At 59.1% G+C, this 55506-nt stretch carries 61 protein-coding genes (2 of these 61 only partly in view); 29 read left to right on the forward strand and 32 right to left on the reverse strand.

All coding sequences use genetic code 11. The features are described from left to right. Positions 1-857 carry the 5' portion of an NADP-specific glutamate dehydrogenase gene (gene gdhA, locus C8265_RS03585; RefSeq protein WP_108482626.1) on the reverse strand. The gene continues 493 nt to the left of window position 1, outside the view, so only the first 857 of its 1350 coding nucleotides appear in the window; its start codon is at positions 855-857; its stop codon lies off the left edge, out of view. A gap of 220 nt (positions 858-1077) precedes the next feature. On the opposite strand from gdhA, the gene C8265_RS19410 reads away from it, so the two are divergent. Continuing rightward, on the forward strand, positions 1078-1245 hold the full coding sequence (locus C8265_RS19410) for a hypothetical protein (RefSeq protein WP_164512259.1): 168 nt from the start codon (positions 1078-1080) through the stop codon (positions 1243-1245). Positions 1246-1255: 10 nt separating this feature from the next. On the opposite strand, the gene C8265_RS03590 is transcribed toward C8265_RS19410, so the two are convergent. Both C8265_RS03590 and C8265_RS03595 read right to left on the reverse strand, forming a co-directional pair. After that, positions 1256-2776, reverse strand: a complete 1521-nt coding sequence (locus C8265_RS03590) for an FG-GAP repeat domain-containing protein (RefSeq protein ID WP_108482957.1) — start codon at positions 2774-2776, stop codon at positions 1256-1258. Continuing rightward, positions 2773-4053 (reverse strand): ROK family transcriptional regulator, encoded by a 1281-nt coding sequence (locus tag C8265_RS03595; protein WP_240610964.1) that lies wholly within the window; start codon positions 4051-4053, stop codon positions 2773-2775. Before C8265_RS03595 ends, C8265_RS03590 begins: the two co-directional genes overlap by 4 nt. A 195-nt stretch (positions 4054-4248) precedes the next feature. On the opposite strand from C8265_RS03595, the gene C8265_RS03600 reads away from it, so the two are divergent. The 5 genes from C8265_RS03600 (at position 4249) to xylA (ending at position 10203) form a co-directional block, all read left to right on the forward strand. Beyond that, on the forward strand, positions 4249-5265 hold the full coding sequence (locus tag C8265_RS03600; RefSeq protein WP_108482627.1) for a substrate-binding domain-containing protein: 1017 nt from the start codon (positions 4249-4251) through the stop codon (positions 5263-5265). Between the two features lie 111 nt (positions 5266-5376). Continuing rightward, positions 5377-6699: a sugar ABC transporter permease gene (locus C8265_RS03605; RefSeq protein ID WP_108482628.1), complete on the forward strand. Its 1323-nt coding sequence runs from the start codon at positions 5377-5379 to the stop codon at positions 6697-6699. A gap of 8 nt (positions 6700-6707) precedes the next feature. Further along, positions 6708-7466, forward strand: a complete 759-nt coding sequence (locus C8265_RS03610; RefSeq protein ID WP_108482629.1) for an ATP-binding cassette domain-containing protein — start codon at positions 6708-6710, stop codon at positions 7464-7466. Beyond that, entirely contained in the window at positions 7463-8902 is a 1440-nt protein-coding gene (gene xylB / locus C8265_RS03615) for a xylulokinase (RefSeq protein ID WP_108482630.1), read from the forward strand. Before C8265_RS03610 ends, xylB begins: the two co-directional genes overlap by 4 nt. After that, positions 8902-10203 (forward strand): xylose isomerase, encoded by a 1302-nt coding sequence (xylA, locus tag C8265_RS03620; protein ID WP_420818842.1) that lies wholly within the window; start codon positions 8902-8904, stop codon positions 10201-10203. Before xylB ends, xylA begins: the two co-directional genes overlap by 1 nt. 5 nt (positions 10204-10208) lie before the next feature. Here the strand turns inward: xylA and C8265_RS03625 are convergent, their stop codons facing one another. Then, positions 10209-10883: a GntR family transcriptional regulator gene (locus tag C8265_RS03625; RefSeq protein ID WP_108482632.1), complete on the reverse strand. Its 675-nt coding sequence runs from the start codon at positions 10881-10883 to the stop codon at positions 10209-10211. Next, a complete protein-coding gene (locus C8265_RS03630; RefSeq protein WP_108482633.1) occupies positions 10880-11773 on the reverse strand; it encodes a hydroxymethylglutaryl-CoA lyase in 894 nt (297 codons plus the stop codon). The genes C8265_RS03625 and C8265_RS03630 overlap by 4 nt, the downstream gene beginning before the upstream one ends. Positions 11774-11870: 97 nt before the next feature. Between C8265_RS03630 and C8265_RS03635 the strand changes: the two genes are divergently transcribed. The 5 genes from C8265_RS03635 (at position 11871) to ggpS (ending at position 17415) form a co-directional block, all read left to right on the forward strand. Then, positions 11871-13076 carry a CaiB/BaiF CoA transferase family protein gene (locus tag C8265_RS03635; protein ID WP_108482634.1) on the forward strand — a complete coding sequence of 402 codons (1206 nt, stop codon included), beginning with the start codon at positions 11871-11873 and terminating at the stop codon, positions 13074-13076. Between the two features lie 89 nt (positions 13077-13165). Then, positions 13166-13807, forward strand: a complete 642-nt coding sequence (locus C8265_RS03640; RefSeq protein WP_108482635.1) for an isochorismatase family protein — start codon at positions 13166-13168, stop codon at positions 13805-13807. A 206-nt stretch (positions 13808-14013) separates the two neighbouring features. Beyond that, a complete protein-coding gene (locus tag C8265_RS03645; RefSeq protein WP_108482636.1) occupies positions 14014-15150 on the forward strand; it encodes an NAD(P)H-dependent glycerol-3-phosphate dehydrogenase in 1137 nt (378 codons plus the stop codon). Positions 15151-15152: 2 nt separating this feature from the next. Then, positions 15153-15911 carry an HAD-IIB family hydrolase gene (locus C8265_RS03650; RefSeq protein ID WP_420818843.1) on the forward strand — a complete coding sequence of 253 codons (759 nt, stop codon included), beginning with the start codon at positions 15153-15155 and terminating at the stop codon, positions 15909-15911. Between the two features lie 10 nt (positions 15912-15921). Continuing rightward, on the forward strand, positions 15922-17415 hold the full coding sequence (gene ggpS, locus C8265_RS03655) for a glucosylglycerol-phosphate synthase (RefSeq protein ID WP_108482638.1): 1494 nt from the start codon (positions 15922-15924) through the stop codon (positions 17413-17415). Here ggpS and C8265_RS03660 read toward each other — a convergent pair. Next, a complete protein-coding gene (locus C8265_RS03660) occupies positions 17404-18489 on the reverse strand; it encodes an AbrB family transcriptional regulator (RefSeq protein WP_240610965.1) in 1086 nt (361 codons plus the stop codon). The genes ggpS and C8265_RS03660 overlap by 12 nt on opposite strands. Positions 18490-18565: 76 nt before the next feature. Here C8265_RS03660 and C8265_RS03665 point away from each other — a divergent pair, with 76 nt between their 5' ends. Continuing rightward, positions 18566-19306: a sulfite exporter TauE/SafE family protein gene (locus tag C8265_RS03665; protein WP_108482960.1), complete on the forward strand. Its 741-nt coding sequence runs from the start codon at positions 18566-18568 to the stop codon at positions 19304-19306. On the opposite strand, the gene C8265_RS03670 is transcribed toward C8265_RS03665, so the two are convergent. Beyond that, positions 19303-19689 carry a RidA family protein gene (locus C8265_RS03670; protein ID WP_108482961.1) on the reverse strand — a complete coding sequence of 129 codons (387 nt, stop codon included), beginning with the start codon at positions 19687-19689 and terminating at the stop codon, positions 19303-19305. The genes C8265_RS03665 and C8265_RS03670 overlap by 4 nt on opposite strands. Before the next feature lie 223 nt (positions 19690-19912). Between C8265_RS03670 and C8265_RS03675 the strand changes: the two genes are divergently transcribed. The 9 genes from C8265_RS03675 (at position 19913) to C8265_RS03715 (ending at position 28395) form a co-directional block, all read left to right on the forward strand. Beyond that, positions 19913-20917 carry an ABC transporter substrate-binding protein gene (locus C8265_RS03675; RefSeq protein ID WP_108482639.1) on the forward strand — a complete coding sequence of 335 codons (1005 nt, stop codon included), beginning with the start codon at positions 19913-19915 and terminating at the stop codon, positions 20915-20917. 104 nt (positions 20918-21021) lie between these two features. Next, positions 21022-21759, forward strand: a complete 738-nt coding sequence (locus tag C8265_RS03680) for an ABC transporter ATP-binding protein (protein WP_108482962.1) — start codon at positions 21022-21024, stop codon at positions 21757-21759. Then, positions 21756-22619, forward strand: coding sequence for an ABC transporter permease (locus tag C8265_RS03685; protein ID WP_108482640.1), 864 nt, complete (start codon positions 21756-21758; stop codon positions 22617-22619). Before C8265_RS03680 ends, C8265_RS03685 begins: the two co-directional genes overlap by 4 nt. Further along, positions 22619-23884 carry a cytosine deaminase gene (locus C8265_RS03690; protein WP_108482641.1) on the forward strand — a complete coding sequence of 422 codons (1266 nt, stop codon included), beginning with the start codon at positions 22619-22621 and terminating at the stop codon, positions 23882-23884. The genes C8265_RS03685 and C8265_RS03690 overlap by 1 nt, the downstream gene beginning before the upstream one ends. Further along, a complete protein-coding gene (locus C8265_RS03695) occupies positions 23881-25281 on the forward strand; it encodes an FAD-binding oxidoreductase (protein ID WP_108482642.1) in 1401 nt (466 codons plus the stop codon). Before C8265_RS03690 ends, C8265_RS03695 begins: the two co-directional genes overlap by 4 nt. 160 nt (positions 25282-25441) lie before the next feature. Then, positions 25442-26023: an NAD(P)H-dependent oxidoreductase gene (locus C8265_RS03700; protein WP_108482643.1), complete on the forward strand. Its 582-nt coding sequence runs from the start codon at positions 25442-25444 to the stop codon at positions 26021-26023. Position 26024: 1 nt separating this feature from the next. Next, positions 26025-26648, forward strand: a complete 624-nt coding sequence (locus tag C8265_RS03705; protein ID WP_108482644.1) for an NAD(P)H-dependent oxidoreductase — start codon at positions 26025-26027, stop codon at positions 26646-26648. Between the two features lie 91 nt (positions 26649-26739). Beyond that, positions 26740-27525, forward strand: a complete 786-nt coding sequence (locus C8265_RS03710) for a creatininase family protein (RefSeq protein WP_108482645.1) — start codon at positions 26740-26742, stop codon at positions 27523-27525. Between the two features lie 63 nt (positions 27526-27588). After that, positions 27589-28395, forward strand: a complete 807-nt coding sequence (locus C8265_RS03715; protein WP_108482646.1) for a lytic murein transglycosylase — start codon at positions 27589-27591, stop codon at positions 28393-28395. Between the two features lie 63 nt (positions 28396-28458). On the opposite strand, the gene C8265_RS03720 is transcribed toward C8265_RS03715, so the two are convergent. Together C8265_RS03720 and C8265_RS03725 are read right to left on the reverse strand one after the other, a co-directional pair. Further along, positions 28459-29166: an HAD family hydrolase gene (locus C8265_RS03720; protein WP_108482647.1), complete on the reverse strand. Its 708-nt coding sequence runs from the start codon at positions 29164-29166 to the stop codon at positions 28459-28461. Next, positions 29157-29435: a DUF3572 domain-containing protein gene (locus tag C8265_RS03725; RefSeq protein WP_108482963.1), complete on the reverse strand. Its 279-nt coding sequence runs from the start codon at positions 29433-29435 to the stop codon at positions 29157-29159. The genes C8265_RS03720 and C8265_RS03725 overlap by 10 nt, the downstream gene beginning before the upstream one ends. A 92-nt stretch (positions 29436-29527) precedes the next feature. On the opposite strand from C8265_RS03725, the gene C8265_RS03730 reads away from it, so the two are divergent. Next, complete coding sequence (locus C8265_RS03730; protein WP_108482648.1) at positions 29528-30970, forward strand: diguanylate cyclase; 1443 nt, start codon at positions 29528-29530, stop codon at positions 30968-30970. On the opposite strand, the gene C8265_RS03735 is transcribed toward C8265_RS03730, so the two are convergent. From C8265_RS03735 to C8265_RS03750, 4 genes are all read right to left on the reverse strand, one after another. Next, entirely contained in the window at positions 30910-31386 is a 477-nt protein-coding gene (locus tag C8265_RS03735) for a periplasmic heavy metal sensor (RefSeq protein WP_108482649.1), read from the reverse strand. The genes C8265_RS03730 and C8265_RS03735 overlap by 61 nt on opposite strands. 3 nt (positions 31387-31389) lie before the next feature. After that, complete coding sequence (locus C8265_RS03740) at positions 31390-31743, reverse strand: hypothetical protein (RefSeq protein WP_108482650.1); 354 nt, start codon at positions 31741-31743, stop codon at positions 31390-31392. Beyond that, positions 31736-32320 (reverse strand): RNA polymerase sigma factor, encoded by a 585-nt coding sequence (locus tag C8265_RS03745; protein WP_108482651.1) that lies wholly within the window; start codon positions 32318-32320, stop codon positions 31736-31738. Before C8265_RS03745 ends, C8265_RS03740 begins: the two co-directional genes overlap by 8 nt. Before the next feature lie 74 nt (positions 32321-32394). Beyond that, positions 32395-33069, reverse strand: a complete 675-nt coding sequence (locus C8265_RS03750; RefSeq protein WP_108482652.1) for an EF-hand domain-containing protein — start codon at positions 33067-33069, stop codon at positions 32395-32397. Positions 33070-33266: 197 nt separating this feature from the next. Here C8265_RS03750 and C8265_RS03755 point away from each other — a divergent pair, with 197 nt between their 5' ends. Together C8265_RS03755 and C8265_RS03760 are read left to right on the forward strand one after the other, a co-directional pair. Further along, complete coding sequence (locus C8265_RS03755) at positions 33267-33671, forward strand: DUF983 domain-containing protein (RefSeq protein WP_108482964.1); 405 nt, start codon at positions 33267-33269, stop codon at positions 33669-33671. A gap of 25 nt (positions 33672-33696) precedes the next feature. Beyond that, positions 33697-34383 carry an NUDIX hydrolase gene (locus C8265_RS03760; protein ID WP_108482653.1) on the forward strand — a complete coding sequence of 229 codons (687 nt, stop codon included), beginning with the start codon at positions 33697-33699 and terminating at the stop codon, positions 34381-34383. Here C8265_RS03760 and C8265_RS03765 read toward each other — a convergent pair. The 6 genes from C8265_RS03765 to C8265_RS03790 form a co-directional block, all read right to left on the reverse strand. After that, positions 34378-35280: a DMT family transporter gene (locus C8265_RS03765; RefSeq protein ID WP_108482654.1), complete on the reverse strand. Its 903-nt coding sequence runs from the start codon at positions 35278-35280 to the stop codon at positions 34378-34380. The genes C8265_RS03760 and C8265_RS03765 overlap by 6 nt on opposite strands. A gap of 145 nt (positions 35281-35425) precedes the next feature. Then, positions 35426-35887 (reverse strand): thioesterase family protein, encoded by a 462-nt coding sequence (locus tag C8265_RS03770; protein ID WP_338065765.1) that lies wholly within the window; start codon positions 35885-35887, stop codon positions 35426-35428. Next, positions 35884-36426 carry a lipocalin family protein gene (locus tag C8265_RS03775; RefSeq protein ID WP_108482655.1) on the reverse strand — a complete coding sequence of 181 codons (543 nt, stop codon included), beginning with the start codon at positions 36424-36426 and terminating at the stop codon, positions 35884-35886. The genes C8265_RS03770 and C8265_RS03775 overlap by 4 nt, the downstream gene beginning before the upstream one ends. Continuing rightward, on the reverse strand, positions 36414-36752 hold the full coding sequence (locus tag C8265_RS03780; RefSeq protein WP_108482656.1) for a hypothetical protein: 339 nt from the start codon (positions 36750-36752) through the stop codon (positions 36414-36416). Before C8265_RS03780 ends, C8265_RS03775 begins: the two co-directional genes overlap by 13 nt. Then, positions 36749-37399 carry an SGNH/GDSL hydrolase family protein gene (locus C8265_RS03785; RefSeq protein ID WP_108482657.1) on the reverse strand — a complete coding sequence of 217 codons (651 nt, stop codon included), beginning with the start codon at positions 37397-37399 and terminating at the stop codon, positions 36749-36751. Before C8265_RS03785 ends, C8265_RS03780 begins: the two co-directional genes overlap by 4 nt. A 262-nt stretch (positions 37400-37661) precedes the next feature. Beyond that, complete coding sequence (locus C8265_RS03790; RefSeq protein ID WP_108482658.1) at positions 37662-38705, reverse strand: aldo/keto reductase; 1044 nt, start codon at positions 38703-38705, stop codon at positions 37662-37664. Positions 38706-38842: 137 nt separating this feature from the next. On the opposite strand from C8265_RS03790, the gene C8265_RS03795 reads away from it, so the two are divergent. The 3 genes from C8265_RS03795 (at position 38843) to metG (ending at position 43999) form a co-directional block, all read left to right on the forward strand. Further along, positions 38843-40918 (forward strand): DEAD/DEAH box helicase, encoded by a 2076-nt coding sequence (locus C8265_RS03795; protein ID WP_108482659.1) that lies wholly within the window; start codon positions 38843-38845, stop codon positions 40916-40918. 78 nt (positions 40919-40996) lie between these two features. Further along, on the forward strand, positions 40997-42214 hold the full coding sequence (locus C8265_RS03800; protein WP_108482660.1) for an MFS transporter: 1218 nt from the start codon (positions 40997-40999) through the stop codon (positions 42212-42214). Positions 42215-42268: 54 nt separating this feature from the next. Then, positions 42269-43999, forward strand: coding sequence for a methionine--tRNA ligase (gene metG / locus C8265_RS03805; protein ID WP_108482661.1), 1731 nt, complete (start codon positions 42269-42271; stop codon positions 43997-43999). Between the two features lie 32 nt (positions 44000-44031). Here the strand turns inward: metG and C8265_RS03810 are convergent, their stop codons facing one another. From C8265_RS03810 to C8265_RS19420, 4 genes are all read right to left on the reverse strand, one after another. Next, positions 44032-45378 carry an MATE family efflux transporter gene (locus C8265_RS03810; protein WP_108482966.1) on the reverse strand — a complete coding sequence of 449 codons (1347 nt, stop codon included), beginning with the start codon at positions 45376-45378 and terminating at the stop codon, positions 44032-44034. A gap of 49 nt (positions 45379-45427) precedes the next feature. Then, entirely contained in the window at positions 45428-46072 is a 645-nt protein-coding gene (locus C8265_RS03815; protein WP_108482662.1) for a DUF1007 family protein, read from the reverse strand. Positions 46073-46140: 68 nt separating this feature from the next. Then, positions 46141-46278 (reverse strand): hypothetical protein, encoded by a 138-nt coding sequence (locus C8265_RS19415; protein ID WP_164512260.1) that lies wholly within the window; start codon positions 46276-46278, stop codon positions 46141-46143. 61 nt (positions 46279-46339) lie between these two features. Beyond that, on the reverse strand, positions 46340-46501 hold the full coding sequence (locus C8265_RS19420; RefSeq protein WP_164512261.1) for a hypothetical protein: 162 nt from the start codon (positions 46499-46501) through the stop codon (positions 46340-46342). A gap of 211 nt (positions 46502-46712) precedes the next feature. Between C8265_RS19420 and parE the strand changes: the two genes are divergently transcribed. Then, positions 46713-48671, forward strand: coding sequence for a DNA topoisomerase IV subunit B (gene parE, locus C8265_RS03820; RefSeq protein ID WP_108482663.1), 1959 nt, complete (start codon positions 46713-46715; stop codon positions 48669-48671). Between the two features lie 15 nt (positions 48672-48686). Here the strand turns inward: parE and C8265_RS03825 are convergent, their stop codons facing one another. From C8265_RS03825 to C8265_RS03835, 3 genes are all read right to left on the reverse strand, one after another. After that, on the reverse strand, positions 48687-49289 hold the full coding sequence (locus C8265_RS03825; RefSeq protein ID WP_108482664.1) for a class I SAM-dependent methyltransferase: 603 nt from the start codon (positions 49287-49289) through the stop codon (positions 48687-48689). 106 nt (positions 49290-49395) lie between these two features. After that, positions 49396-49791 (reverse strand): c-type cytochrome, encoded by a 396-nt coding sequence (locus C8265_RS03830; protein ID WP_108482665.1) that lies wholly within the window; start codon positions 49789-49791, stop codon positions 49396-49398. A gap of 111 nt (positions 49792-49902) precedes the next feature. After that, on the reverse strand, positions 49903-50355 hold the full coding sequence (locus C8265_RS03835; RefSeq protein ID WP_240610966.1) for a L,D-transpeptidase: 453 nt from the start codon (positions 50353-50355) through the stop codon (positions 49903-49905). 374 nt (positions 50356-50729) lie between these two features. Between C8265_RS03835 and C8265_RS03840 the strand changes: the two genes are divergently transcribed. Next, positions 50730-51308 (forward strand): hypothetical protein, encoded by a 579-nt coding sequence (locus C8265_RS03840; protein ID WP_240610967.1) that lies wholly within the window; start codon positions 50730-50732, stop codon positions 51306-51308. Here C8265_RS03840 and C8265_RS03845 read toward each other — a convergent pair. The 6 genes from C8265_RS03845 to C8265_RS03870 form a co-directional block, all read right to left on the reverse strand. Then, a complete protein-coding gene (locus tag C8265_RS03845; protein WP_240610968.1) occupies positions 51305-51955 on the reverse strand; it encodes a DUF3047 domain-containing protein in 651 nt (216 codons plus the stop codon). The two genes, C8265_RS03840 and C8265_RS03845, sit on opposite strands and share 4 nt — an antisense overlap. A 94-nt stretch (positions 51956-52049) precedes the next feature. Beyond that, complete coding sequence (locus tag C8265_RS03850; RefSeq protein ID WP_108482969.1) at positions 52050-53414, reverse strand: formimidoylglutamate deiminase; 1365 nt, start codon at positions 53412-53414, stop codon at positions 52050-52052. An 84-nt stretch (positions 53415-53498) separates the two neighbouring features. After that, positions 53499-54248 carry a sulfite exporter TauE/SafE family protein gene (locus C8265_RS03855; protein ID WP_108482667.1) on the reverse strand — a complete coding sequence of 250 codons (750 nt, stop codon included), beginning with the start codon at positions 54246-54248 and terminating at the stop codon, positions 53499-53501. Between the two features lie 73 nt (positions 54249-54321). Further along, entirely contained in the window at positions 54322-54684 is a 363-nt protein-coding gene (locus C8265_RS03860) for a VOC family protein (protein ID WP_108482668.1), read from the reverse strand. Between the two features lie 26 nt (positions 54685-54710). Beyond that, positions 54711-55457, reverse strand: coding sequence for an ABC transporter ATP-binding protein (locus C8265_RS03865; RefSeq protein ID WP_108482669.1), 747 nt, complete (start codon positions 55455-55457; stop codon positions 54711-54713). Continuing rightward, positions 55454-55506 carry the 3' end of an ABC transporter ATP-binding protein gene (locus C8265_RS03870; protein ID WP_108482670.1) on the reverse strand. 802 nt of this gene lie beyond the right edge of the window, so only the last 53 of its 855 coding nucleotides appear in the window; its start codon lies off the right edge, out of view; the stop codon is at positions 55454-55456. The genes C8265_RS03865 and C8265_RS03870 overlap by 4 nt, the downstream gene beginning before the upstream one ends.

Here is a 55506-nt window from a genome sequence, read left to right on the forward strand (position 1 = left end):
TCTTTGATCTTTTTGACCAGGGCCAGATCGATACCGTTTTCATCAACGATATACCCACCGGAATCCGAACAGGCGATGACCTTGCCGCCGAACGCCGCGACCTTTTCCATCGCATAGATGGCGACATTGCCTGACCCGGAGACGACACATTTCTTACCGGCAAAATCGGTTTTCTGCCGCGCCAGCATGGATTGAACGAAGTAAACCGTGCCAAATCCGGTCGCCTCTTTGCGGGCACGCGATCCGCCATATGACAGCGCCTTGCCCGTCAGAATGCCCGCTTCGAACCGGTTGTTCAGACGTTTGTACATGCCGAACATGAAACCGATTTCGCGCGCACCAACACCGATATCACCGGCCGGCACGTCGACCATTTCACCGATATGGCGGTGCAGTTCGATCATGAAAGATTGACAGAACCGCATGATTTCACGGTCTGATTTGCCTTTGGGATCAAAATCAGATCCGCCTTTGCCACCGCCGATCGGCATGCCGGTCAGCGCGTTCTTGAAGGTTTGTTCAAACCCCAGAAACTTGATGATCCCGACATTCACCGAGGGGTGAAACCGCAGTCCGCCCTTATAGGGGCCAAGCGCCGAATTGAACTGTACGCGAAAGCCGCGATTGATCTGCACCTGATTGTTGTCATCAATCCACGGAACGCGGAAAATGATCTGGCGCTCGGGTTCGCAAATCCGTTCGATCAGCGCTTCGTCAGAATACTGAGGATGCCTTTCGATTACGCGGCCAACGCTTTCCAGTACTTCGCGCGCGGCCTGGTGAAATTCGGTTTCGCCTGCATTGCGGTGCAATATTGTGCGAAGAATCGGTTGTAGGCTTTCAGCTATTTCACTCAAGGGTCATTATCCGTTGTAAAGATTTTCAGAACCAAAGCTGGCTAATCAACAGCACAGCGCGGCCCACCTGACGCACGGTATTGCGCGCCGGTTGCGATGATGCAAGTGCGGCGATTTGCCGAGGAATAGTGAAAAATAGCTCGGACCTGATTAAATCTATAGCAGTTTATTCAGCCAAAGCCCTATAAATACAAAGGATCACGAACCAGATGGTTCTTGCATGATCGCCGGTAAACACCGCAAAATCCGGCGCAGTTTTATTGCCAAAACCGCCCGGCGAACCACGCCAGAGCACTGTACAAATCAGGAACGCCGACAGTATTCGCCGATTGGCGGGGACTTCTGGAAGCTTTTCGCGAATCTCGATCCGTTGGAAAAAGACGCCTGAAAAGCGCGTTTCACCGGACAATCCGCAGGGTGCCCGCGTCAAACATCAAACGTGCCGGTTGATTGGTTGGAACGCGCACCCAATCGCTGACCACCCCGCCATGGCGCAGCCGGACATCGGCACGCGCGCCCGCCCCCAATCCGAAATGGTGAAACCCGGCCTGCCCGCCCCCATGGCCGCCACCCACGGTGATTTCGCGGTGCTCAACAGACCCGTCACCGCGGCGCAGTTCGATCCAGGCCCCCACAGCGCGGGTATTCGGCCCGGCGGCGCGTATATCCAACAACAGCCAGTTGCCGACATTTTCAGTCTGGTTTTCATACACCTCCAACGGCGCACGCCGGTTGACCACCACCAGATCCAACCGCCCATCCAGATTGAAATCATACAGCCCCGCACCGCGACTGCGCGCGCGCGTGGCCACACCGGCCGCCACGCCCTGATCGGTAAACGGGCCATCGGGGGTGCGGATCAACAGGTTGTTGGGGTCTTTGGCGGCATTGCCCGGCATTTGATCGACATTGCCTTTGGCGATGAACAGATCTGCCCAGCCATCGTTATTCACATCGCCAAATTCGGCGTGCCATCCGGTGGACGGGCGGCCATCATCGGGGGGGCGTTGCACATAGCTGCCAAAACTGAACGGCGCGTTTTCATACACCCCACCGGGGCGGGCAAATTGCAACAATTGATCGCCCATCGAGGTCAGCATCACATCGGGCAACCCATTACCGGTGATATCACGGCTGGCAATACCCATGCCCCACAACATCAGGCGCGGCCAACCTTCGGCCTCGGTCATTGGCGTCAGGGTATCAAGCGGGATCATCTGTTCCGCCCCGTCGCGCACGTAATAATGGCGGTCGTTTGATACCCTGAGCGCGGGCACACCATCGCCGCGCCAATCAGAGATCAGCATCGACAGCGCGCAATATCCCGGCGACAGCAGCGTGGTGACATATCCATCCCCATCCGGCCGCATGAACAGGTTATCGTCACAGGTGCCAAAAGGGCCTTCGGGATCGTTCCGGTCAACATAATGGCCAATGGCCAGGGACGGGCGGGTGTTCTCTCCCTCCCAGGTGGCAGAAAATGCCGTGCTCCACCCGTCATAATCGGGCAACCCCCAAGTGGCCGAGCCATCGGAAAAGTGGCAATCGCCCTCGCCTTTGAACAGGGCATCGTACCCGACCCGCAACACCGCCAGATCCAACACACCATCGCCATCCACATCCAACGGATAGGCCCCCGTCACCCCCACATTGCCGGGGCCGCCATCGGCAAACCGGATCGGTGCGCCGGGGCCTTCGGTGATGTTGATGAACAGGCGCGCCGGGTTTTCGCCGCCCGCCACATAGAGATCGGCCAGATCATCACCGTTGCAATCGAAAATCGCCACGCCGCCGCCAACGAAATGCTCCCACCCGCCCCCATAGACATGGGCAAAGGGCAGATCGCCGGATCGGTCGGTAAACGTCACCTCGGCCGCCGCCGGATGGGCCAGCAGCGCCAGAACCAATGCCAGCCTCATTGCGCGGCCACCAAACCGCCCGCGCCCAACAATTCGGTGGTGATATGGGCCATCGCCAGCGCCGCCGCGCCGCGCGCCCATACCATATCGCCCCAGGCATGGATTTCGACGCGCGGCGCGGGCCGATCCACCTGAATCGTCACATTGGCGAGTTCTGCCAACACTTCGTCAGCATAAAGATAATCGTATCGCATCCGCTCACCGGACAACAAAATCAGTTCGGGATCAAACAGGTTGATGATATTTCCGATCCCCACGGCCAAATACCGCCCGGCGCGGCGAAAAATCGAACGCGCGGCGGGGTTGCCCGCCTTGGCGTGGCTGTACAGGCTTTCCAGCATATGGGCGTTTTGCGCACTGCCCGGCGCCCAGTTCAGCGCGGTCGACGCCTCTCGCACCAGGGCATAATCGGCCACATATGCCTCAAGACAACCGCGTTGCCCACAGCGGCACAGCGCGCCATCAAGATGCACCTTGGTATGGCCCAATTCGGTGCCAAGGCCACGCGCGCCGCGATACAATCGGTTGTTCAGAACCAACCCCATGCCGACCCCATGTTCAATCGTCACCACGGCAAAGTTCGACACACTGCGCCCGCCGCCAAACCACAGTTCCGCCAGTGTCACCAGATTGGCGTCATTGTCGATGATCACCGGACAGTTCAACCGCTCCCGGATCATCGCACAAAGCGGCGCGTTGGTATTGCGCATCAGCGGCGACCATAAAACATGGCCCAGATCACTGTCGATATAGCCGGGCAAACCGACGCCAACGGCACTGATCTGTGCCCGGTTCAGCCCCGCCTTGTCGACGGCAAGGTTGAGCAATCGTTCGCTTTGATCCACCAGATCACCGAGCGACAGCGAAAGAGCGCCACTGCGCAGGGTAATTTCGGCCAGGGGCGTGCCGGCAAAATCGTGAATCACCGCCGTATGCGCCGCCTCGGAAAATTTGATGCCCGCGACATAGCCCGCCTGCGCGCGCACGGCCAAGGCCACGGGTGGGCGGCCCCGGCCTGTGTCACCGTCGCGCACGGCGTCGATTTCCAACAGGTATCCGGCGGCAATCAGATCGGTTGTCGCGGCCGTCACCGATGCCGGGCTGACCCCAAGGGTGCGGGCCAATTCAACCCGTGGGATCGCGCCATGGGCGCGCACGGCCTCAAACACCGACAAACGCAGGGGCAGCGCCGAATCGTTGACCACACGCAGCGGGCCACAGCCCATCTGCCCCGCCCCGTCCGACGCAACGGCGGCTGCAATTTCTTCATCGGCCATAAACAAACCCCCATTTGCCCACCCTCCCCAATTAGCGGGCAAAAAGACCGGTGCAACGCCGACAGGTTACGCAGAAATTCACCCACCGCAAACTATTTATTTTGACAGCTGAATTAAATCACGCCATGCTGCAAACACGACAAAACAAAATACGACTGCCCCCAATCAACGGCGGCAGCCTTCGGGAGGAACATCATGCGTCTTACACTTCTGGCAGCCGCCGCGCTGTCCACTTCACTGACATCCATGGCCTTTGCCCAGGATCTGACCGTTGGCGTCAGCTGGTCGAATTTTCAGGAAGAGCGTTGGAAAACCGACGAATCCGCGATCAAATCCAAGCTGGAAGAGTTGGGCGCACGCTATATCTCGTCCGACGCTCAGGCATCCGCCGCCAAGCAGCTGACCGATGTTGAAGCCTTGATCGCACAGGGCGCCGATGCGCTGATCATTCTGGCGATGGACAAGGATGCCATCGGCCCCGCCATTGACCAGGCCGCCGCCGAGGAAATTCCCGTGGTCGGCTATGACCGCCTGATCGAGGACGAGCGCGCCTTTTACCTGACCTTCGACAACAAAGGTGTGGGCACAATCATCGCACAAACCGTGGTGGATGCGGCCGGTGACGGCAATTATGCCATCATCAAGGGCGATCCGGGTGACCCCAACGCCGCCTTCCTGCGTGAAGGCATGGAAGAGGTGATTGGCGGCATGTCGGGTATCACCGTGGTCGGTGAAAACTTTTCCGACGGATGGAAGCCGGAAAATGCCCAGAAAAACATGGAGCAGATCCTGACCGCAAATAACAATGAAATCACGGCCGTTCTGGCCCAGAATGATGGCATGGCCGGGGGCGTTATTGCCGCATTGTCAGCCCAGGGCATGAACATTCCGGTTGGTGGCCAGGATGGTGATCTGGCCGCGCTGAACCGCGTTGCACGGGGTTCGCAAACCGTATCGGTCTGGAAGAACTCTCTGGATCTGGGCAGCAAGGCCGCAGAAATTGCCGTGGCTTTGGCCGGTGGTGCGACATTGGACAGCGTCGAAGGCGCAACCAAATGGTCTGGCGGTGAAAACGGTGTGGAAATGAACGCCATCTTCCTGTCGCCCACACCAATCACCAAAGACACGCTGAATCTGGCCATTGACGCGGGCCACATCAGCAAAGAGCAAGCCTGCGAAGGCGCGATGGACGACGTCGCCGCCTGTAAATAAGGCAATCGGGTTCGCCGTTGACGCGGCGAACCCACGCTATTTTCTGACATAAACGGCCCCTGCCCCGCGTTTGCGCGCCGCATTGCCGTTGCCAGCCTGCGGGACACCCCCATGACAGAAACAATCACCCCTTCGGCCACCCAGCCAAAACCGCAAGACGGCCTCGTCACCCGTTTTCTAAAGGCGACCGAACTTGATACTCGCCTGATCGGCATGGTTGGCGCGCTGGCGCTGATCTGGATCGGGTTTCACATGTATGGCGCTTTGGTCAACGGCTATGGCGCGTTCCTGACGCCGCGCAATTTGTGGAACCTGTCGGTGCAAACCTCGTCCATCGGGATCATGGCCACGGGCATGGTTCTGGTGATCATCACCCGCCATATTGATTTGTCGGTCGGGTCGGTTCTGGGATTTTGTGCCGTGATCATGGGCATGTTGCAGGTGTATATCCTGCCGCAATTTCTCGGCCTTGGCCATTGGTCGATCTGGATCATCGCGGTAATTGCCGGGGTCACGACCGGGGCAATCGTGGGCGCGATTCAGGGCGCGCTGATCGCCTATCTGCAGATCCCCGCCTTCATCGTGACGTTGGGCGGCTTGCTGGTCTGGCGCGGGGCGGCATTTTTGGTGGCGCGGGGTGAAACCATTTCACCGGTGGATGCCACATTCACCCTGCTGGGCGGCGGGCCATACGGGGCCATTGGCGCCACGGGCAGTTGGATCGTCGGGCTGCTGGCCTGTGCTGCGATCATCGCTTTGGTGCTGAACGGGCGGCGCAGTCGGCGGAAATTCAAATTCGCCCTGCGCCCGGTTTGGGCCGATACGTTTCTGGCGGTGCTCGGGTGTAGTGTGGCGATTGGCGCGGTGCTGTTGGTTAATTCCTATCCCTGGCCCAAGGGCATCGTGCGCCAATATGTTGAACGCGAAGGGTTGGAAATGCCCGAAGGCGGCATGTTCATTTCCCACGGTTTTGCCATTCCGGTGCTGATCCTGATCACGGTCGGCATTTTGATGACCATCCTGACGAACCGCACCCGGTTTGGCCGCTATGTCTTTGCCATCGGCGGCAACCCCGAAGCGGCGGAATTGGCCGGGATCAACACCCGGATGATGACGGTCAAGATTTTCGCCCTGATGGGGTTTTTGGCCGGGCTGTCGGCCGTCGTGGCCAGCGCGCGTTTGAACAGCGCCACCAATGCTTTGGGGACGTTAGACGAACTTTATGTCATCGCCGCCGCCGTTATTGGCGGCACGTCTTTGGCCGGGGGCGTGGGCACAATATACGGCGCAATTCTGGGCGCTTTGGTCATGCAATCATTGCAGACCGGCATGGTTCTGATCGGGTTTGATGCGGCCATTCAACAGGTGGTTGTCGGCTCGGTTCTGGTTTTGGCCGTCTATCTTGATATTCTTTACCGCCGCAAATCGAAGTGAGGCCCGACATGACACATACAGGAACCCCCTTGGTCGAATTGCGCGACATTTCAATCGCCTTTGGCGGGATCAAGGCCGTTGACCGCGTCAGCGTTGATTTATACCCCGGCGAGGTTGTCGGCCTGTTGGGCCACAACGGCGCGGGCAAATCCACCCTGATCAAATGCCTGTCGGGTGCGTATCAGGCGGATTCGGGCGAGATTTTCGTAAACGGCGAAAAGGTAACCATCAACAACCCCCGCGATGCGCGCAATCACAACATCGAAACGATCTATCAAACCCTGGCCTTGGCCGATAACCTGGACGCGGCCAGCAACCTGTTTTTGGGCCGCGAACTGGTCAACAATATCGGTTTTGTCGACGATGCCCAGATGGAGGCCGAAACCCGCAAGATCATGCACCGCCTGAACCCGAATTTCAAAAAGTTCGCCGATCCGGTGTCGGCCCTGTCGGGCGGACAGCGCCAATCGGTCGCCATTGCACGGGCGGTTTATTTCAACGCCAAGATCCTGATCATGGACGAACCCACCGCCGCCTTGGGGCCGCAAGAAACGAAAATGGTTTCGGAACTGGTGCAGGAATTGAAACGTCAGGGGTTGGGCATCTTTTTGATTTCACACGACATTCATGATGTGATGGAGCTGTGCGATCGGGTGTCGGTGATGAAAAATGGCCAATTGGTCGGCACCGAAAACGTGGCCGATGTGACCGACGATGAAATCCTCAGCATGATCATCCTTGGCAAAAAGCCCGAGCGCGCAGCATGAGCCGGTTTATCGGCCTTGATCTTGGCACTTCCTCACTCAAAGCGATCCTGATGGATGAGGATCAGACCATTCTGGCCGAACACACCGTGCCCCTGAAGGTAGAGCGCCCCCACGATGGCTGGAGCGAACAAGACCCGAAATCATGGGAAACGGCGGCCACCGATGCCCTGCGCGCGTTGTCGGGTAAGGCGGATTGTTCCGATGCCACCGGCCTGGGCCTGGCCGGGCATATGCATGGTGCGACGCTGATTGATGCCGATGATAATGTGTTGCGCCCCTGCATGTTGTGGAACGACACGCGCAGCGCGAAACAGGCGGCGAAAATGGACGCCGACACGCGGTTTCGCGCCCTCACCGGCAATATCGTATTTCCCGGCTTTACCGCGCCCAAGGTCGATTGGGTGCGTGAAAATGAACCCGAGGTGTTTGATAAAATCGCCAAAGTCCTGTTGCCCAAGGATTATCTGCGCCTGTTTCTGACCGGTGAGTATACGTCGGATATGTCCGATGCGGCGGGCACGGCGTGGTTTGATACCGGCGCGCGGGATTGGTCGGATGAATTGCTGGCGGCCTGCCATCTGTCGCGCGATCAAATGCCAAAGCTCGCCGAAGGGTCGCAACCCACGGGGCGGTTGCGCCCGGCACTTGCGCGCGAATTGAACCTGCCCGAGATGATCGTCGCCGGGGGCGCGGGTGACAATGCCGCCGCGGCGATTGGCGCAGGCGTGGTGCGCGATGGCAGCGCGTTTTTATCCCTTGGCACATCGGGCGTGCTGTTTGCCGCCAACGCGGGCTATCGCCCTGATCCGGCCAGCGCGGTGCATACATTTTGCCACGCGGTGCCGGGCACCTGGCATCAAATGGGCGTCATTCTGGCGGCCACCGATGCGCTGAATTGGCTGGCAAATCTGACCGGGCAATCGGCGCGCGATCTGACCGCCGATCTTGGCCCGCTTGGCACGCCAACCAAAACCCTGTTCCTGCCCTATCTCGGGGGCGAACGTACGCCACACAATGATGCCGCGATGCGCGGGCAATTCCTGCACCTTGATCACAGTACCGACGCCAATGCAGCAGCGCGCGCGGTGATGCAGGGCGTTGCCTTTGCCTTTGCCGATTGCCGCGATGCCCTGGCCAGCACGGGCACACAGATCGACTCTGCCTTGGCATTGGGGGGCGGAACCAAATCGGATTATTGGCTGTCGGCCATCGCCACCACCCTGAATATCACGCTGGAATTGCCAAAAGCGGGCGATTTTGGTGCCGCCTTGGGCGCGGCCCGGTTGGGGATGATGGCCGCCACCGGCGCAGGCGCCGAAATTGCCACCCCGCCCCCCATTGCGCGGGCGATCACGCCCGACACCGCCCTGACCCAAGGCTTTGCCGATCAGCATCACCGCTATCGCGCCGCCTATGAATTGTTAAAGGATCACTGATCATGCGTTATTTCGATGGGATCGCCCCCGTTACCTTCACCGGTCCCGACACCACATCGGACCTGAGCTTTCGCCACTATGACCCGGATGAGTTGCTGAATGGTAAACGGATGGAGGATCATTTGCGGTTTTCCTGTGCCTGGTGGCATTCTTTCGCGTGGCCCGGTGGCGACCCGTTTGGCGGACAAACCTTTGATCGGCCTTGGTTTGGCGATGATATGGCAGCGGCCAAGCTGAAGGCCGACAATGCCTTTGATCTGTTTGCCATTCTCGGCCTGCCCTATTTTTGCTGGCACGATGCCGATATCCGCCCCGAGGCCGATAGTTTTGCGCAAACATCGCGCAATCTGGCCGAGATGGTCGATTATATCGGTGAGAAGATGGAAAGCTCGGGCATGAAATGCCTGTGGGGCACGGCCAATCTGTTCAGCCATCGCCGGTTTATGTCGGGTGCCGCCACCAACCCCGATCCGGATGTTTACGCATGGTCGGCGGCCACGGTAAAAACCTGCATGGATGCCACGATGAAGCTGGGCGGTGAAAACTATGTGCTGTGGGGCGGGCGTGAGGGGTATGAAACCCTGCTCAACACCGATCTGGCGCGCGAACGCGAACAGGCGGGCGCGTTTTTATCCCGTGTAGTCGAATATAAACACAAGATCGGGTTCAAAGGCGCGATATTGATCGAACCAAAACCGCAAGAGCCGACAAAACATCAATATGATTATGATGTGGCAACGGTTTACGGTTTCTTAAAACAGTTCGGATTAGAACAAGAGGTACAGGTGAATATCGAACAGGGCCATGCAATTCTGGCCGGTCATTCGTTTGAACACGAACTGGCGATGGCGCGGGCCTTGGGAATTTTCGGCTCGATCGACATGAACCGCAATGATTACCAATCGGGGTGGGACACTGATCAATTCCCCGACAACCCGCGCGAGGCGGCGCTGGCTTATTACGAGGTGCTTAAGGCTGGGGGGTTCACCACCGGTGGTACAAATTTCGATGCCAAATTGCGCCGCCAATCACTGGACCCCATCGATCTGGTTGCCGCCCATGTGGGGGGGATGGATGTATGCGCGCGGGGGCTAAAGGCAGCCGCGGCAATGCTGAACGATGAGGCGTTGGAACAGCCGCGCGCCGAACGCTATGCCGGGTGGGACACGCCCGAAGGTGCCGCGCTTTTGGGCCAATCGCTGGACGACGTGCATGACAGGGTTGTGGCGGCCGATCTGCGCCCCGAACCCCGGTCAGGGCAGCAAGAGGTGTTGGAGAATATCGTGTCGCGCTATATCTGAAAGCCTCAATCCGTCGGCGGCGCGGGCTGATGGGCCAAGGCGACGCTGGCGGCGGCCATGATATGGGCCGACATCACGTTTTCGGCCCAGGTTTCGCCCCGGGCCGCGATCGCGTCGGTCAGTTCGCGGTGGTGGCCCAAAGATCGCTGCAAATCGGCCTCTGAATACAGGTGATACGTGCGCACCACCATGCCCACATCCACCGCAACCGACAACAAAGCCAACAAACGGGGCGAGCGCGCCGCCTCGGCAATGATCCGGTGAAACCGCTCATTGGCCGCCGCGATCTGTTCGTAATCATGCTGCGATTTCGGCGGCGTATGACGGGCCATTTCATCGCAAAGCTGGCGCAGCGCCGCGATTTGATCCGGCGTGGCAAGTTTTGCGGCACGCCGCGCGGCATACCCTTCAAGCAGGCGGCGGATTTCGAAAATCTGCGCCATCTCATCCACCTGAAAACCGGCAACGCGGGTTGAATACCCTTCCTGTTTTTCAACGAACCCCTCCAGGATCAGGCGCGAAATCGCCTCGCGCACCGGGGTGCGCGACAGGCTGAGATCGGCGGCAAGACGTTGTTCTGTCAACCTCTCGCCCTGGGTCAGGCCACCTGTGATAATGGCACGCCGGATCGACAGATAAGCCTGCTCGGCGGCAGGCAGTTTCGCGTTTTCGTCGTTCATGCCATGATTTTCGGGAAACCCCCGGCCTTCATCACCATGCCCGGCACCGTGTGGCCCAGCTGTGATTGCAACCATTCGGCGGCGGCGATGGATTTATCCAGATCCATACCTGTTTTCACGCCCGAACGATCCAGCATATACAACAGATCTTCGGTGGCGATGTTGCCTGTGGCACGCGGTGCAAACGGGCACCCCCCCACCCCCCCAAACGATGCATCCAGCGCCCGCGCACCCGCCTCAATCCCGGCCCAGGCATTGGCGATGCCGGTGTTACGGGTGTTATGCAGGTGCAGCCGGATCGGCATGTCAGGATGGGCGCGGCGCACGGCGTTGACCCGGGTGGTCACATCGCGCGGCGTGGCCACACCGATGGTATCGGCCAGGGCAATTTCCACCGGACCCACGGCAACACAGGCATCGACAACCTGCATCATCCGGTCCAGCGGCACCTCACCTTCAAACGGGCAACCGAATGCCGCGGCGATGGTCACACCAATCCGGATCGGATGCGGCTGGGCCATGATGTTGCGCAGGGCGGCAATGGTTTGTTCGGTTGTCGCGCCCTGATTTTTCTGGTTGAATGTATCGCTGGCCACGACGACAAAATTCGCCTCGTCCAGACCGGCGGCAAGGGCGCGATCAAACCCGCGCTGGTTCAACGTCAGGCCGATATGCTGGCCGGTGCCGCGCGGCAGGCTGGTGGCCACCTCATCGGCGTCGGCCATTTGCGGCACGCGTTTGGGATTGACGAAACTGGTCACTTCAATACGGGCCGCGCCAGCATCGCGCGCCATTTCGATCAGCGTCAGCTTTGTCTGCGAATCAAGAATGGTTTTCTCATTTTGTATACCGTCGCGCGGCGATACCTCAATTATTTCGATATTTTCCATGATTATCTGCCAAACTGGTTTGCATTTTGTATGCACTCCTTACACCATATGAAAAGGATTCGCGACGGGCAACCGCCCACCCCAGAGGAGAAAACAAATGAGTGACGAACGGCAAGGCCCGCTAACCGATCTTCGGGTCATCGAAATGGGGCAACTTCTGGCAGGGCCGTTCTGTGGCCAGTTACTGGGCGATTTCGGTGCCGAGGTAATCAAATGCGAACAGCCCGGCGTGGGGGATCCGATGCGCCAGTGGGGACAGGAAAAACCCCATGGTAAATCCCTGTGGTGGCCCGTTGTCGCGCGCAACAAGAAATCGATCACCATCAATCTGCGCACCCCCGAGGGACAGGAGATGGTGAAAGAGCTGATCAAGGACACCGATATTCTGATCGAAAACTTCCGCCCCGGCACGATGGAGCGTTGGGGCATGGGGTATGAAGACCTTGCCGCGATCAACCCGCGTCTGATCATGGTGCGGGTCACCGGGTTTGGCCAGACCGGCCCCTATTCCAAACGCGCCGGATATGGCGCTATTGGCGAAGCGATGGGCGGTTTGCGGTATGTCGTGGGCGACCCCAGCAATCAGCCCAGCCGGATGGGCATTTCCATCGGCGATGAATTGGCGGCGGTACATGCCTGTATGGGCGCGCTGATGGCGGTCCATGCCCGTGAACGCACCGGCAGAGGCCAGGTTGTGGATTCTGCGATCTATGAATCGGTGCTGAACATGATGGAAAGCCTGGTCACTGAATATGATGTGGCGGGCTATGTGCGTGAACGGACCGGTGCAATTTTGCCCAATGTGTCCCCCTCGAACGTGTTTGACACCAAGGATGGCAAACTGCTGTTGATCGCTGCCAATCAGGATACCGTATTCAAACGGCTGGCCGAATCCATGGGCCGCCCCGAACTGGCCACTGACGAACGCTATGCCACCCATTCGGCGCGGGGCAAACACATGGTCGAACTCGATAATCTGATCAATGACTGGACCAAAACCGTGCCTCTGGACGATCTGCAAAACCTGCTGAATGACAATGGCGTCCCTTGCGGGCTGATCTACAAGGCGCAGGATATGATCGATGATCCCCACTTCAAGGCACGCGAAGCGTTGGTTGATGTCAAACACCCCGATTTCGGCATGATGAAAATGCAAAACGTCGCGCCGCGCCTGTCGGACACCCCGGGCAAGGTGCGCCATGTCGGCCCCGAACTGGGCCAGCACAACGATTATGTGTATGGCGACCTTCTGGGCCTCAACGCGGAAAAACGCGCCGATCTGAAGGCCAAGGGCATTATCTGACCGCCAGCAAGAGGAGTTGTGGTTTTTTCTTGCTCGAAATATCCTGGGGAGTGTGAGGGGCCAGCCCCTCACAAAGCAACGGTGAACCCATGACCAACCTCGATGAAAACTATGCCAAGGCGGGCTATCACAAGAAACAAACCTGGGGCGACAACCCGGCGCTGTTGCTGGTTGATTTTGCGAATGCCTATTTCGATGAAATGTCACCGCTGTTTGGCGGCGATGGTTGTGAACACGCCCTGGATAACGCGGTCATTCTGGCCGATGCGGCCCGCGCGCGCGGTGTGCCGGTAATTTTCACCGAGGTGAAGTATCAAAAAGGCGGAGCCAATGGCGGCGCGTTTTATCAAAAGGTGCCCGCACTCAAGGTGTTTGACGAAGGTCAGGACACCCAACGCCTTGCCTCGCCCCTGCGGGTGATTGGCGATGATATTATGGTGACAAAACAATATCCCAGCGCGTTTTTCGGCACCTCGCTGGATGCGACTTTGCGCAGTATGGGTGTTGATACCTTGTTGATCACCGGGCTTACCACTTCGGGCTGTGTACGGGCCAGTTGCATTGACAGTGTGTCTTTCGGGTTTGTCACCCTCGTGGTCAGCGATGCGGTGGGCGACCGGGCCGTTGGCCCGCACGACGCCAATCTGTTCGACATGTCGGCCAAATACGCCGATCTGCTGACCACACGGGATGCAATCAAATATTTCGATGCGCTCAAATCTGCCGGATGACGCCGTCGCCTCCGGTTTGCCGACCTGCATGCAAGCCATAGCCGCACGCCGCGTTTTACGCTAAGACAGCGATAGTTCAGCCCACCGCGCCGTCCACCAACGCCGCGCCAGTCACGTTTTCTGCACCACAGCATGGAACCAGTGCAGGCGCAGCAGAGTTACCGGGGTGGACGTTTGCGCAAACATCAGGAGCGTTTTTGACCGATATGACCAAAGATTCCAGCCGCCCGGCCCTCAGATCCCGCCCCTATGACACGATTGCCGTTCTGGGCGCCGGGGCCTGGGGCACCGCATTGGCCAGCGTCGCGCGCCGTGCCGGGCGCAGTGTGCGGTTGTGGGGGCGGGATCAGGCGGTGATTGACGACATGAACCGCACCGGTCACAACACCCGGTATCTGGGCGATATTGATCTGGCCACAGGTATCGTGGCCACCACCGATCTGGCCGAAGCTCTGGCCGGGGCCGAGGCTGTTTTGATTGTCATTCCTTCGGTCGCGATCCGCGATATGTGCAAACAGATTGCGCCGCTGATTGGCAAGGGCGTCGCGGTGGCGATCTGCGCCAAGGGCATCGAAGAGGGCACAGGATATCTGATGGGCCATATCGCGGCTGACGTGCTGGGTATCAATCATCCGGTGGGCGTGATTTCCGGTCCGACCTTTGCCGATGAAACCGCGATGGGCCATTTCACCGCCGCAACGGTTGCGTTCAAGTTTTCCTATGATGACAGGTTGTCGCCGATGAACAGCCCCGCCGCCCGCATGGCCGTTTCCATGAGCACGCCATCGTTTCGTACCTATATATCCGATGATCTGGTGGGGGTGGAAATTGGCGGCGCGGTGAAAAACGTGATCGCCATTGCCTGTGGCATGATGACGGGTGCGGGATTTGCGGAAAACACCCGCGCCGCCCTGATCACCCGCGGGATGGACGAAATGAAACGTCTGGCCGAAGCATTGGGCGGTCAGCGTGAAACCGTCACCGGCCTGTCGGGCGCGGGCGATCTGACGCTGACCTGTTCATCGCAAAGTTCGCGCAACATGTCGCTGGGCATGCAGTTGGGTGCCGGTATCCCGCGCGATCAGTGTTTTGATGGCAAACCCACCACGGTCGAGGGCGAGCACAACGCCATCACCGTCACCGATCTGGCCCGCCGCCTGGGTCTGGCCCTGCCGATTTGCGAGGCGGTGCGCCGTGTGTTGCATGACGGGGCCGACCTGCGCGATACTTTTGCCCATATGTGGTCTTCCCCGATCGAGGCCGAGCCGCGCGCGATGGGCCTGTCGTTCGATCACCCGTCGGGCCGTATGCCCACCCTTCCGATTGATGAGGTTTCTTCGTGACTATTCAAAGCACCGACACGACGCTCAGTGACAAACATTTCGTTCTGGCGACCGATCTTGATGGAACGTTTCTGGGCGGCACTGAGGATGACCGCAAGCGCCTGTATGATTGGATCGAGGCGCACCGCGATACGGTCGGGCTGATCTTTGTCACCGGGCGCGATCCGCAGTTTATCGAACACATGTGTCATGATGGCCTGCCCTGGCCGGAATATGTGATCGGCGATGTGGGCACCACGATTGCACAGGTGGTCGATAAAAAGGTCAGCCCGATTCCGGCCCTTGAAACCGAGATATCGAAACTCTGGGGCAATGCGGGCCATCAGGTGCGCACCGCCTTGGCCGCTGTTCCGGGATTGACGTTGCAGGAAACCGATTTTCGCTATCGGGTCAGTTATGATTACGACCCTGACACATTTGATTCCGGCGCCCATGACATTATCGGCTCCATGGGTCTTGATACCCTCGTATCTGACAATCGGTATTTCGATGTTTTGCCCAAAGGGATCAGCAAAGGCCCGTCTTTGCGGCTGCTGGCCAATCACCTGAATATTGCGCACCGCCGTCTTCTGGCGGCCGGTGATACGATGAATGATTATTCGATGCTGGCCCTTGGCGTGCCAGCCGTGGCTGTGGGCGGATCTGAACCGGCCCTCAGCGAACGATTGCGCGATATGAACCATGTGTACCACGCCAAGGCCATTGGCGCCGCCGGCATCCAAGAGGCGATTGCCGCGCTGAACCTGCACCCAAACGTATAAGGATCCCCCTATGTCGTCTGATCTGGTTATTGTCTATCACCGCCAACCCTATGAAGAGGTTGAGGAAAACGGCAAGATCGTTTTCAAGGAAAACTCCAGCCCGAATGGCATTGTTCCGACGTTGAAAAGCTTTTTCGGCAGCGTCGATCACGGCGCTTGGGTGGCGTGGAAACTGGCCGAGGATGTCAATGATCCGGGCTTTGAACAGGTTGTCGAAATTTCCGACAGCTATGGCACATATTCGGTGTCGCGCCTGCCCCTGACCGCCGAACAGGTGACTGATTTCTACCACGTCACCAGCAAAGAGGCGTTTTGGCCGATCCTGCACGGGTTTCGCGAACGCTATAACTATGACCCGGTCGATTGGAAGAATTTCCGCGACGTGAACCGCGCCTTTGCCGAGGCGGCCGCCGCCGAGGCCAAGATTGGCGCGGTGGTTTGGGTGCATGATTACAACCTGTGGCTGGTGCCGGGATATTTGCGCAAAATGCGCCCTGACGTGCGGATTTCATTCTTTCACCACACGCCGTTCCCCGCTGCGGATATGTTCAACGTCCTGCCCTGGCGCAAGGAAATCGTCGAAAGCCTGCTGGCCTGTGACATTGTCGGGTTTCACATTCCGCGCTATGCATCGAATTTTGTCTCGGTCGCGCGATCGCTGTTTGACGTCGAAGAAATCGTGCGCGTGCGGGTGGATGATGATTTCATCGCCGAAGGCACCGCGCTGACCGAACGCACCGTGCCCACCCATATCACCCACAACGATCAGAGGGTGCAAATCTGCACCGCGCCGGTCGGGGTGGATGTGAACTATATTCTGGGCAAGGCCGATTTGCCCGAAACCGCCGAACAGACCGCCGCCATCCGCGAAGAAATGGGCGATGCGCAACTGATCCTGTCGGTTGGGCGCACCGATTACACCAAAGGCGGCGCCGATCAGTTGGAAAGTTTCGGCCGCGTGTTAGAGGCAAACCCGCAATTGCGCGGCAAGGTCCGGTTGATGCACGTTTCTGTCAGCGCCAACCGCAGCATGGCCGCCTATGCCGAAGTGCAAGACACGATCGAACAAACCGCCGGGCGGATCAATGGCCGGTTCGGCACCTTTGACTGGACACCGATCACGCTGATTTCGCGCGCGGTGCCGTTTGCCGAATTGATTGCCTATTATCAGGCGGCCGATGTGGCATGGATCACGCCGCTGGCCGATGGGATGAATCTGGTATGCAAGGAATACGTGGCGGCGCGCACCGATGGCGATGGCGTTCTGGTTCTGTCTGAATTTGCCGGTGCGGCGGTTGAAATGGGCGCGGCGGTGATCACCAACCCCTATTCCTTCCGCTCGATGGATAACGCAATCCTGACGGCCCTTGCCATGCCCAAGGACGAGCGGCGCAAGCGGATGGCGCTGCTGCGCAAGGTTGTGCAGAAATATGACATCCGCGCCTGGGGCGATGCCCAGGAGGCCGCGTTCAACGAGGCGATGAAGGAACGATCAACCGTCTGACAGATTCAGCCAGCGGCCCAAAACCGACATCTCAAGAACGGTAATCGTGATCCGGTAAAGGTGGTGAAATGCCACCATTGCCGGATTGGCCGAAAGCGACAGGGCCACCAGCCCCATTTCGGTCACCCCACCGGGGGCAAAGGACAGGATCATCACCTGCACCGATTGGCCGGTAATCTGGTTGATCAGCACCGACAGGATCACCCCCAACCCCAGCATCGCCCCCACCGATGCAATCGCCAGCCCGGCCGCCACCTGCAACATCCGCGCGGTGATTCCGATAAACCGCACCCCCAGACTGACACCCAGCACAACCTGTGCCGCGGCCACCATCCAGCCCGGCGGATTGACATCGATCCAGCCAAGACCGCTCAGCACGGCGGTCGCCACCAACGGCCCGGTCAACTGCCCTGCGGGCAGCCGCAGGGCGCGCCCGACGACCAAACCGACCAGCCCCACAACCAAAACCTTGGGAATGTCCCAGGGTCCGGCGTCGGGGTTGCCAAATTCAATCCCTGCAGAACTGCCCAGCGGGCCACCGTGCAACAGGGACAGGCCGATTGGCACGCTGACAACCACCAGAATGATGCGCAAAAACTGTTGCAGGGTCAAAAGCCGGATATCTGCGCCCGCCTCTTCGCCCATGGCGATGCTTTCCATGACACCGCCGGGCGTTCCGCAATAAAACGCCGTGACCCGGCTGTATCCGCCAAACCGGCGAAACAGCCAGTAATTGGTGCCATGGGCCAGAAAAACAAAAAGGGTAACGCCGCCCAGACTGATCGCCAGATTGCGCCATTCGCCCAACATGTCGGCATCGACCTGTGCGCCGATCATCACCCCGATGATCGCAATGAACACCATCCGAAACCGAAGCGGGAAGACATAATTTGCAGGAAACCGGTGCGGCGCGACGGCGACCAAAATCGCGCTGATTGCCAGGCTGCCCATCATCCACGGCAACGGCACATTGATAAGCGCCGCCAATTCACCACCCGCCGCGCCGAGAATCAGGAGACCTGCAGTAAACCAGATAATCAAAGGCGGCGGCATGCCGGGTGAAAAACGGAACATGGCCCAGCCCTACGCCGTTTTTTTCAATGATGCCAGTATCTTTTGCCGCGCGCCCAGGTCTGCTATGAGCGTTGCCATGATAGAATTGACCGCCTTGGGATACAGCGCCGTTTTTATCGCCCTGGCGTTGGGTGGAATGCTGAAAGGCGCAACCGGAATGGGCGTGCCGATCATGGCGATTCCGGTGATGGCGGCATTTTTCGATGTGCGTTTGGCGGTGGCCCTGATGGTTTTGCCCAGCCTTGGCACGAATTTCTGGCAGCTTTGGCAGTATCGCCACCACAGATCGGGGGGCCTTGGCTGGCGGATGGCCATATCGGGGGCGGCAGGGGTGGTATTGGGCAGCGTTTTGTTGGTGACAATGCCGGTGCGCGCCCTGACTTTGATCGTGGCGTTTGCGGTGCTGGGGTATATCGCGCTGCGGCTGTTGCGGGCTGAATTTGCCCTGAGCCCGGTACAGGCCCGGCGCATCGTGTTGCCAATGGGGCTGGCTGCGGGTGTGTTGCAGGGGGCGGGGGGCATATCATCGCCGGTTTCGGTCAGTTTTTTAAATGCCGCACAGTTGCCGCGCCCGGTGTTTATCGCCACGCTTTCGCTATTTTTCATCGCGATCAGTGCGGTGCAATTGCCCACATTGGCCGCCTTGGGGTTTTACACGCCCCAAATGCTGTTGCTCAGCGCGCTGGCGGTGATTCCGGTGCTGGCGTTCATGCCGGTGGGGGCATATCTGGCCCGTGCGATCAGCCCTAAAGCGTTTGATCGCCTGATATTGGGCGTGCTGACGGGGCTGGCGATCAAACTGATCTTCTGGCCCTAGAGTGCGGCAAGCACTTCAATCTCAACCACAAATTCGGGCCGGGTAAAACCTGACACGATCATCAGGGTCGAGGCAGGCAAAACCGCGACATCGCTCAGCCACCGATCCCGCGCAGCCATATATCCGGCCATGTGCGCGCGGTCGGTGACATAGGCGTTCAGACGCAAAACCGCGCCCCGCCCTGCCCCGGCTTCGGCCAGAATCGCATCGATATTGGCAAAACAGATGTCGGCCTGCGCCTCGGCGCCTTCGGGCACGGTGCCATCTTGCGCCAGGCCCAACTGGCCCGAACTGGCGATCAGCTGTGCGCCTTTTGGTGCAATCACACCGTGGGAATATCGGGCAAAAGGCGGGGCGATGGTGGCGGGGGCAAGGGGGCGCATGGCGAATCTCCGTAGGGTGCGCGCCCAAAATGCCGGTTTTCGCGCCCATGCCCAGAGCGATCCACACCAAAACCCCACGCCACCCGATAAATTTTTGCAAAAATCGGCGAATCTGCCTATCACCGGTCTGTGATCCGAGGCACATTGCCGCAAGGGCGGCCCGCCTTTTCCACATTTGCCGCGTGGCCAATAAAAATGCCCGATACAAACCTGGAGGAACCCCATGTCTTACCTTGCCAAAACTGCGCTGACGGGCGCGATGATTCTGACCGGCGTTGCCGCCGCACAGGCGGAAAACGCCAAAGTCGTGTTTGGGACCAACTGGTTGGCCCAGGCCGAACATGGCGGGTTTTACCAATCGGTCGCCGATGGCACCTATGCCGAATGCGGTCTGGATGTTGAAATCGTGTCGGGCGGGCCGCAGGTGAACAACCGCGCGCTGTTGTTGGCGGGGCGGATTGATTATCACATGGGCGGCGATCTGTTGGACACGTTCAACGCCGCACGCGAGGAAATTCCCGTGGTTCTGGCGGCTGCGATCTTTCAAAAACATCCACAAGTTTTGCTGACCCATCCGGGCAAGGCCGAAACCTTTGAAGATCTGAAGGATCTGGAACTGTTGATCGGTGACAACGGGTTTTCCAATTTCTATCAGTGGATGATTTCGGCCTATGGGTTCACCGTCGAACAGCGCCGCCCCTATACCTATAATTCCGCACCGTTCATTTCGAATGAAAATTCGGCGATGCAGGGGTTTCTGTCGTCCGAACCCTTTGCCATCGAAAAAGAGGCCGGATTCAAACCCAACGTTTTCCTGATCGCCGATGCGGGCTATTCGTCGTATTCCACGTCGATCGAAGTGATGCGCTCAACCATCGAAGAAAAGCCCGAGCAGGTGCAGTGCTTTGTCGATGGGTCGATCAAGGGCTGGTACAATTACCTCTATGGTGACAACACGGCCGCCAACGAAATGATCAAGGCCGCGAACCCCGACATCACCGATGAAAAGCTTGCCTATGCCCATGGCAAGATGAAATCCGAGGGAATCGTGGATTCCGGCGATGCCCTGGAAATGGGAATCGGCGCCGTGAATGAACAGGTGATCTCTGACTTCTACGCCAAGGTGGTTGAGGCTGGCGTGGTCGAAGACGGGCTGGATTGGTCCGCCAATGTGACAGACCAATTCGTGAATAAAAAGGTCGGAATGGATCTTAAGCCCGCGAACTAAGACTCATCAACTTGCGATTGGGGGGCATGGCCCCCCAATCATCGGAGATACCTATCGTGACATCCCCCCTTCCCCCAGTGGGTCAACGGCCCGATCTGCTGCGCATGGAAGCTGTGAACAAGACGTTCGGCAGCGATATCGTGGCCTTGGACAACATGAACCTGAATGTGCAATCGGGCGATTTCATATCGCTTCTTGGGCCGTCGGGATGTGGCAAATCCACCGCGCTGCGCCTGATTTCGGGGTTGATGCAACCCACCCAGGGGCGGATCGAATGGCAGGTGCCCCATGATCCCGGTGATCTGGGCGTGGTGTTTCAGGAACCCACGCTGATGCCTTGGGCCACGGTGGCGCAAAACGTCTGGCTGCCATTCCGGTTGCGCGGCAAATCCTACGCCGCCGTTCGTGATGACGTCCGCGAGGCGCTGGCCCTTGTCGGCCTTGATAAATTCGAAGACGCCTATCCCCGCGAACTGTCGGGGGGCATGAAAATGCGCGTGTCGATTGCCCGCGCCATGGTGACCCATCCGAAATTGATCCTGATGGATGAACCCTTTGCCGCGCTGGATGAAATCACCCGGTTCAAGTTGAACAACGATCTGTTGCAACTGAAAGAAAAAATCGGCTGTACCGTGATCTTTGTCACCCATTCGGTGTTTGAATCGGTGTTTTTAAGTGACCGCATCGTGGTAATGGCCGCGCGTCCGGGCCGCGTTCAGGCGGAACTGACCGTCGACACGCCCTATCCCCGATCGGAAGAGTTTCGCACCTCGTCGGAATACGCCCAACAATGCCGCGCCGCATCCGACGCCCTTCAAGATGCAATGGGAATGCCCGCATGAGTGTAGCAAGCCAAGGCCCGGCCGGGCCATCCGCCCCCATCGACGCCGAAGAGGCCAGCCGCGCCCGCCGCACCCGGATCGAAAAAATCGCGCGCTGGACCCTGCCGATCATTGTGATGCTGGCGACGCTATATTTTTGGGACAGGATCGTGGTCTGGAACGAAATCCCCCATTATATCCTGCCCGGCCCCGGCCGCGTCTGGGAAAGCCTGGTCACCGATTGGGCGATGCTGTGGGATGCCGCAATGCTAACCGGGAAAATCACGCTGATGGCGTTGGTTCTGGCCGTGTTGGGCGGTGCCGGATTGGCGATTTTGTTCAACCAAAGCAAGATGGTTGAAATGTCGCTCTATCCCTATGCGGTGATTTTACAGGTTACCCCCGTGGTCAGCGTTGCGCCGTTGATCTTTATCTATGTCAGCTCAAAAACCGTGGGCATGTTGCTGTGTGCATGGATCGTGGCGTTCTTTCCAGTGCTATCCTCGACCACGCTTGGGTTGAATTCGGTCGATCATAACCTGCGTGATCTTTACCGCATCTATGGCGCGTCGCGCTGGCAACGGCTGTGGCTTTTGCAAATCCCTTCGGCGCTGCCCTATTTTCTGGGCGGCCTTAAAATCGCCGGTGGGCTCAGCCTGATTGGCGCTGTTGTGGCCGAATTGGTGGCGGGCACCGGGGGTGTTGGCGCGGGTCTGGCGTTTCGCATTCAAGAGGCCGGGTATCGGTTGAACATCTCGCGCATGTTTGCCGCGCTTGGTCTGGTGGCGCTGATGGGTGTTGTGATCTTTTCCGCCCTGTCCTTCTTTTCGCACATTATGCTGCGCAAATGGCACGAAAGTGCCCTGAAACGAGAGAACTGATGGATTTTCGAACTCTGCCGAGCGGCCCCGTCACCCTTGAGAATGTTACTGTCCCGGCGTGTTTGCTGGGCCAACCGGGCGATTTGATCCGCACGTCGCTTTCCTTGGCCAATGGCAAGATTTCCGGGCCACAGAACATCGCCCTTGATATGGCGGGCGCATTGGTTTTGCCCGGCTTTGTCGATATGCACACCCATCTGGACAAGGGCCACATCTGGAACCGTTCGCCCAACCCCGATGGCACATTCATGGGCGCGCTGAACACGGTGGAACGTGACCGCACCGCCCGTTGGAGCGCGCAAGACGTGGCGCGCCGCGCCGATTTCGCCCTGCGCTGTGCCTATGCCCATGGCACCACCGCGATCCGCACGCATTTAGACAGTATCCCACCCCAAGACGAAATTTCATGGGCGGTGTTCCGCGATCTGCGCGATAAATGGGCAGACCGCATCACCCTTCAGGCGGCCTGCCTGATCGGCTGTGATCAGATGGAGCCTGAAGGCAGTTTTGCCCATACCGCCGATATCGTGGCGCAATCGGGCGGTGTTTTGGGCATGGTCACCTATCCGGTTCCCGATCTGAAACAGCGTCTGTTGGGGTTCCTGAACCTGGCCCGCGCGCGCAATCTTGAGATTGATTTTCACGTCGATGAAACCATGGATGCCAGCAGCGAAACGTTGCGCCTGATTGCCGAGACGATTCTGGAAACCGGGTTTGATGCCCCGGTCACGGTGGGCCACTGCTGCTCTTTGTCCACCCAGGACGAGGCGCGCGCGCTTGACACACTTGATCTGGTGGCCAAGGCCGGAATCAACGTCGTCAGCCTGCCAATGTGCAACCTGTATTTGCAAGACCGCCACGCCGGGCGCACCCCGCGCGGGCGCGGCATCACCCTGGTCCATGAGATGAAGGCGCGCGGCATCAATGTGTCGTTCGCCTCTGACAACACCCGCGATCCGTTCTATGCCTTTGGCGATCTCGATATGCTTGAGGTGCTGCGCCAGGCCACGCGCATCGGCCATCTGGATCACTCGGATCCCGATTGGGTGCAATCGGTGCTGGGCAACCCGGCCCGTGCCTGTAGTTTGCCTGCACCGTCTCTTACGCCCGGCGCGCCCGGCGATCTTTCAATCTACAACGCCCGAAACTGGTCTGAACTGTTCGCCCGCCCACACTCCGACAGGATCGTGTTGCGCAACGGCGCACAGATTGACCGCACCTTGCCCGATTATGCCGAACTCGACGATCTGATGGAGCCGAAATGACACCCAATATCGCCGCCGCCAAGGCCGCCCTCGCCCACCTCGACATTGAGGAAAAAGAGACCAACATCCGCGCCTCATCGCGGGATTTCTTCTGGTATTCCCCGGTGCTCAAGGCGCGCCTTGATCATGTGGTGGCCGATTTCGTGGTGCGCCCCCGCACCGAGGCCGAAGTCATCGAAGTGCTGAAAGCTTGTTATGCCCATAATGTGCCGGTCACCACCCGCGGCGCGGGCACCGGCAATTATGCCCAAGCCATGCCACTTGAGGGCGGCTGTGTCATGCATCTGCGCCATATGACCGCCGTGAAGGAAATTCACCCGGGCCGGGTGATTGTGGAACCGGGCTGTTTGCTGAAAGACTTGGACGCCGCCACGAAAGAGCATTCCAACCAGGAACTGCGCATGGTCTCATCCACCTGGTCGACGGCCACTATTGGCGGGTTTATCGCCGGCGGGTCGGGCGGCGTGGGGTCTTGCACCTGGGGCACATTGCGCGATCTGGGCAACATCATCCGCCTGCGCGTCGTCACCATGGAAGAAGAGCCGCGCATCCTGGAATTTCATGGCAAGGATCTGGAGCGTGTGTCCCACGCCTATGGCACCAACGGCATCATCACCGAAATCGAAATGCCCCTGGCCCCCGCCTATGACTGGGTGGAACTGTTCGTCACCACCGATGATTTCATGGACGCCGCCCGCTTTGCCGATCAGTTGGCCAACGAAGATGGCATCCTGATCAAACTGGTCTCAGTTTTCGAAGCGCCAATCGCCCATGATTATTTCCAACGGGTCAAACCCCATGTAGAGCCGGGCAGCAATGTGATTGCCCTGATGGTGGCGCCCCATTCCATGGATGGGTTTCTGACATTTCTCGATCAACACCCCGGCGCCGCGCTGATCTATCGCAGCGATGATCATAACTGGGATCGCACCCCGGGCGCCATTTTCGAATATGGTTGGAACCACACCACATTGCGCGCGCTCAAGGTCGATCCGTCGATCACCTATTTGCAGGTGCGCTATGCCTATCCCGATCACCTGGACCTGATCGAAAAGATGCAAAAGCAGTTCAGCCCCGAATTGCTGCAACATCTCGAAGTGTTGCGCGAAGAGGGCAAGGTTATGTTTGCTGGCCTGACATTGGTGAAATTCACCTCCGAAGAGCGTCTGGAAGAAATCATGAAGCTGCATGAAGACGCAGGCGCAATGATTTTCAATCCCCACCGTTATACGCTGGAGGAAGGCGGGCGCCAAATTGTCGACGATCGCCAGTTGAAATTCAAACAAGAGGCCGATCCAAAGGGCCTGTTGAACCCGGGTAAAATGCTGTCTTGGGACACGCCGGATTTTGATTTCAAATCGATCTACAGCCACCCGCGTATTCAGGCTGCGGAATGACTGCAACCGGTGGATCTGGGGGCGTTGCCCCCGCGCCTTGCGGCGCTCCCCCAGGATATTTGGAGCAAGAAAAAACAAGGCGCAGTGCCACTGGTTTTTTCTTGCCTGAAATATCCCCGCCGGAGGCATCCTGCGCCCACAATCGCCACTACGGGTTGAAATGACACGCGCGCTTGTCCTGTTTGCCCATCCCTGTGCCGATAGTTTTTCGGCAGCTTTGAAAGATCGGGTGGTGGCCACCCTGTCTGATCGGGGGTGGGCGGTGGACCTGTGTGATTTGTACGCCGAGGGGTTTGATCCGGTTTTATCCCCGGCCGAGCGGCGCGGATACCATGACAGCCCGGAAAACCGCGCGCCAGTGCAGGGCTATGTTGACCGGATCATCGCAGCGCAGGCGATGGTTCTGGTATTTCCGGTTTGGAATTTCGGCTATCCTGCCATTCTCAAGGGGTTTTTGGACCGGGTATTCTTACCCGGTGTGTCATTCCGGCTGGAGCGCGGCCAGGTCAGGCCAAACCTTACCCATATTCGCAAACTGGCCGCTGTTACCACCTATGGCGGCAACCGTATGACAGCAATATTGATGGGCGATCCGCCCCGCAGATGCGTGACCCGCGCCATGCGACATATCTGTCGGCCTGACACGATGAAATACTTGGCTTTGTATAATATGAATCGCGCCAGCGATGCCACCCGCTCTGGTTTTCTGACCAAGGTGGAGAACAAAATGAAGAGGTTTTAAGATGCGCGCCCTTGTTGTTTATTGCCACCCCAAGCCCGACAGTTTCACTGCCGCTGTGCGCGATGTGGTGCTTGATCAATTAAAAGAGGCGGGTGCGGAAATCAGGCTGAGTGATCTGTACTCCCGCGGCTTTCCACCGGCGCTAACTGACGAAGAACTTACGCTTTATCTGGACGAAACCCGCAATAGCGCCCCTGTTCAGCAAGATGTCGACGATCTGAAATGGTGTGACACGTTGATTTTTGTCTATCCCACATGGTGGTACGGCCTGCCTGCGGTCTTGAAGGGTTGGCTGGATCGGGCCATGGTGCCGGGCGTGGCGTTCAAGATGCCCGATGAGGTGCACAAAACCATCCGCCCCGGATTACAGCACATCACCCGTTTGGGGGTTTTCACCACCTGTGGCGCCAGTTGGTGGTTAACCCAACTGGTTGGCGCGCCGGGCAAGCGCACGCTGATGCGGGGTTTGCGCCTGAACTGTGCGATCACGTGCAAAACCGCCTTTGCCGCCCATTATCTGATGGACAGCGCCACCCCCGACAGCCTTGCCGCTCATCTGCTCAAGGTGCGCACCAAAATGATACGCCTCGTGGGCAAGGCCAAACCCGAACGTGCCAAGGCGTGATAACAAATGATCCGTGACGCACGTCATCCGTGCGCCCCGCCGGTTGCTTGTCCGCCAAATCCAATACCACCCATTCCCCAAAGGAGCCCGCATGAAACGTTTTGATTGGGCGCAGTACCGCGCCTCTGAATATGGCGATATTGATCCGGCCAACACCATTGCCATCCTGCCCACTGCCGCCATCGAGCAGCACGGGCCGCACCTGCCGGTTGGGGTGGATACAATGATTGCCAATGGTATGTTAGACGAATTGCGCGCCGCCTGCCCCGATGATCTGGACATTCGCATTCTGCCCACACAATCCATTGGCAAATCCAACGAACACCTCTGGGCCAGGGGCACCCTTACCCTTACCGCCGCCACCGCCCTCTCCGCCTGGACCGAAATTGGCCTGTCGGTGGCGCGGGCCGGGGTGAAAAAGTTGGTGATCGTCAATTCCCATGGCGGCAACCTGGATCTGGTATCGATCCTGACGCGCGAATTGCGGGTGCAGGCCGGGATGCTGGCGGTAAAATGCCAATGGGCCGGGTTTGGCGCGCCAGATGGCCTGTACTCTTCGCACGAAGACGCGTTTGGCATTCATGGCGGCGATCAGGAAACATCGCTGATGCTGCATTTTCACCCGGATACGGTGGATATGACAAAGGCTGAAAATTTCACCTCATCCGCCGAAACCACGGCGATTTCGCCGGTCGGGCCGGTCAGCTATGGCTGGATCGCCAGCGATCTGTCGCAAAGCGGCACCGTGGGCAACGCCGCCGCCGCCACAGCCGCGAAAGGGGCGGCAACAGCGCAGCATCAGATCAAAGGGTTCATTGATTTGCTGTACAAGGTGCGCGCAATGCCGCTTCCCCAAGGGCAAGACAATGGAACCTAGCCTAATCAAACGACGTTGCCTAAGCTGATGCCGTAACGCTTATTTTTTGCCGGAGCCATTGTCATGTTCACCACCCTTTCAAAAACCGCCACAGCCGCCGCATTTCTGGCATTCGCCGCAACCGGGGCCAATGCGGCACCCTGTGGCAACAGCGCCGGTGGGTTCAACGCCTGGAAAGCCGCATTCGCCAACGAGGCAAAAGCAGCGGGCGTTGGGCAACGGGGGCTTCAGGCATTGGCCAACACCCAATATGCCACCAAAACCATTCAGGCCGATCGAAACCAGAAAAGTTTCCGCTATAGCCTGGAAAAATTCATGGAGATACGTGGCGCCAACACAATCATTGCCCAGGGACGCAAACGCAAAGCGCAAAACGCCAATTTCTTTAACGCCATCGAGCGGCAATATGGCGTGCCGGCCGGTGTTCTGATCGCGATTCACGGTATGGAAACCGGATTTGGACGCTTCATGGGCGACAGCAATGTCGTGTCGGCGATCACCACTCTGGCCTATGATTGCCGCCGGTCGGATTTCTTTACGCCGCACGCTTTGGCGGCGCTGCAAATGGTGGATCGCGGGCACATCTCGCCAAATGTCCTTGGCGCACGCCATGGTGAATTGGGGCACACACAATTTCTGCCCGGCAATGCCCTGCGCTATGGGGTCGATGGCGATGGCAACGGGCGTGTCGATCTGACCAATTACACCGATGCCATGGTCAGCACGGCCAATTTCCTGCGCCAAAAAGGTTGGAAACCCGGCGCGCCCTATCAGGAGGGGCAGCCCAATTTCCGTGTGATCCAAGCCTGGAACGCGGCGGGCGTGTACCAAAAGGCAATCGCCATCATGGCCGCCAAGATCGACGGCTAAGCTTGGCACCAACGGGCCCCATGTCAGGCGCACGCCTGATGTGGGGGCATAGGGTGGCCCGCTTCAGCGGGCCTCGTTTTGGTCAAACCCGGCGATCCATCCGGGAATCGCGCCAATATCGGCAAACAGCACGTCGGCCCATTTGGTTAATGCGGCGGTATTCCGCCCATCGCCTGTTATCCCGATGCTAACCATATCTGCGGCCCGCGCCGCCATCAGATCATGGGTACTGTCCCCCACCATCGCCACCTGCTCAGGGGCCAACCCTGCCGCTTTGGCAAAGGCCAGCAAGGGGCCGGGATCGGGCTTTGCGCCATGGCCACTGTCCGATCCGGCGATGAACGTGAACCGGTCCAATATGCCCGCCTGGCGCAAATGCGTCCGGGCCGGGGCTTCGGCATCATTGGTGACCAGACCAAGGGTCAACTGACGCGCCTGCAAGGCCTCCAGAACCGGGATCAGGGGTACTGTTGGCACCTGTTTTACCGATTGGGTCAAAGTGTTCATATGTCCGATCAGCCCGGCATGATCCCACCCCGAGATATGGGGCAACAGCCGCCTGGCGATCATATCGGGGGTGTCGGCCACCACCGGGCTATTGGCCAAAAACGTTTCCGTTTCAGGGACATATCCAACCACCCGCGCCAGCTTGGCAAAGTGATCGGGCGCATCTGCCAGCTCTTGTAAAAACTGGCGACACCATGCGCCCCAGGTCGCATTGAAATCAAACAGCGTGCCGTCCTTGTCAAACACGACACCCTTTATGTCCAATGCACCTGCCCCCCGCCGGGCAATGCCGCACGCGCCTGCATCACCGTTTCATAGGGATGGCCCACCGTGTCGCAAAACCGCACGACCCAGGCATCATCCATCAGCAGAAAATCCAGAACCGAAGCCAGAAAATCAGGATCGCCCACCCGGGCGCGCAAATCATCGACGCCCACGCCGGTCGCCCCCATGAACACGCCCAACAGATCATCCTCACCGGCCAACCAGCCCAGAGCCTGCACCGCCAGAGTTTCGGCTGTTTCCTGCCGCATCACGAAATCCTCATATCTTGGAAAGGGTTTGTTAATCATTCTCAGTGAATGGTTACCTAGACCAGTACAAATTGATCAATGCGTGGGGAAACATGGCAGGCAGGATCCTTATCGCTGACGATGTCGTTACCAACCGCATCGTGTTGAAGGTTAAATTGGCCGCTGCCCAATATCGGGTGGCGCAATGTGACACCGCGCGCGAGGCCCGCGCGATTGCGCGCGCCGATGAAACCGATCTTATCATTCTGGCCCCCACCCTGCCCGATATGGAGGGGGCGGCGCTGTGCCGGATTCTGAAATCCGATCCGGCGACTGCCGCGCTGCCGCTGTTGATGCTGCTTGAGCGGGATGATGACGCGCGCCGCATGGCCGCACTTTCGGCCGGCGCGGACGAAGTGATGTCGATTCCGTTCAGTGAAATTCGCCTGCTGGCGCGGGTGCGCAGCCTGATGCGCGCCCATGATACCGACCGCGAATTGCAGCGCCGCGAGGCGACCGCCCGCGAAATGGGCTTTGCCGAACCTGCGCCGACATTGATGCGTCCGGGCACCGTTGCCCTGATTGGCGCGGTGCCGGAACAGGCGATGGCGTGGCGCACTGCATTGCGTGGCAAAACCCCCCATACCATCACATTGATGAGCCGCAGCAAAGCGATGCAATTGACCAAGGCGGCGCCCTGCCCCGATGTGTTTGTCATTGCCGCCAACATGAACGGGCGCGAAGACGGTGTGCGCCTTCTGTCAGAGCTGCGCAGCCGCAGCGCCACGCGCCATTCCGCCACGGTCATGATTCACCCGCCCAACACCGATGAAAGTCAGGCGAACGCGCTGGATATCGGGGCGAACGCGCTGTTGGAAGACGGGTTCAATCCGGCGGAACTGGCCCTGCGCATTGATCGCCAGATCCTGCGCAAACGTGCCACGGATCTGTTACGCAATTCTGTCGATGCGGGGTTGCGCATGGCCACGGTTGACCCGCTGACCGGGCTGTTCAATCGCCGCTATGGCGATCACCATCTGGTGGCCCTGGCCGACCGCGCCACCCATCGCCAGCGCAGTTATGCCGTGTTGATGGTGGATATTGACCGGTTCAAATCGGTCAATGACAATTACGGCCATGCGATTGGTGATCTGGTTCTGAAATCCGTGGCGCGGGTGTTGCAGGACAATCTGCGCGCCATTGATCTGATCGCGCGCTATGGGGGCGAAGAATTCATCGTCGCCCTGCCCGATGCCACCCTGCCCGCCGCGCGTCTGGCCGCCGAACGGCTGCGCCAACGGGTTGCCGAAATGGTGGTGACATTGCCAGACGGATCAGGGCTGAGCGTGACAATAAGCGTCGGACTGGCCATGGGTGGCCCCGGCAGCGGCCCCGCCCACGATGTATTGGGCCGCGCCGATACGGCGTTGTTTCAGGCCAAAAATCAGGGGCGCAATTGTATCGCTGTGGCGCAATCCACAGCGGTTGACGGTCCTCAATCCCGGGCGGGTTTGCGTGGCCCCCTGCGCAGCGACCGATCCAGCCGATTGGCATAATTGGTCCGCTCGGCCACCGACATCTCTTGCAAGCGCGCAATCAATAACTCTTCGCCCAACTGCTGTCGTTCTGACAGGATCGCGCGCTGTTGCGCCAACAGGCCGCGTAACATATCGGCGTCAAACGGATCGGTGCGCAACACCTCCAGCGCCGCTTCGAACCGGGCGCGCAACGCCTCGCGGTTGTTGCTCAATCGCTCTTGCCGGGGTTTCAGCGTCTGGGCCAAGGCCGAACGGTCTTCGGGTGTCAGCGCCATCACATACGGCACGTTGCCGATATCACGCAGGGCGCGGTAATCACTGCTGCGCTTTGTATCATCGCGCCCATGGGTCACCATCCCGCCCACAACAACCCCCGCCACCAACAGGTTCAGCGCCAGTGAGGCAATCAACAGGACTCGCATCTTTTTCGTCATCCTCTACCCCTCAGCTGCCAAGATATCGAAACCGGGCATCAGATCGACCAGGTCAAATTCCGTGGCTGTTTCACTGTCATCAATCAATGTAAAATCATTCAGACCGACAGGTTGCGCAACGCCGATCCAGACACCGGCCACCGCCGCCGTGGCCAACCCCGCAACCGAAGGCCAACCGCCCAGCATCGTGCCCAATTCGCGCCACCAGCCGGATTTCGCCACCGTTTTGTGGCGCGCCTGATCGACGGTTTCAGCATCCGCAAGGATCCGCGCGAACAGATCATCGGGCAGATCGGGGGGGGCCTGTCGCGCTTGGGCAAACAGGGTCTCCAATGGGTCGGTGGGTCGGTCAGTCATATCCCAGCTCCTCGCGCTGCGGGGCCAGAATGGCCGTCAGCGCCCGTTTGCCCCGGGCGGTCAAACTTTCAACCGCCTCGGTGCTGATGTCCATCACTTGCGCGATATCGGGGTTTGCCATGCCCTCGATGTGGCGCAAAATCACGGCTTGTCGTTGTCGGTCAGACAATTGATCAAGCGCGGTTTCCAACGCCAGATGCCGCTGTGCCGTTTCAAGACGGGCCAGGACCGTGGGCGCATCGTCTTCGGGCTCGTCGGCATCGTCCAACGGCGTGGCACGCCCGGATTTGCGCAACCGATCCAGACACAGGTTCGACGTGACGCGAAACAGCCATGTCGACACCCGCGCCGCGCCCTGTTCCCACGAAGGCGCCATTTTCCACAGCCGCAACATTGCCTCTTGGGTCACGTCCTCGGCTTCGGCGCGGTCCCCCTTTAGCATGCGGGTGGCAAACCCCAGAACCCGGGGGGCCAAACGCGCCGTCAGCACCCGCGCGGCCTCCGTATCGCCACGCCCATAGGCCACCAGAAGGGCGGCATCGGGGCAGGTATCGAGTGGGGCACGGGGCATTTGCATTGTCGGCAACGGCTATCCTGATCGGATCGGACGGGCAACAGATGGGCCGGGGAATGACGCCCCGGCCCAACAGATCAGTTGCCGCGACGCGTGTCGCCACCCATGCGTTTTTGTGCGCCGGTGTCGCAATCGCCGCCCATGCGGTGCTGACCGCCTTTGCGGTTCTGGTTGTCCATGCCGTGTTGGCCACCTTTGCCACAGGCATTGTTCATCCGGTGTTCGCCGCCCTTGTGGCTGCCACCCCGCATCCGGTGCTTGCCGCCATTTCCACGGTTGCCCATGGCGCTGATCGCTGCGGTGTATTCCGCCTCGGACACAGCACCGTCGCCATCGGTATCGGCCCGGTTCAACATCCGTTCGGCCATGTCACCGCCACCGCGGCGGCCATTGGATCGGGCCTGCATTTCTTCCTGGCTCAACTCGCCATCGCCGTTGGCATCCAGCCGGTTCAGCATCCGGGTTGCGCCACGTTCGGCACGTTCGCTTGCGCGGGCCATGGCCTGGGCGCGCAATTCTTCTGCGGACAGGGTGCCGTTTGCGTCGGTATCGGCAGCCGCAAATTGCGCAGCGCCGTAGGCGGTGATGTCGGCACGGTTGATCTGACCGTTGCCATCAACATCAAGTTCCTGGAATGTTGGCAGCGTGGGGCGTTCGCCCTGCCCCTGAGCGTGGGCCAAAGTTGGCGCCACAACCGAAGTGGCAAGGATCAAAGCGGCAACTGTTGCGGTCAATTTCGACTTGGCGGTCATTTTGGTATCCTCAAGATGATCAGGGCAGATGTCTTTATCTGCGCTTCATGATCAGTAAACGGCCGGTGTCTGGTATTCCGTCGCGAAAAATGCAAAAACTTTGCGACATCCCGCCGCAAGGACAATCCGCCCGTTTTCGCCCGGCTTTTTCCGGGCTATATAACCAAAATTCCAGCCATGCACCGAAAGATACCGTGATGTACGATCAGGCCCCCCCTGCGCCGCCGCTTGCCGATGCGCAAAACCCAGACGAACGGATGTTGCGCCCCGCCCTGTGGCGCGGCTGGCGGCGCCGCTGCCCGCAATGCGGGGCCGGCCCGATGCTGAAGGGATATCTGAAGATGCGCGATCATTGCCCGGTGTGTTCCGAACCGTTTCACCATCACCGCGCCGATGATGGCCCGGCCTATCTGGCGATTCTGGTGGTTGGCCATATCATGGCGCCCATGCTGCATATTGCCTTTACGGTCTGGCGGCCCGATCCGATGATTCTGGCCACTTCGTTTTCCATAGGGTGTATCGCTTTGTCGCTGTATCTATTACCCAGGTTGAAGGGCGCCTTGGTGGCGTTTCAATGGGCGCGCCGGATGCACGGGTTTTAAGCGCGGTGTAAGAACGGGCAAACACATGAATAAATCGACCATCCGCGATGCCGCCACGCTTATTCTGGTGCGTGACGCACAGGGGGCGATGCCCAAAATCCTGATGGGTCAGCGCGGCACCAAAGCCGCGTTCATGCCCAATAAATTTGTATTTCCCGGCGGCGCAGTGGACACCACGGATCATAAAATCCCGATGGCCCGGCCGCTGAACGGATTGTGCCGCGCCCGCCTGACCCAAGGCGCCGGGCGCGCCGACCCGACCGCGATCGTCGCCGCCGCCATTCGCGAATTATGGGAGGAAACCGGCCTGATTCTGGGTCAGCCGCACCGCTGGCCCGGCACGCCGCCCCCGACATGGCAAGGGTTTGCCGCCACCGGCCATCTGCCAGCACCTGCCGGGCTGCGGTTTGTGTTTCGCGCCATTACGCCGCCGGGCGCGACGCGCCGGTTTGATGCACGGTTCTTCTTGACCGATGCCAATCATGTGGCCGGAGATCTGGATGATTTCTCGAACGCATCTGACGAACTGTCGCATCTGCGCTGGGTGCCCCTGTCCGAGGCGCGCGCGCTGGATCTGCCCTTTATAACCGAGGTTGTTCTGGCCGAAGTTGCGGCCCGTCTTCCCGATCTTTCGGCGCCGCCCACTGTGCCGTTCTTTCAGAACGATGATGAACAATCGCTGTTTTTGCGGCTGGGCGGTTCGGCCCTATAGCGCCAAAATCAGCACCAGAATCGAACAGGTCAACAGGGCCATGCCCCCCGCCTCGCGCAGCGATACCTTTTCACGAAAGACCAGAACCGACGCGGCGACCGAGAACAACAGCTCGACCTGGCCCAGCGCGTTGACGTAGGCCGCGTTTTGCAGCGTGAAGGCAGTGAACCAGCAGAACGATCCGATCATTGATGTCAGCCCGACCAGACCGGCAATGCGCCACGCACCAAAAACCGCGCCAATCTGGCCCGGTTCGCGCGCACCCAACCAGGCCGTCATCACCGCCGTTTGCACCGCTGTGACAATCGCCAGGGTATATCCCGCCCGCAAAATCACATCGCCGCTGTCCAGCGCCAAAGACGCGCCGCGATACCCCACTGCCGAAAACGCGAAAAACACGCCTGACAACAGGCCCAGCCCCGCCGCCCGGTTGAACACCCGCTTGCGCCACGCGCCGTGGCCTCCGGGTGGGTCAGACAACAGCAAGACACCGCAAAACCCGATGCCGATGGCAATCGCGCCAATGGCCGACACCCGTTCCCCCAGAACCACCGCCGAAACGATGGCGGTCTGCACGACCTCGGTTTTCTTGAACGTAATACCGACCGCAAAATTGCGGTGCGAAAATATTGCCACGACGCACATGGTGGCCAGAATCTGCGCCCCGCCCCCCACCATGGCAAAGGCCCAGAACCGCCCGTTTGTACCCGGCAACGCCTGGCCGCTGACTGCGCTATAGCTCAGGATCAGGGCCGCAACCAAAGGCGCGGAATACACGAACCGCGCAAAGGTTGCGCCGCCCGTGGACAAGCCCACGGTCTTTAACTGTTTTTGCGCCATAAATCGCAATGTCTGGGCAAAGGCGGCGCCCAGTGTGATCAGCATCCAAGGTTCCATGCCCCCTTCTGCCACGCCGCCTGTCAACAGCGCCAGACGTAAAGCAGATGAATCGACACAGAAAATTCGCCCCCGGCGTTTTGGTTATTTCGCTCAGGGCGATTGCATCCGGTGAGTTGCCCGGCCCATCACCAAACGGGGCCGTTCAGGCCTCCCCAATTGCCCGGCCAATTCCGCCCGGGCGTTTCAAGCCCGCATGGGCCGCCGCAATCCGCGACAGCGCGGCGGCAACCGTGTCTGAGGGCGCAGTGGTGCGCCGGGTGGCAAGCGAGACGTGCAAGAGAAAATGTTCGCCCGTGGCGATCAATCGCGTGCCGATCCACATTTGGTGAAACAAATGCAATTTCGCGCCTTCCCCTCGCAAGCACAGGGTTTCAACGCGAATATGGTCACCTGCCTTGGCCTCATCCAGGTGGCGAATATGGGTTTCGGCGGTGAAATAACTGTGGCCTTGGGCGATATAATCGCCATCGCAACCGATAATTTCCAAAAACCGGTCGGTTGCCGCACCAAACGCTTGCAGATATCGCGCCTCGTTCATGTGGCCGTTCTGATCAAGCCACTCTGGCGGCACATCCTGCGCCAGGGTTTTGATCGGCCCGGTCAATGGGGCACCATCCTCAGGTGCGCCAGATCATAGCCGTTGAAATCGAGAATTTCACGGGCGGCGGCCAACCTGTCGGGCGGGATCACCGGATCACGGTTCAAAATCCAACCCGCCCGCCCCGATGGCACGCCCACAACCGCCGTGCGATACCCTTCATCGACCCACAACACCCAGTAGGGCGAAGATAGAAACGGCACGCTGTCAAATTTCACTTCAAGCCGCCCCGGCCCAACCAGCCTGGCCGCGCCTTCGATCCGTTTGATCGGGCCATCCAATGTGCCTTCCCGGCAGGTATTCACGACCGAAAGTGTTCCATCGGCGCGCAAATCATACTGCGCCGTGGTGCCGACACAGCCACGCTGAAACGGCACCGGGTATCGCGCCACCTCGTACCATGTACCGGCATAACGCGCCGGGTCAAACAGCGCGTTTGACGACATTTGCACAGACGTGTCCCGATAGCCGGAAAACAGCGCGCCGGGCGGCGGTGCCTTGGTGCTGCATCCGATCAGAAAAAGCGCCAGGATCAATCCACGCATATGGTGGCCGCCTGTCCTGAATTGGTTAAGATATTGTTGCACCCAAACAAGGGCGTGACCGGCGCACAGGATTGCGAGCGCGCCAGACACAGGCCCGCGCAATCGCTTTTGGCCTGGCAGGATTTGCCGCCATCGGGCGTGTCGGTGTAACAGACAAACCGCCCGCCCAATCCGCCGGTGCCCCAGCGCCCGCCGCGCGCGGTGCAGGCTGCCTGCTCCTGAGCCATCAGATTGGGGTTGTACCCGGCAAATCCCGTATCTGACGTTTCCGGCTCAGGCTGGCAGGCCGTCAGGCCCAACAGGGCGATCATGGCCAATCGTATCATACCGCCCCCTTGCCACCTTGCCGGCGAACCCGTTCGCGCACCGCATCGGCCATTTCCGCGCCCAGCCTGGCGTGGGCCTCAACGTTGAAATGTACGCCATCCAGAGGATCAACCGCAATATGCGCCCCCGCATCCACAAACCCAAATCCAAGGCGCGCCGCCTCTTGCATCATATCCACAAACATTCCCGCGCCGCGCGCCTCGGCCCCTTCGAAAACGCCGGCCAAGCAGCCCAATTCACGCACCACTGGCGGGCAGACCATGATCACATCCCGCGCCACGCCGCTGGCACGCACGGTTTCTGCCAATCGCCCCACCGACAGGGCAATGTCGATCGCGGGCACATTGAACCGCATCTTCAAATCGTTGGTTCCCAGAAAAATGATCACCATATCCAACGGCCCGTGACTGTGAAGCACGGCGGGCAACACCGTCATCCCGTTGCGATACGCGCCCTCGACCGGGTCATCATGCACCGTTGTGCGCCCCGGCAGGCCCTCGACAATCACCTCCCACTGCGCCCCAAGTGCGGCCGCCATCACATTGGGCCAGCGTTGCTCTTTGGGCAGGCGCGCCGCAAGCCCCCGTTCGGCCATCGGCGGTGTTCCATAGCTGTTGCTGTCACCATAAACCAAAAGTGAAGGCATCAGGCGCCCGCCAGCGCAGAGTCATAAAACTGCTTTTGCGAGCGAACCGCCCCGGAAAGACCAAAGGCTGCAAACACCGTTCGGTTGGCTTTAATCGGCATCGCTGTCCCCCTCGTGCGCTTTTATCCTAGGAAATGCGATTTAAACCAGCCGTGCAAGGCTAAGAAGATTTCAATGCCTCCGGCGGGGATATTTTCAGCAAGAAAAAGGCAAGTCGCTCTAAGTTTTTTCTTGCTGAAAATATCCCCGCCGGAGGCAAAACTTAATAGGGCATCGGGTGCGCTTTATGCGCTGCGGCAATATCATCAAGCACATCTTGGCCCAAACTTAGCCCAACGCCATCAAGCGCCGTATCAAGTTGTTCAATCGAAGTGGCACCAAAAATCGGAATTGTTGTTACCGGACGCGAACGTGTCCAAGCCAGGGCGAGATGGACCGGATGCAGCCCGTGTTTTTGTGCAATCGCCAGATAGGCCGCGACGGCCGGGAATACCCGGTCGGTGACCCGCCCGCCCAAGCCGGGCGTTACATCCAGGCGCGATCCGGCGGGAATATTGTTATTTTGATATTTTCCGGTCAATAATCCAACGGCAAGCGGCGAATATGCAAGTAAAGTGATATTTTCATGCACGCTCATCTCGGCCATATCACCATCGTAAAGACGGCAAAGCAGGGAATATTCGTTCTGCATTGTGGTGATGCGCGGCCCACCCGTGGCAGCGGCGGCAGCGTTCCATTGCATCGTCCCCCAAGCGGTTTCATTTGACAGACCGAAGGCGCGAATTTTGCCTTCCTTCTTCAGCGCCGCAAGGGTTTCCATGACGTCGGCGAAATGATCCAGCTCTTTCTGGGTGCTCTGGGTCGACGGATCATACTCCCAAATCTTGCGAAAATGGTATGATCCACGGTTGGGGCCGTGCAATTGGTACAGATCAATGTACTCTGTCTGCAAACGTTTCAGCGATCCTTCCAAGGCCTGGCGCAGGGTTGCGCCGCTGACCGGGATATCCTCGCGCACGAAATTCGCGTTTATACCCGCGCATTTGGTGGCCAGCACCACATCCTTGCGACGGCCGGTTTTCGCGAACCAATTGCCCAGGATCGTTTCGGTCACGCCGATGGTTTCCTTTTTAATCGGGTTCACCGGGTACAATTCGGCGGTATCGATAAAATCGATTCCCCGGTCCAGGGCGCGGTCGATCTGGGCGTGGCCTTCGGGTTCGGAATTTTGCGACCCCCAGGTCATCGAGCCCAGACAAAACTCTGACACCGCAATATCGGTGGCGCCCAACTTCAGTTTCTGCATCGCGATTCTCCTTTTATGCGTCAGAGGGATAGCGGCCCGCGTGCGATTGGCAATGCCACCTGTGCCCTTTCCGGCTATACAAGGGTGCGCGAAGCGCGTATGCCGCCTGCTTATCCCAATAAAAACGAGACGTTTCCGTGATCCAGACCCTTGCCGATGCCCTTGCCCAGCGTGGCTATGACACCCTGACCCAGGTGCAACAGGCCGTCACCGACCCCGCGTTGGACGCCGCCGATCTGTTGGTATCGGCACAGACCGGTTCCGGCAAAACCGTGGGGTTCGGCCTGGCCATCGCGCCAACGCTGCTGGATGAGTCGGGCCGCTTTGGCCCTGCGGGCACGCCTTTGGCCCTGTGCATTGCGCCAACACGCGAATTGGCGTTGCAGGTGAAACGCGAATTGCAGTGGCTTTATGGCAATACCGGCGCGGTTGTTGCGTCCTGTGTGGGCGGTATGGACATGCGCGATGAACGCCGCGCACTGGATCGCGGCGCGCATATCGTTGTGGCCACGCCCGGGCGCTTGCGCGATCATATCATGCGCAATTCGCTAAAAATGGATACCATCCGCGCGGTTGTGTTGGACGAAGCCGATGAAATGCTGGATCTGGGATTTCGCGAAGATCTGGAATATATCCTGGGCGAAGCGCCCGCCGAACGCCGCACCCTGATGTTCAGTGCGACAGTGCCGCGCGCCATCGCGCAACTTGCACAAAACTATCAAAAAGACGCCGTTCGTGTCACCACAACCGCCGAAAAACAGCAACATTCCGACATTGAGTATCGCGCGCTGAACGTCGCACAGCAGGATGCCGAAAATGCGATCATCAACGTGTTGCGCTATTACGAGGCACCCAATGCCTTGGTATTTTGCAACACCCGCGCCATGGTTGCCCGGCTGACCACCCGGTTTTCCAACCGCGGATTTTCGGTTGTCGCGCTGTCGGGCGAGCTGTCGCAAAACGAACGCACCCACGCATTGCAGGCCATGCGCGATGGCCGCGCGCGGGTCTGTGTGGCCACCGATGTGGCGGCGCGGGGCATTGATTTGCCCAATCTCGAACTGGTGATTCACGCCGATTTGCCCTCGAACTCGGAAACGTTGCTGCACCGCTCGGGCCGCACCGGGCGCGCCGGGCGCAAAGGTGTCAGCGCGCTGATCGTGCCGACCAAACTGCGCAAAAAGGCCGAGCGTTTGTTGCAAGGCGCCAAAGTACGGCCCACCTGGGCCTCGCCGCCCACTGCCGATGAGGTGCGCGAACGCGATGAGGCGCGGCTGCTTGACGATCCGTTGTGGGATGAAGACGTGACCGAGGATGAGGCCGCCTTTGCCGCCCGCCTGCTGGACATGCACGCGCCTGAAAAAATCGCCGCCGCCTATTTGCGCCTGTTTGCCGCCCGGGCGTCGGCCCCCGAGGATTTGTCTGATCCCGGCACCCCGCCGCCACCGCGCGCGCCGTTTGGCCCGTCGGTTTGGTTTTCGCTTTCGGTGGGCCGGACACAAAACGCCGAGCCACGGTGGTTGTTGCCGATGCTGTGCAAATCCGGCGGCATCTCGCGCGATGATATTGGTGCGATCCGTATTCAACCCAATGAAACCTTTGTCGAAATGCTGGCCAGTTCCGAGGCGGGATTTTTGAAAAACATCGGCCCGAACATGATGTTGGAAGGCGGCACTGCCGTCAAACGGCTGGCCACAGCGCCCGATCTTGCCCGTGGGCCGCGCCCGCCCCGCGATGATGCGCCCCGCCTCCCGCGCAGCGACGTACCCCGCCCGGCGCGCCACGACAAACCACAGCGCGATACCGCCCCGCGCCCGCCGAAATCCGGCTGGCAACCTGATACGCCCGACGCCCCCGCGCCGCGCCCGAAAGAAAAGTATCGCGCGCCCGAAGCGCCCGCCGCCACACCAAAGCCGAAACCGGCTGCCAAAGCCGCGCGGCCATGGGAAAAGGCAAAGCGCAGCGATGAGCCGGGCAAAGCCGCCCGCCCTTGGGAAAAGCCCAAACGCGACGGCGCACCGGCCAAGGGAAAACCGCCGTTCAAGGGCAAACCGCGCGCCGATGGCCCTGCGGCGAAAAGCGATGCCAGCGATCCATCAAAACGGTTCACCCCGCCGGGTGGCAAACCCGGCGGCAAGCCATTCAAACCGCGCGGGCCAAAGGGCAAACCGGTCGCCCGTGGCCCCAACGCGGCACCGCGACGCAAACCCTGAAACCGACGCGACCCGGCGCAATCACTATAGACCGGGCGCGCGACGACGCCTAAGGCTGTGGGATAACAAGAGTGTCCCATGCGCCTTCTGATATCCTTTGCCGCCCTTTTTCTGTCGATCATCCTGTTGCAACTGGGTGCGGGCGGCACTGTTCCCCTGGATGCGATTTCCGGACTTGAGCTTGGGTTTACCCGGGCGCAGGTCGGGCTGTTGGGGTCGGCGCATTTCTTTGGCTTTTTTGTGGGCTGTTGGTGGGCGCCGCGCCTGATGGGCAATGTGGGGCATTCGCGGGCCTTTGCCGCGTTCACCGCCATGGGCACCATCGGAATCATGGCACATATGCTGGTGATTGATCCCTGGGCCTGGGCCGGGATGCGGGTGATGTCGGGGTTGTGCATTGCCGGATGTTACACGGTTGTCGAAAGCTGGCTTCAGGCGGATGTGACCAACGAAACCCGGGGCCGTACCATCGGCACCTATCGCACCGTCGATATGGGCGCGTCTTTGGTGGCACAACTATTCATCGGCGTGTTGGAGCCTGCCAGTTACGTCAGTTACAACCTCTTGGCGCTGCTGTGTTGTGCGGCACTGCTGCCTTTGACCCTGACCAAAACGCAACAACCCAAGATAACCACAGCGCCACGCCTGCGGCCCATGTTGGCCTGGGCGCGCTCACCGCTGGCGGCGGCTGGGGTGGTGGTTGCCGGACTTGGCACGGCGGCGTTTCGCATGGTTGGGCCGGTTTATGGCGTTGAGGTCGGGTTGAACACCGATCAGATCGCGCTGTTCATGGCGGCGTTTGTTGCGGGCGGCGCGCTGTCGCAATTTCCTGCCGGTTGGGTGGCCGATAAATTTGATCGGCGCTGGGTGTTGATCGGATTTTCGGCTGCCGGAATTGCCGCTTGTGGTGCCACTGTCGTGCTGTCCACCCATGGCACCGGCGCAGTGATGTTGGGGGCTGTGTTGTTTGGCATGGCCGTCTTTCCGATCTATGCCATATCCGCGGCCCATGCCCATGATTTTGCGGCCAATGATGAACGTGTCGAATTGTCGGCGGCGTTGATGTTCTTATATGCGGTTGGCGCGATTGCATCACCTGTTGTCGTTTCAGAACTGATCGAAAGGTATGGCCCCCCGGCAATGTTTGCCTTTGTCAGCTTTTCCTATGTATTTCTGATTCTCTTCGGTTTGGCCCGCATGTTTCAGCGCAAAACACAGATCCGCACACCGTTTATCGACGCACCCCGCAGCACATTTACAATCGGCCGCCTGATGCGTGGTATGCGAGACCGCTAGCAACCGCGCGCTGCCTGCGCTAAACGCGAGGCAAGATCAGCAAAAGGCAGCGCAATGGCACGTATTCTCATCACTTCGGCGATCCCCTATATCAACGGGATCAAGCATTTGGGCAACCTGGTGGGCAGCCAACTGCCCGCTGATTTATACGCCCGTTATATGCGCCAGCGCGGCCACGAGGTGATGTTCTTATGCGCCACCGATGAACACGGCACGCCCGCCGAACTGGCCGCCGCCAAGGCGGGCAAACCGGTGGATGAATTTTGCGCCGAAATGCATGCGGTTCAGGCGGAAATCGCCGCCGGTTTCCGCCTGTCGTTTGATAAATTCGGGCGGTCCTCTAGCCCGCAAAACCACCGTTTGACCCAACATTTTGCGGCAATGTTGGATAAGGCCGGGTTGATTGAGGAAGTCAGCGAGAAACAGGTGTATTCCAACACCGATGGCCGGTTTCTGCCCGACCGTTATATTGAGGGCACATGCCCCAATTGCGGCTATGACAAGGCGCGCGGCGATCAATGTGAAAACTGTACCAAACAGTTGGACCCGACCGATTTGATCGAGCCGCGCAGCGCGATTTCCGGCAGCACCGATCTGGAAGTGCGCGAAACCAAACATCTGTATCTGCGCCAAAGCCAAATGCGCCCCCGTCTGACAGAATGGATCGACAGCAAAACCGATTGGCCCATTTTGACCACATCCATCGCTAAGAAATGGTTAAACGATGGCGAGGGCTTGCAAGACCGGGGCATCACCCGCGATCTGGATTGGGGTGTGCCGGTGCAAAGGGGCGATGCCCCCTGGCCCGGCATGGAAGGCAAGGTGTTTTACGTCTGGTTTGATGCGCCCATCGAATATATCGCCTGCGCGGCCGAATGGGCCGAAGAACATGCACTGGACGATGCCGCCTGGGAGCGGTGGTGGCGCACGGACCGGGGCGCCGATGATGTGCGCTATGTGCAATTCATGGGCAAGGACAACGTGCCTTTTCACACCCTGTCATTCCCGACCACGATCATGGGGGCCAATTCCATCGACGGTCAGGATTGGAAACTGGTCGATTATATCAAGGCATTCAATTACCTGAACTATGAGGGCGGGCAATTTTCCACCAGCCAGGGGCGCGGGATTTTCATGGATCAGGCGCTGTCGATCCTGCCCGCCGATTACTGGCGCTGGTGGCTTTTGTCCCATGCGCCGGAAACATCAGATACCGAATTCACCTGGGAGAATTTTCAGGCCAGCATCAACAAGGATCTGGCCGATGTTCTGGGCAATTTCGTCTCGCGCGTGACCAAATTCTGCCGCTCGAAATTCTCGGAGGCGGTGCCGGCGGGTGGGACATATACCGAGGTTGAACATCAACTGATTGCCGATCTGACCACCCGCATTCGCGCCTATGAAGGGTTCATGGAGGCAATCGAGGTGCGCAAGGCCGCCGCCGAATTGCGCATCATCTGGACACTGGGCAACGAATATCTGCAGTCGACCGCGCCCTGGACCGTGTTCAAAACCGACCCAGATCGCGCGGCTTGTATCATCCGCCTGTCGCTGAATCTGATCCGGATCTATGCGATCCTGTCGCGCCCGTTCATCCCCGATGCCAGTGCGGAATTACTGTCGGCGATGCACAGCGATGACGACACATGGCCCGATGATGTGACCGCCGCGTTGCAACATTTGCCCGTCGGCCACGGCTTTACCGTGCCCGAGGTGACATTTGCGAAAATCACCGATGAACAGCGCGTTGAATGGCAAACCCGGTTCGCCGGAATACGAAACTGATCCGTGCCCCCGCCCGTTACGTCGGGCGGGGGTTACACCGCGCGGGACCGTCGCGCAAACCGGATGATCAACAGCAATCCGGCAAAGACCAGACCAGACGCCAGACCCAGCCAGATACCAACGCCACCCCAGCCCAGAACAAAGCCGAAAACATACGACATCGGCGCGCCGATGATCCAATAACTTACCATGGCAATGACCATCGGGCCTTTGGTGTCGGACATGCCGCGCAACAGACCCAGCGCCATCACCTGTGCCGCGTCGCCCAATTGGAACACCGCCGCAGCCGCCAGAAACACAGCGCCAATCACCAGAACTTCGCCCCGTGCCGGATCGGACGGGTCAAGAAACGCGCCGATCAACAGTTCGGGAACCCCCAAAAACAATCCGACGCTGATCAGAACCACAATCATCGACAGGCCCATCGCCACCCAGGCCCCCCGGCGCAAACCGGGTCCATCACCGCGCCCGATGGCCTGACCGGCCCGCACGGTCGCGGCGTTTGACAGGCCCACATGCACCATGAACATCACCGCCGTGATCTGCAGCGCGATCCCGTGTGCGGCCAGTGGAATCGCCCCCAACCACCCCATCATCACCGACGACGCGGCAAACAATGCAACCTCGGCCAGATTGGTCAGCCCGATTGGCCAGCCAAGGCGAAACACCTGGCCCATCGCCTCCCAATCGGGACGCCAGAACCGTTGAAACAGCGTGTGTTCCGGGGTGGCCCAGATGGCATAGCCGATCAGCCCCACCAACGACACCACATGCACCACAAGCGATGCAATGGCCGCCCCCCGGATTCCCAATTCGGGCGCGCCCCAATTGCCAAAGATCAGGGCGTAATTCACCAATATGTTCGCACCAACCGCGGCAAGGGTCACCCACATGACAACCCGCGTGCGCTCCAGCGCGGACAGGTAACTTTTCAGCACCATCACCCCAAGCGCCGGGATAAGCCCCCACGCGGCGATCAAAAGGTATTGCGCCGCCAAAACCACGACTTTGGCATCCTGCCCCATGGCAGCCAGCCACCATTCCGAAACCAAAAGGATCGGCACCGCCACGGCGGCAAATATCAACGACACCCAAATTCCCATGCGGGTGACCCGGCGCACCTGGGCGCTGTGGCCTTCGGCCTCGGCCTGGGCGACCATGGGCATGACCGCAAAGGCAAAGCCCGACCCAAACAGAAACAACACGAACCACATCGATCCGGCCAGAACCTGTGCGGCAAGCGCGGTCACATCATACCAACCCAGCATGATTGCATCGGTCACCGATATGGCAAACTGCGCCACATGGCTGGCCACAAGGGGCAAGCCAAGCGTAAGAATGCGCCGCGCATGGGCGCCATGTGAAAGCGTTTCAGACATCACCAAGCGGTATCCGAGCGCGCGCAACCGGGCAAGCCATTTCAGCCCGCTAAGGACAGGTCAGGCGCAACGTCGTGGCGAAAATTTCACCAACTTCGGGATAGTTATCTTCGTCATATCCGGCATCGGGCTTTGCCATCAGCGATTCGACCGTGTTTTGGGCTGCGTCGGTATCGGGTGGCACAACGGCGACGGTGCACGCGGCGCCACCTTCGATTCGGGGTTTCAGGCTCAGATCGAAGGCGGCGTAATAGGTCGGGTCAAAGGTGCGCAGGAATACCGGCACCTCACCGATATCCAGTGGCGTTTCCAACAAACGCAGATGGGTGGAAATGATCCGCCCCGCCTCCATTGTGACCCGGGGTTGAAACGGCTCGGACAGATCCAGCAACCGATCACCCAGATACAGGGTAGTGGTGCCGGTGAACCCTTCTTCGGGGCGCTGGTCAAATCCGGCCAGCGCGGCACCCTCCTGTTCGGTCAGGCGCATGTCGCCATCTTGATCGAAACCGTTTTCCTCAACCAGAACAAGGGAATAGAATTCATCATAGACCCAAATCACCCGCACACCAGCCAGTTGGCCATCGGCGTTAAAGACCGGATTAAGACCTGTATCCAAAAACAGATGCGGATGGGCCAGCGCAGGAAACGCCAGCACAACCGATATGAAAGAGGCCAGACCAAAGGTTTTCATACGGCACAGTCATGCACGCACGGTTTAAACCGCGCAAGGGCCGAAACGGTGTCACGAAGGGTGCATCGTCATCGCGCGCTGACCCCGAACAATTGTGCCGAAATCCAGTCGGCAGCGGTGGAATCCGGGGCCGATGGGCGCAGAACCGCCCCCAGTTGCATCACCACCCTGACTGCCGCTGTACCGCAGGAAAATGAAATCTGCATTCTGCACCCTTGTAACCGAACCATGATGCCTCTTGCGGGCCTCATGGCGCATCGTGCGCGCCTAACTGGCGCGCAGCATCAACCGATGTGCATCGGCCTTGGTCAGACGCCGGGTTCGATTGCGCCCTTGGTTCATTCCCATTTCGTTCGCACGCATTGCGAGGGTTTCCAAGGCAATCGCGCGTCGCGCCCGTGCCAGTTCGTAAAATGTGCCCGTTTTCATCGGTTTATTCCTAATTAATCCCGTATCACGATATAGTTAACGTGACGTTAAATCGGGGCAGGATCTGGGCAATAACAGATCGTTTCAAGGAAAAGAACAAGGCCCGCATCCGGCGCAATCCCGGCACGCGCCACAATCCGATCACTCCCCTTTCGTCGGCCCCGCGCGCCGTGTATGAAAGGGGAACAGCAAAAAAATTATGAGCAGCCCAATGTCCAACGATCTTTTGTCCGGCATGCCGACACCTTCGACCTATGATGCCTCGTCGATCGAGGTGTTGGAGGATATGGAGCATGTGCGCCTGCGCCCTGGCATGTATATCGGTGGCAAGGATGATCGCGCGCTGCATCATATGGTGGCCGAAATCATCGACAACTCGATGGACGAAGCGGTGGCAGGCCACGCCACCTGGATCGAAGTTGAACTGCACGCCAACGGCCATGTGTCGGTGCGCGACAACGGGCGCGGTATTCCGACCGATCCGCACCCGAAAAATCCGGATAAATCCGCGCTTGAAATCATTTTCTGCACCCTGAACGCGGGCGGCAAATTCTCTGGCGACAGCTATCAAACCTCGGGCGGCCTGCACGGTGTCGGCTCATCGGTGGTGAATGCCCTGTCCGATCATCTGCGCGTCGAAGTGGCGCGCAATCGCGAATTGTTCGCGATGGAATTTTCGCGCGGCGTGCCCCAGGGCAAATTGGCCAAGGTCGGCGCCGCCCCCAACCGGCGTGGCACGTCGGTTACATTTCACCCCGATCCCGATATTTTCGGCGCGCTCACCCTGAAACCTGCGCGGCTGTTCAAAATGGCCCGATCCAAGGCATATCTGTTTTCCGGCGTTGAGATCCGTTGGAAAACCGAAATCAACGATGGCGAAACGCCGGTTGAGGCGAAATTCCACTTTCCCGGCGGATTGTCTGACTATCTGTCCGAAGTCATGGGCAAGGCCACAACCTATGCCAACGCCCCGTTTGCCGGGTCGGTATCGTTTGAAAAATTCAACGCACCGGGCAAGGTGGAATGGGCGATCAACTGGACACCATCGCGCGACGGTTTCATGCAATCCTATTGCAACACCGTACCCACCCCCGAAGGCGGCACCCACGAGGCGGGGTTTTGGGCCGCGATCCTGAAGGGCATCAAAGCCTATGGTGAGCTGGTCAGCAATAAAAAAGCCGGGCAAATCACCCGCGAGGATTTGATCACCGGTGCGGGCGCCTTGGTGTCTTGCTTTATCCGCGATCCGGAATTTGTTGGTCAGACCAAAGACAGATTGGCCACCACCGACGCACAGCGCATGGTCGAAAACGCGGTGCGCGACCATTTCGATAACTGGTTGGCCGCCGATACCAAATCAGCCGGCGCGATCCTTGATTTTCTGGTATTGCGCGCGGAAGAACGCCTGCGCCGCCGCCAGGAAAAAGAAACCGCGCGCAAAACCGCCACGAAAAAACTGCGCCTGCCGGGCAAACTGGTCGATTGTTCGGCCACCAATCGCGACAATACGGAATTGTTCATCGTCGAGGGCGATTCGGCGGGCGGTTCGGCCAAAATGGCACGCGAACGCAAAACCCAGGCGCTTTTGCCGCTGCGTGGTAAAATCCTCAACGTGCTGGGGGCGGCCTCGTCCAAATTGGGCAGCAATATTGAAATTTCCGATCTGTGTCAGGCACTTGGTGTTGGCATGGGCAGCAAATTCAACCTTGATGATCTGCGCTATGACAAGGTTATCATCATGACCGACGCCGATGTTGACGGGGCGCATATCGCGTCGTTGTTGATGACGTTTTTCTTTACCCAGATGCGGCCGATGATTGACGCGGGCCATCTTTATCTGGCCTGCCCACCGCTGTACCGCCTCACCCAAGGGGCAAAGCGGGTGTATTGCATCGACGAGGCCGAGCGCGAGGCATGGATGGCCAAGGGTTTGGGCGGGAAGGGAAAAATTGACGTATCGCGGTTCAAGGGTCTGGGCGAGATGGATGCCAAGGATTTGAAAGACACAACCATGAATCCCGAGACACGCAAGCTGATCCAGGTCACGATTGACGAGGATGAACCGGGCGAAACCGGCGATCTGGTGGAACGGTTGATGGGCAAGAAACCGGAACTGCGGTTTCAGTACATCAGTGAAAATGCGCAGTTTGTCGAAGAGTTGGATGTGTAAAACGGCTGACCCGCTTCAGCCCACCATAAAGACATCGTAACGCGTTGTTTTTCCAAGTATTTGATGAGAGCATGCGCGGACGCCCTGCATCGGCTCGGCCTTGGCGGGCCATTTCAAAACGACCCGGTTGCGCGCATGTTGCAGCGCAATCCGCATCAAATCGGCAGCATCGTCATCGGCGCCGACGATCTCACGCACTTGGCGCAGTTCGCGTTTTACCAATGCCGATTTCTTACTTGGTGGATGCATGGGATCAATCAAAACCGCTTCGGCAGACAACTCTGGCAACATCTCTTTTGCGTCACCGTTCAACAGGGTCATGCGGGCGATAATTTCCCGCACTTCACCGCCTTCATCAAAGGCGCGTTCCATCCCTTGCACCAATAAGGCGTGCATCTTTTGCGAGCGTTCAATCATTACAACCTGCGCCCCCAGCGACGCCAACAGAAACGAATCGCGCCCCAAACCCGCCGTTGCATCAACGATCATTGGGGTTTTTCCCGCCCGCAGGCCCATCGCCTTGGCCAATGCCTGTCCGCGCCCACCACCAAAGCGAAGGCGGTGCCCAACAGCACCGCCAACGAAATCAACGCGCAATTCCTTGGTCTTTTCCGTCATCTCTGATCCATCGCAAATTCCAGAAGAACCGTTGCGCGCAAACACAGGCGGGATACCGCCCAAATTAAAACGCGCGACAGGAACCGGCCAAGCGTGGCCCGATCATTCAGTTCTGCAGCCCCTCAAGATAGGCAGCCAAAGCCACCAATCGCACTGGTGTGGGTGTCAGACGTCCGTCGCCTGTATCAACTCCGACCAAATCACCGGCCTGCAATTCGGCCCCGAATTCCGGCATCACGCTGTGGGGGTCATCGCTGCGCCAATACCCATCGATCACGCCCATGACATACACCTGTGGAAACACGCCATTATTGCGCGTCGTCAGGGTGGTCAGATCGGGAACAGGTTTGCCCAAGGTTAGGGGCGCATCGCCCACCCCGCGCCCATCCACGCCATGACAACTGGCGCATGCATCGGTGTAAAGGGCGCGCCCGACTTCGGCGGGTGGCTCGACGCAGGCGGTAAGCGCGATCAGGGGAAGGATGGCGAAAAGACGGGTCATCGGGGCTGCTCCGGTTTGGGTTTCTTGTGCGCGCACTCTGCACCACTGCGCGCCTTGATACAAATCAGCCATTCCGAAAGCTGCAAAATATTGGGCGGAGACAACGCCATTCTATCGCTGAATCCGGATCATTGTGTCACCCATTCCGGCATCCCGCACCATGGCAAACAATTGTGCCGCGTGATCGGGATGCAAACGCACACACCCCGCGCTGGCCGGGCGCCCCAAACTTTTGATCTGGGTGGTGCCATGAATTGCATAATTCCCTTTGAAGAAAATGGAATACGGCATCGGCGCGTTGTTATACAGGGATGAATAGTGTTCCCGCTTCATGAACTGCGGCTGGAAACTACCCACCGGTGTCACTTTACCGGCGCGCGCGGTGGAAACCGGCCAATCCCCGACCACCACACCAAGGCGTTGCACGACCATGCGTTGCTCGGACAGATCAACAGTCACCTTGATTGTTTGCGCAACCACTGCGATCGGCGTGAATAAAATACCAAAGCTGATTAAAGCGATGGCGACGATGCGGCTCATATGCCCATACAGTATCTCTTTCATCACAGAACCTTACCGCAACATTTCAACCGGTCCAGTCCAATTTTCCAACTTGCCCCTTGGGGTTTCAGGATGGTGCAAAACAGTTAACAATTCATCTCGAAACCCGGTTCAGAATGGTTTTTGTGTGCAGTTTTTTTAACGATCTGGCGGTCCCGGTCCGGATTTGCCTGTTTTTGTGCCAACTGTGTTGTATATCTTGGCGCGACATCTGAATATGATGTTATTCTTGGGTTTTGATCGGGCAGGATGCCATGGGTTTCTTACCGCCTCGATTTACGCTGTGCATTTTCGCTGCCTTCATCCTTTTGGCGGCTTGCTCCCGCCCCCTGACCGAGACCGAGCGCGCGTTTACCGCCACGATCCATGGCAGCACCTTGGATACCACGCCAATTCGCATCGCAAACGGCGCCCTGATCGGCAATTTCACCCGCACACGGCCACCCCGTCCGGCGCTGACCTGTCGCGAAAAAATCCGCCGCCCTGAAACCGGGCCGGTGCGCATTTCGACCGCCGCCTTTGTTCTGTTCAACCGTATGTTTACCGCGCAAAAGGTATATCGCGATGATTATCTGCCGAACTACCCCGATACCTTGCCGTTGAGTTATGCGATGTTTCTGGCCCATGAAATGACCCATGTGTGGCAATGGCAAAACCGCGAAATCACCGGATACCACCCCCTGAAAGCGGCGGCCGAGCATCGCCCCGGCGGCGATCCGTATCTTTTTGATCTGGGCGAAACCCGCGATTTTCTAAGTTTTGAGTATGAGCAGCAGGGCGGCATCGTCGAAGAGTTCGTGTGTTGCCGTGCGCTTGACCCCGATGGCGGGCGGACGCAGCGGTTATTTGATCTGTTGCGCCCCCATTTTCCCGATCTGGCGCGCAGGGGCGAAACCCCGCCAAACGCTGTATCGTTGCGCTGGGACGGGGCACAAACCCACGGCATCTGTGCCTAGCGCAGGGTGAGGCCGCTGATCTGCCCGGCCGATTGTGTGTTGGTATCATCGCTGTCGGCCGACACGGCGACACCGACCAAGGCACCCGGCGCACCGCCAAAGGCGCGGGAAAAATCGCGGGCCAAGTCCACGTTTTCATTGAACGATCCGGTGCCAGCCCCGCGCAAAATCACGGTTTTGCCGCGCGCCCCCAAATAGGGCGAGGCCAGGATTTGCCCCCGCGTGTGGGCACCGCCCCAGACAAACATCAGAACGCGGGCATCAGGATTGGCCAATAGTTTGCGAATATTCCCCGATCCGGCGTTGGCCTCGGTCACATCCCGGGGCAGAAACACGAAATACATCGATGCGTTGCGATCATCGCCACCCTTGCGCGTCAGATCCGTGGGCGGCACCGATGCTGTTACATCCCATCTCCACGCGGCGCTTTGTGTGCTCCAATCGGCCTGCGGCACCCGTTGCCAGATCAACGAGGCGGCATCATCGGACCGGAACGCCAATGTATTGCCCGCCTGACGGAAGTTGACCTTGGAAAACAGGCTGAATTTCTGCTCGGTCCAGCCGGAAAAGGCAAGTTGTCCGCCGTGGGCCGCCCCGGCCAGACATCCAGCCACAAGGACCGCTGTCATGCTAAGTCGGAAAACCATCACTTGTTCCTTTCACGCCTGTTTCCCCTAACATTGCGCGATTGCGGCAAAGGGCCAGTCACTTTACCGTTAACCTCACGGTCATCTTTTGGGGTTAAATGGTGGCTTGCAGGTCAAGCAACGTGCGCCGATACGCGTGCATAATTGCGGTGCGGTGAATATGACACCCGTTTTGCACCATATGCCGCCCGGCCGACCAGACATCGCTGATCAAACCATCGTCGCCCGCGAAAATCCAACTGTCGAGCAGGACATCCCCCGTGCGCCCCACCAAAGGCAACGCCCCATCGTCAAGGCACAGCAGATCGGCCCAAACGCCGGTTCTGATCGCCCCTGTATCGCGGCCTGTGGCCAATGCCCCGCCGCCAAGCACCGCATCGAACAACCGCCGACCGGTGCTGTGATGCCCGGTGGCCAAAGCCGCGCGGCTATGATCGCGCAAGCGTTGGGAATATTCCAGCGTGCGCAATTCCTCGCTCAGCGAAATGCGAATGTTGCTGTCTGATCCAATGGCGATTCTGCCGCCCTGTTGCATCCAGCGCACGCCGTCAAAAATCCCGTCGCCCAGATTGCTTTCGGTGATCGGGCACAATCCGGCATTCGCGCCCGAGCGGGCAAGCGCCACGGTTTCCGACGGCATCATCTGCGTGCAATGGATGAGACACCACCGCGCATCCAGCCCCATGTTTGCCAGCGCCCATTCAACCGGGCGTGCGCCCCGATGATGGCGCACCTCGTCCACCTCGGCGATCTGTTCGGCCAGATGCATGTGAATCGGGCCATCCGGAAACAAATCGCCATACCCCGCCAGATCACCCGCCCCGACCGCGCGCAAGGAATGGGGCGCCACCCCCAGATTTGTATCAGGCGGCAAATGGCGCAGCGCCTTGGCCGCCGCGTCATGTAATACCTGAAACCTTTCGAAATCGTTGCCAAAACGGATTTGCCCCGCGCCAAGGCCGCGCCCGTCGCACCCGCCAAATTGATAATGCACCGGCAACAAACAGAGCCCGATGCCGGTTTGATCGGCCGCGGCGGCAATCCGGTCCGAGGTTTCAGCGATATTGTCATAGGGAATACCGCCCGGTTGGTGGTGCAGATAATGAAATTCGGCAGACGCGGCATAGCCGGATTCCAACATTTCCATCTGCGCCAAGGCCGTGATTGTTTCGATGTGTTCGGGGGTCAGATGATCGAGAAACCGAAACATCAACTGCCGCCATGTCCAAAAACTGTCGCCGGGGTTGGAGCCGCGCCCCTCGGTCAATCCGGCCATGGCCCGTTGAAACCCGTGAGAATGCACATTCACCGGCGCGGGCAACAAAATACCATATCCCAGGCCAACCTGCGCCACACCTGCCCTGACCGCGGCGATCCGCCCGTCTTTGCCGATTTGCACCGATACGTCGCGCGCCCATCCCTGTGGCAGCAGTGCGTGACGTGCCCAGATTGTGTTCATCATGCCCCCATCTGATGATCGGTATTGCGGCCATGATATGATTGCGCGATCAGATCTTGCCAGATCATGAAACGCAAAATCCAATCATCCGGCAAAGAACAACACCGTCATCACCGCACCGACGAACACCACAAACCAGCGCAGGATGTTGGTGTTTTTGATCCGGCGACTGGTGTAGGCGCCGAAATATCCCCCCGCCGTGGCGGCCAATGCCATCGGGATCGCCACCTTCCAGACGATCAGCCCGGCCAGGATGAATGCAATCGCCGATGTAAGCGAGAGGATGGCAGACAGCACGTTTTTCAACCCATTCATCGCGTGCAGATCGGTAAAACCCAACAATCCAAACGTCGCCAAAAGGATGATTCCCAAGCCGCCGTTGAAATATCCGCCGTAGATCGACACACAAATAAGCGCCACCGCCGAAATGATCGGCCCTGCCGGTGCCACACCGCGCCGCGACAAATATCGCGTGAATGCCGGGCCAATGGCAAACAGAACGGTTGAAATCAGCAACAGCCAGGGCACAATGCCGGAAAATGCCTGATCTGATGTCTGGATCAGCAATAATGCCCCCAATAATCCGGCAAATACCGAAATTATGATCACAGACCGCAGGGCCAAGCTGCCTTGTTGGCGAATATTATGGCGAAATGCCCACGCACTTGCGATGTAGCCGGGCAAGACAACCAATGTGGCCGTCGCATTTGCCGAAACCGTTGGAATCCCGGTCCAGACGAGTGCGGGAAATGTTAAAAACGTTCCGCCACCGGCAACCGCATTCAGCGCCCCGGCACCAAAGCTTGCCAGACATAGGATGAGCAGTTCAATCATATCCTGATCCTAACGGTTTCTCAGGTCAGGGTATTGGCATCTATCCTGTCGCGCTGCAATTACGCTTGGCAGATCAATCTGCGCGCTCCAACAGCTCAATCCGGTTACCAAACGGATCCGAGACATACAGCCGGTTGAACCCCGGGAAATCGCCATTGGATTCAAACGTGACACCCGCCGCATCCAAAGCATCACGCGCCATGGAAAGGGAGGCCACCAAAAACCCCGGATGCGCCTTTTTTGACGCGGCAAACGGTGTTTCCACCCCCAGATGCACCCGCACCGATCCGGTTTGAAACCACACGCCGCCCTTTTTTGCCAATTCGGGGGGCTTTGGTTCTTCGTACATACGCAAAACGCCGCTGTAAAACGCGCGTGCATCGGCCTCGCCATCCTGTGGCATGGCCAGTTGCACATGGTGCAGGCCCATCAACATCCCGTATCCCTCCGTTTGCCGAGGTTTCAGGCCCCGATCGAATTGCGCAACAGCTCTTGCGAATAAGGATGCTCGGCTTTTTGTGCGCGCAGCGCCGCCACATCCATCACTTCCACGATCCGGCTGTCTTTCATCACCGCCAGCCGTTCACACATATGCCCGACCACCGCCAGATCATGAGACACCATCACATAGGTCAGGCCATGTTCGGCCCGCAAATCCGTCAGCAGGTTCAGAATTTCAGCCTGTACCGATACATCCAATGCCGAAGTCGGCTCGTCCAGCAATAAAATTCTGGGTTCTGCCGCCAATGCGCGGGCAATCGCCACCCGTTGACGTTGCCCACCCGACAATTGGTGGGGATAGCGGAACCTGAATTTCTGCCCCAATCCCACGTCGTCCAGCAATTTGGTGACACGGGTATCGATATCGCGAAATCCGTGCAGATGCAGGGTTTCGCCCAGCACCCCATCAACCGAATGGCGCGGGTGCAGCGATGCATAGGGGTCTTGAAACACCATCTGCACCAGTTTGTAGAATGATTTCACCCGCTTTTGCGTCAATGGCCGACCATCAACCGTAATTGACCCATCCCATTGCGGCGCCAACCCGGTGATCGCCTTTAGGATCGTTGATTTGCCCGATCCCGATTCCCCAACCAGACCGAAACTTTCGCCCTTGGCGACGTCAAACGTCGCGCCTTGCACCGCATCAACCCGGCTGCGCCCGCTGCCAAACCACACGTTCAGGTTTTCAACTGATAACATGCTCATGCCCGGCCACTCACACTGGGGGCGGTTGACCAGGCCGGATCGCGGCGCA

Source organism: Oceaniglobus ichthyenteri (assembly GCF_003057885.1).
Taxonomy (GTDB): domain Bacteria; phylum Pseudomonadota; class Alphaproteobacteria; order Rhodobacterales; family Rhodobacteraceae; genus Oceaniglobus; species Oceaniglobus ichthyenteri.

Excerpts from the sequence above, each read along its gene's own strand:
- C8265_RS03800 (WP_108482660.1), top strand. The coding sequence starts at position 40,997 with ATGCGCCTTCTGATATCCTTTGCCGCCCTTTTTCTGTCGATCATCCTG.
- C8265_RS03815 (WP_108482662.1), bottom strand. The coding sequence starts at position 46,072 with ATGAAAACCTTTGGTCTGGCCTCTTTCATATCGGTTGTGCTGGCGTTT.
- C8265_RS03590 (WP_108482957.1), bottom strand. The coding sequence starts at position 2,776 with ATGAGGCTGGCATTGGTTCTGGCGCTGCTGGCCCATCCGGCGGCGGCC.
- C8265_RS03680 (WP_108482962.1), top strand. The coding sequence starts at position 21,022 with ATGGAAGCTGTGAACAAGACGTTCGGCAGCGATATCGTGGCCTTGGAC.
- C8265_RS03630 (WP_108482633.1), bottom strand. The coding sequence starts at position 11,773 with ATGGAAAATATCGAAATAATTGAGGTATCGCCGCGCGACGGTATACAA.
- C8265_RS03610 (WP_108482629.1), top strand. The coding sequence starts at position 6,708 with ATGACACATACAGGAACCCCCTTGGTCGAATTGCGCGACATTTCAATC.
- C8265_RS03595 (WP_240610964.1), bottom strand. The coding sequence starts at position 4,053 with ATGGCCGATGAAGAAATTGCAGCCGCCGTTGCGTCGGACGGGGCGGGG.
- C8265_RS03690 (WP_108482641.1), top strand. The coding sequence starts at position 22,619 with ATGGATTTTCGAACTCTGCCGAGCGGCCCCGTCACCCTTGAGAATGTT.
- C8265_RS03660 (WP_240610965.1), bottom strand. The coding sequence starts at position 18,489 with ATGTTCCGTTTTTCACCCGGCATGCCGCCGCCTTTGATTATCTGGTTT.
- C8265_RS03740 (WP_108482650.1), bottom strand. The coding sequence starts at position 31,743 with ATGACTGACCGACCCACCGACCCATTGGAGACCCTGTTTGCCCAAGCG.
- C8265_RS03710 (WP_108482645.1), top strand. The coding sequence starts at position 26,740 with ATGAAACGTTTTGATTGGGCGCAGTACCGCGCCTCTGAATATGGCGAT.
- C8265_RS03635 (WP_108482634.1), top strand. The coding sequence starts at position 11,871 with ATGAGTGACGAACGGCAAGGCCCGCTAACCGATCTTCGGGTCATCGAA.
- C8265_RS03665 (WP_108482960.1), top strand. The coding sequence starts at position 18,566 with ATGATAGAATTGACCGCCTTGGGATACAGCGCCGTTTTTATCGCCCTG.
- metG (WP_108482661.1), top strand. The coding sequence starts at position 42,269 with ATGGCACGTATTCTCATCACTTCGGCGATCCCCTATATCAACGGGATC.
- C8265_RS03695 (WP_108482642.1), top strand. The coding sequence starts at position 23,881 with ATGACACCCAATATCGCCGCCGCCAAGGCCGCCCTCGCCCACCTCGAC.
- C8265_RS03830 (WP_108482665.1), bottom strand. The coding sequence starts at position 49,791 with ATGACCCGTCTTTTCGCCATCCTTCCCCTGATCGCGCTTACCGCCTGC.
- C8265_RS19415 (WP_164512260.1), bottom strand. The coding sequence starts at position 46,278 with ATGCAGATTTCATTTTCCTGCGGTACAGCGGCAGTCAGGGTGGTGATG.
- C8265_RS03755 (WP_108482964.1), top strand. The coding sequence starts at position 33,267 with ATGTACGATCAGGCCCCCCCTGCGCCGCCGCTTGCCGATGCGCAAAAC.
- C8265_RS03640 (WP_108482635.1), top strand. The coding sequence starts at position 13,166 with ATGACCAACCTCGATGAAAACTATGCCAAGGCGGGCTATCACAAGAAA.
- C8265_RS03700 (WP_108482643.1), top strand. The coding sequence starts at position 25,442 with ATGACACGCGCGCTTGTCCTGTTTGCCCATCCCTGTGCCGATAGTTTT.
- C8265_RS03785 (WP_108482657.1), bottom strand. The coding sequence starts at position 37,399 with ATGCCTTCACTTTTGGTTTATGGTGACAGCAACAGCTATGGAACACCG.
- C8265_RS03705 (WP_108482644.1), top strand. The coding sequence starts at position 26,025 with ATGCGCGCCCTTGTTGTTTATTGCCACCCCAAGCCCGACAGTTTCACT.
- C8265_RS03825 (WP_108482664.1), bottom strand. The coding sequence starts at position 49,289 with ATGACGGAAAAGACCAAGGAATTGCGCGTTGATTTCGTTGGCGGTGCT.
- ggpS (WP_108482638.1), top strand. The coding sequence starts at position 15,922 with ATGTCGTCTGATCTGGTTATTGTCTATCACCGCCAACCCTATGAAGAG.
- C8265_RS03715 (WP_108482646.1), top strand. The coding sequence starts at position 27,589 with ATGTTCACCACCCTTTCAAAAACCGCCACAGCCGCCGCATTTCTGGCA.
- C8265_RS19420 (WP_164512261.1), bottom strand. The coding sequence starts at position 46,501 with ATGAAAACGGGCACATTTTACGAACTGGCACGGGCGCGACGCGCGATT.
- C8265_RS03670 (WP_108482961.1), bottom strand. The coding sequence starts at position 19,689 with ATGCGCCCCCTTGCCCCCGCCACCATCGCCCCGCCTTTTGCCCGATAT.
- C8265_RS03600 (WP_108482627.1), top strand. The coding sequence starts at position 4,249 with ATGCGTCTTACACTTCTGGCAGCCGCCGCGCTGTCCACTTCACTGACA.
- C8265_RS03835 (WP_240610966.1), bottom strand. The coding sequence starts at position 50,355 with ATGAAAGAGATACTGTATGGGCATATGAGCCGCATCGTCGCCATCGCT.
- C8265_RS03735 (WP_108482649.1), bottom strand. The coding sequence starts at position 31,386 with ATGACGAAAAAGATGCGAGTCCTGTTGATTGCCTCACTGGCGCTGAAC.
- C8265_RS03730 (WP_108482648.1), top strand. The coding sequence starts at position 29,528 with ATGGCAGGCAGGATCCTTATCGCTGACGATGTCGTTACCAACCGCATC.
- C8265_RS03685 (WP_108482640.1), top strand. The coding sequence starts at position 21,756 with ATGAGTGTAGCAAGCCAAGGCCCGGCCGGGCCATCCGCCCCCATCGAC.
- C8265_RS03845 (WP_240610968.1), bottom strand. The coding sequence starts at position 51,955 with ATGGTTTTCCGACTTAGCATGACAGCGGTCCTTGTGGCTGGATGTCTG.
- C8265_RS19410 (WP_164512259.1), top strand. The coding sequence starts at position 1,078 with ATGATCGCCGGTAAACACCGCAAAATCCGGCGCAGTTTTATTGCCAAA.
- C8265_RS03775 (WP_108482655.1), bottom strand. The coding sequence starts at position 36,426 with ATGCGTGGATTGATCCTGGCGCTTTTTCTGATCGGATGCAGCACCAAG.
- C8265_RS03855 (WP_108482667.1), bottom strand. The coding sequence starts at position 54,248 with ATGATTGAACTGCTCATCCTATGTCTGGCAAGCTTTGGTGCCGGGGCG.
- C8265_RS03790 (WP_108482658.1), bottom strand. The coding sequence starts at position 38,705 with ATGCAGAAACTGAAGTTGGGCGCCACCGATATTGCGGTGTCAGAGTTT.
- C8265_RS03625 (WP_108482632.1), bottom strand. The coding sequence starts at position 10,883 with ATGAACGACGAAAACGCGAAACTGCCTGCCGCCGAGCAGGCTTATCTG.
- C8265_RS03645 (WP_108482636.1), top strand. The coding sequence starts at position 14,014 with ATGACCAAAGATTCCAGCCGCCCGGCCCTCAGATCCCGCCCCTATGAC.
- C8265_RS03780 (WP_108482656.1), bottom strand. The coding sequence starts at position 36,752 with ATGATACGATTGGCCATGATCGCCCTGTTGGGCCTGACGGCCTGCCAG.
- xylB (WP_108482630.1), top strand. The coding sequence starts at position 7,463 with ATGAGCCGGTTTATCGGCCTTGATCTTGGCACTTCCTCACTCAAAGCG.
- C8265_RS03865 (WP_108482669.1), bottom strand. The coding sequence starts at position 55,457 with ATGAGCATGTTATCAGTTGAAAACCTGAACGTGTGGTTTGGCAGCGGG.
- C8265_RS03745 (WP_108482651.1), bottom strand. The coding sequence starts at position 32,320 with ATGCAAATGCCCCGTGCCCCACTCGATACCTGCCCCGATGCCGCCCTT.
- C8265_RS03860 (WP_108482668.1), bottom strand. The coding sequence starts at position 54,684 with ATGTTGATGGGCCTGCACCATGTGCAACTGGCCATGCCACAGGATGGC.
- C8265_RS03750 (WP_108482652.1), bottom strand. The coding sequence starts at position 33,069 with ATGACCGCCAAGTCGAAATTGACCGCAACAGTTGCCGCTTTGATCCTT.
- C8265_RS03605 (WP_108482628.1), top strand. The coding sequence starts at position 5,377 with ATGACAGAAACAATCACCCCTTCGGCCACCCAGCCAAAACCGCAAGAC.
- C8265_RS03725 (WP_108482963.1), bottom strand. The coding sequence starts at position 29,435 with ATGCGGCAGGAAACAGCCGAAACTCTGGCGGTGCAGGCTCTGGGCTGG.
- C8265_RS03850 (WP_108482969.1), bottom strand. The coding sequence starts at position 53,414 with ATGAACACAATCTGGGCACGTCACGCACTGCTGCCACAGGGATGGGCG.
- C8265_RS03765 (WP_108482654.1), bottom strand. The coding sequence starts at position 35,280 with ATGGAACCTTGGATGCTGATCACACTGGGCGCCGCCTTTGCCCAGACA.
- C8265_RS03810 (WP_108482966.1), bottom strand. The coding sequence starts at position 45,378 with ATGTCTGAAACGCTTTCACATGGCGCCCATGCGCGGCGCATTCTTACG.
- parE (WP_108482663.1), top strand. The coding sequence starts at position 46,713 with ATGTCCAACGATCTTTTGTCCGGCATGCCGACACCTTCGACCTATGAT.
- C8265_RS03675 (WP_108482639.1), top strand. The coding sequence starts at position 19,913 with ATGTCTTACCTTGCCAAAACTGCGCTGACGGGCGCGATGATTCTGACC.
- C8265_RS03760 (WP_108482653.1), top strand. The coding sequence starts at position 33,697 with ATGAATAAATCGACCATCCGCGATGCCGCCACGCTTATTCTGGTGCGT.